This window comes from Nitrosomonas sp. (assembly GCF_019752095.1).
GTDB lineage: Bacteria > Pseudomonadota > Gammaproteobacteria > Burkholderiales > Nitrosomonadaceae > Nitrosomonas.
Genome location: NZ_JAIEMO010000044.1, coordinates 1 through 57,671, shown reverse-complemented (window position 1 = coordinate 57,671; position 57,671 = coordinate 1). Strand labels below are relative to the sequence as shown.

Here is a 57,671-nt window from a genome sequence, read left to right as displayed (position 1 = left end):
ACCAGCGTTGTGGTTGATCAATTTAAGTTAGAAAATCATTTGCACAAAATTTATGCCACCATTCTGGTTGATAAGCCTAATCAGAAAGCAATTATTATTGGAAAAAAAGGTGAAAAGCTTAAACAAATAGCAAGTCAAGCGCGAAAAGACATGGAGTTGATGTTTGGAGAGAAAGTGTATCTGGAAGTTTGGGTTAAAGTTAAAGGCGGTTGGGCTGATAGTGAAAGTGTGTTAAGAAATCTAGGTTATGAATAAGCGATTAAGAGTTCTTTGCGTCTTGGAAGTCTCAGATAATGATTGAATTAGGCGTCAATATTGATCATGTGGCGACATTACGGCAAGCACGTGGAACAAAATACCCGGATCCAATTGAAGCGGCGTTGATTGCCGAATCTGCCGGAGCAGATGCGATCACTTTGCATCTGCGCGAAGATCGGCGACATATCCAGGATCGTGATGTGGAAGTTTTGCGTAACCGGTTAACGACTAGAATGAACCTGGAAAGTGCAGTTACCGACGAAATGATTAACATCGCGCTTAGAATAAAGCCTCACGATATTTGTTTAGTACCTGAAAGGCGCGAAGAATTGACAACTGAAGGGGGTCTCGATGTTGTGAAGCATTTCGATCAGATCAAGCGGGCATGCCAAAAATTGGGAGAAGCGGGGATACGTGTTTCATTGTTCATCAACGCTGACATACTACAAATTGATGCAGCAGCTCGGGCTGGTGCGCCTGTCATCGAAATCCACACTGGCAGTTATGCGGATGCACATTCATTTGAGGCGCAAGAAAAACATTTTATCGAAGTGCAGGAAGCCGTTGCCCTGGGTAGAGACCTTGGTTTGAAAGTTAATGCCGGACATGGTTTGCATTATGAGAATGTTCAAGCCATTGCAGCCATTCCTGAAATTACGGAATTGAATATTGGCCATGCAATTGTTGCCAGAGCTATTTTTGTAGGCTTTAAACTTGCCGTACAGGAAATGAAACAGCTCATGCTTGAGTCGCGTAAATGATCTATGGTATTGGAACGGATATCGTCGATTCAGCCAGAATTGCGCAATCGTTAAATCGTTTCGGCGAGCGCTTTGCACGGCGTATATTAACCACGAGCGAGTTGCAGGAGTATCAATCAAGTAGCAAGCCAATTCTGTTTCTAGCTAGTCGCTTTGCTGCCAAAGAAGCATTATCTAAGGCAATGGGTACAGGTTTACGACATCCGGTTAGCTTGACATATATTACGATCACTCATAATGGCTTAGGAAAGCCATTTTTTCAATTTCATCCTGAGCTCGACCAATTACTTTCCGATCAAGGAATCACGCGGCATCATCTTTCTATTAGTGATGAAATCAACATGGCGTGTGCTTTTGTCGTATTAGAGAAATAATCGTGTTGCTTGGGCCAGTGATGCTCGATATTTCCGGAACACAGCTATCTGATGGTGATATCAAGAGGCTTTTACACCCACTCACAGGCGGTGTCATTCTCTTTACCCGTAATTATGAAAATCACCGTCAATTGACTGAATTGACGCAGCAGATACATGCGTTACGAAGTCCGCATTTGCTGATTGCGGTCGATCATGAAGGCGGGCGCGTTCAACGCTTCCGGGAAGGTTTTACAAAACTGCCTGCAATGCGCGAGCTGGGGAAAATTTGGGATAAACAATTGAATCGCGCTCGACATCTTGCTAAACAAGTTGGTTTTGTACTGGCTGCAGAGTTAAATGCTTGCGGGATTGATTTCAGTTTTACACCGGTGTTGGATCTTGATTATGGGCAAAGCTTTGTGATCGGTGATCGCGCCTTCCATCATGATGCAAGCGCCGTTTCGGACTTAGCGAATAATTTGGTGCTTGGGCTCAAAAAAGGCGGTATGCCGGCAATAGCAAAGCATTTTCCGGGGCACGGCTATATTCAGACCGATTCTCATTTGGAAAAATCAATTGACTCACGCCGATACACCGAGATTGAGGTGAGCGATTTAGTTCCATTTCAACACATGATCGATTCAGGGGTGGCTGGAGTGATGCCAGCACATGTTATCTACCCAAAAATCGATGCCAAACCTGCTGGATTTTCGAAGATCTGGTTACAGAATATTTTACGTAAGGAATTGCGATTCGATGGTTGTATTTTTAGTGATGATTTAAGTATGCGGGGTGCTGGAGATTATTTGGAATCTATGTTGTCACGCGCACAAGCCGCACTCGATGCAGGTTGCGACATGATATTAGTTTGCAATAATCCTGCGGGAGCCGACGAAATTTTGTATGGATTACATTGGGAAATGTCAGCAACAAGCCTGTCCCGATTGGCTCGATTGCATGCTAGGAATCACACGGGATCGATGACAAAGTTACGTGAAAATGGAGATTATGTGCAGGCATTACGGGAGATCAGCATTATTGGATGCGAGAATGGTGAATTGTCATTGCAGTAAGTTTGCATTCATTTGTCAAAGCAAACTATGCACAGGATATTTTGTTTTGCTTTAAACTTACCCTTTGGCAAAAATTTCACATAAGGTCTAATCATGTTAGAAACATTTGATGTGGCGATTATTGGTGCTGGCCCAGGAGGCTATGTTGCGGCGATCCGTTGTGCGCAACTGGGTTTGAATACGGTTTGTATAGATGAGTGGAAAAATTCAAAGGGTAAAGCCAGTCTTGGCGGGACCTGCCTGAACGTCGGCTGCATTCCTTCCAAAGCTTTATTGGAATCTTCTGAGAATTATTTCCAAATTCAACACAAAATTTCCGCACATGGAATTTCTGCAGAAAATGTTTCGGTAGATGTTCCGGTCATGATTGCGCGCAAAGACAAAATTGTCACCACGTTTACCGCCGGTATTACTTCACTATTCAAAAAGAATAAAGTTAAGTCGATGCATGGCAGAGGGACGTTGTTGAGTCGAGAAGGATCTGCCAATGCTTGGCAAATAAAAGTTGACGATAACGGTGCTGCTGAAACAGTCCAGGCAAAGCATGTAATTATAGCAACCGGTTCGATACCACGGCAGTTATCTTTTGTGCCAGTCGATAATGAGATGATTCTGGATAATGCGGGTGCTTTAGCCTTAAAGGAAGTGCCTAAGCGATTGGGAGTTATTGGTGCAGGTGTGATCGGGCTTGAAATGGGTAGTGTATGGCGCAGACTTGGTGCGGAAGTCACGCTTCTTGAAGCGATGCCCGGATTTCTGATGGCGGCAGATGAACAGGTTGCTAAAGAAGCAAAAAGTATTTTCGCCAAAGAACTTGGATTGCAAATCAACACCGGTGTCAAAATTAAATCGGTTAAGATATCCGGTAACTCTGTAGTCGTTGGTTATGGTGATTCTAACAATCAGGAACAGGTCATGGAAGTTGACAAGCTGATTGTGGCAGTTGGCCGCATCCCCAATACTACTGGATTGGGTGTGGAAGAAAATGATTTATCTGTAGATGAGCGTGGATTTATTATTGTTGATCAGAATTGCCGGACTAATCTGACCAATGTATATGCAGTAGGCGACGTAGTTCGCGGTCCTATGTTGGCGCATAAAGCATCCGAAGAAGGTGTGGCTGTTGCTGAAATGATCAAACATCTTGAAACAAATCAGGCCAATGCGGATGAGGCTATTGATTTTAATACAATACCTTGGGTTATTTATACCGTACCCGAAATTGCGTGGGTAGGGAAAAACGAACAGGAATTAAGAGCAGCTGGTATTGCCTATAAAGTTGGCCAGTTCCCATTCATTGCGAATGGACGTGCGCGTGCCATGAACGAGACTAGTGGATTTATAAAAGTCTTAGCGGACGAGAAAACTGACCGTGTACTGGGTGTTCATATGATTGGTCCACATGTTTCAGAACTCATTTCAGAAGCGGTTATGGCGATGAAATTTTCAGCCAGCAGTCAAGACATCGCCTGTATTGTCCATGCTCATCCGTCTTTATCAGAAGTGTTTCATGAGGCTGCACTTGGCGTGGATAAGCGTACGTTACATATTTAACAGGTTGTTAAAAAACGTTTATGAAGTAGCAAATGCAAGGAAAAAAACAGGTGAAAGGCACGTTTATGTGTGCTAAATGAGCATTTCGATCCTGTTTTAACAACCCAGCAGCAATGCAGATAAATCATCAACGACTTTTAATCTCTACCGGGTTTAATTCCTCGCCCCTTGGGGCGTAAAATATTCGCGTGAGCGAATATATACATAAGCGACATAACGTAACAACATAGCTTTATCACCTGGTATTTCCAGCGAAATATCGTCGCGCTGTGTTCGATGAGGCAGTAGATAAGACACTGCGAGATGTGTGTCTTGAGCTGGAGAAGCGTTACCAGTTGAAATTTCTGGAGATTGGAACAGATGAAGATCATGTTCATTTTTTAGTGCAAAGCGTTCCTTCATATAGTGTAACAAAACTGGTAACTCTGATTAAGAGTATCACAGCAAGTGAGATATTTCGCTTGTGTCCTCATGTCAAAAAACAACTCTGGGGCGGTGAGTTTTGGAGTGATGGATATTTTGCGAGTACTGTTGGTCGTGATGGCGATGAACACACGATAAGGAACTATGTTAAGGGACAAGGGAAAGAATATCAAAAGCTACACGAAGATAGGCAGCTTGCACTTTTCTAACTTTCCACATCTCACAGCTCTGATACCTCGCCCCTTGGGGCGGGGTCGTTCATTTGATCTATAAGCTCAGCATTGCTTGTCCAAGTGTATTGAGTTAATTTTAGAAGCAATTATTTCTATCGGGATTGACACTGCATGACCACTGCAGGTGATGGATCCCAGCAGCTTTATTGATTAAATAATCAGCTTTTAATTGCTTGTTTTGCTCTACCGTTAAAGAAGCTTTCTCAGGTACAAATCTTTCTTCGCTCCAGAATCTTATTCTGCAAAATTCATCGTTAGGATTGCAGAGTCTATTAATAGCGGCACTATAGATCGTTTTGTCGGTATGCTTACTATGATCGATAAGTACCAAATGTACAAATTTTCCCGAGTTTCCTAATTCCACGGCACGCACAACCTTCCACCCGATGCCGCTTTGCAACTGTGATGAAGATTCCGCAGCTGTCGCGTTATGTGCGTGTTCGTGGTTTTCGTCTTCGTGCTCGTGATCTTCGTCTCCATGAGAAAAAATACTAAATGGCAAAACAAGCAGTGTTAATAATAAAAAGAAGTTTAAAAATAATTTGTACATAAATTCTCCTCGGCAAAATGCCAATTTCCTGTAACTATATAATTCTTCGGTTGTACTTAACTTATTGCTTCCAGATAATTCTTACATTAGCTGGATGATCCTTGCAGCGGGCGAGTATACTCGAAAATCTAATTATGAACATTATTGACAATTCAATTATTATTAATAAAGTATGCGGAAATTTTCTGGATATTACTTTTAGTAAAAATTTTATAAATTTTTATACTAAGTTTATTCATCCAATTCGATTAATTATTTGTCGCGACTATTCATTTCGGTTAAAATTCGTTTTTTTCAGGCGCGTAGCTCAGTTGGTTAGAGCACCACCTTGACATGGTGGGGGTCGTTGGTTCGAATCCAATCGCGCCTACCAATTATCAAATAATATCCTTCTATTATTTTCGATTGCATTGGCTATGGATGGTGCATATCCAAATTTGCGTCACTTCCAGAAAAATGAGCGGAATGACACGGCTTTTATAATTCTTGACTAATGTTTCTGAGAATTGAGATGGATGTGGCTGACATGTCTGCCAGTATTCAATGAGATCAATCGCTTATTGCAAGGTTGTAATGCCACAGGATTGGGATTAAATAGAAGTAAAATTAAAATATGCTGCTCAATTTTATTGGGAGATAGGGTATGAAAATTATTAAATTATTAAATGTTAAAAATTTATTAAGTGTATTGTTGGTTTGCACCTTAATACTACAAACAACTTCTTATGTGATGGCAGAAAAAATTGGTAGTGTCTCGACTAAATTTAAAATTTTAGGCGCAAACGATAAAATTGTAATTGAAGCATTTGATGATCCGGATATTGCTGGTGCTACCTGTTATTTAAGTCGAGCCAAAACCGGGGGTGTTAGTGGCATGGTAGGAGTTGCTGAGGATACTTCAGATGCTTCAATCGCATGTCGGCAGATTGGTCCTATTTCTTTGCCAGAGAAAGTAAAGAATGGTGATGAAGACGGCGCCGAAGTTTTTAAAAAGAGTACGTCGCTATTATTTAAATCGTTGCAAGTTGTGCGGTTTTATGATGCCAAAAGAAATGTTCTGATTTATTTAACTTATAGCGACAGAATTATTGAGGGGTCACCCAAAAATAGTATTTCTATAATTCCAGTCACGCCATGGCATTAAGTAAACAAAGCGAGCGAAAAAAAATCATTTGCATTGATAGTATTTAAGAAATCCTACTATTATAATTACCAGTTATTTCTTACGAATTGTTTACTCCGGCAACATTATCTTCCATGCAATTATTTGCTTTTGGAATTAATCACAACACAGCGCCGCTGGATGTGCGCGAACAAGTTACTTTTCCTGAAAATACGATGGAGTATGCGTTACGCGATCTGGTTGGGCGTAATCCAATAAAAGAAGCTGCTATTGTGTCCACCTGTAATCGTACTGAGGTATATTGTTGCACCGAAAGACCGGAAGATGCTGTTGTATGGCTCGCTGATTTTCATCATTTGCCAACTCGTGAATTGGATCCCTACTTATACAAATTACCACGTGAGCAGGCTGTGAAACATGCGTTCCGGGTCGCCAGTGGTTTAGACTCGATGGTATTAGGTGAGCCGCAAATACTCGGGCAGTTAAAAAGTGCGGTTAAATCTGCAGAACACGCTGGGACATTAGGTTTATTGCTGCATAAGCTATTTCAACGCACGTTTTATGTGGCTAAGGAAGTTCGAACCTCGACAGAAATCGGTACAAGCTCTGTATCAATGGCTGCGGCGGCAGCGCGCTTAGCTGAACGAATTTTTGGCGATATCGGCGAACAGCGTGTTTTGTTTATCGGCGCTGGTGAAATGATTGAATTATGCGCTAATCATTTTGCTGCACGTAATCCCAAAAAAATCACGGTTGCCAACCGAACTACTGAACGCGCTGAAGCACTGGCAAATCGTTTTAATGCACAAGTCATTACTTTGAGCGATCTGCCTGAGCAATTGGCGCTACACGATATTGTGGTAACTTGTACCGCCAGTCCACTGCCTATACTTGGCAAAGGCATGGTAGAACGCGCAATTAAGATTCGCAAGCATCGGCCGATATTTATCGTTGATCTTGCTGTGCCGCGTGATGTTGAATCTGAAGTCGAAGAACTCGATGATGTTTTTCTTTACTATGTTGACGATTTATCAGAAATCGTCAAAGAAGGGCTGGATTCACGTCAGAATGCTGTTACACAGGCCGAAACCATCATTGACTCGAATGTGGTTGATTTTATGCGCTGGTTTGCCACACGGGAAATGGTTCCAACTATTCGCGCGTTACGTGACCAGGGTGAACGTTATCGTCGGCATGAGTTGGCTCGAGCTGTTAAATTGTTAGAGAAAGGTGAAGATCCCAAAAAAGTTATAGAGGCTCTGAGCAACGGCTTAACAAATAAATTCTTGCATGTGCCCTCCAATGCTTTGAATCAAGCAGCAGTCAATGAACGTGAAGAATTAGTCGAGTTGATTAATCGACTATACCAATTGCACCGTCCGCAATGAACAAAAATATCGCGGATCGACTCACTCGCTTGGGTGTGCGTTTAGACGAATTAAATCGTTTGCTGAGCAGCGAATCTGCAACAGCAGATATGGAAAATTATCGTAAGCTTACGCGTGAGCATGCAGAAATTGTTCCCATTGTTGAGCTTTATCGATCGTATCAACAATTTGAGCGCGATGTGCAAACTGCGCGGGAGATGCATACTGATTTGGATATGCGTGCTTTTGCTGAAGCTGAGATTCAAACTGGGAAAGAAAAACTCACTCAGATCGAATCAGAAATACAAAAGCAATTACTTCCGAAAGATCCCAATGATGAACGCAATATTTTTCTGGAAATCCGTGCTGGAACCGGTGGAGATGAATCCGCTTTGTTTGCCGGAAACTTGTTTCGCATGTACTCACGTTATGCAGAAAGACAGCGCTGGCAGGTGGAGATTATTTCGCAAAGTCTGTCGGAAATTGGCGGATATAAAGAGATTATTGCCAAAATTATTGGCCATGGTGCTTATTCGAAACTTAAGTTCGAATCAGGTGGTCACCGTGTTCAGCGCGTACCGGCAACTGAAACTCAAGGACGCGTGCACACCTCTACATGCACCGTGGCTGTTATGCCTGAAGCCGATGAAGTGAGCGAAGTGGTTTTGAATCCTTCTGAATTACGCATTGATACTTTCCGTGCTTCTGGCGCTGGCGGCCAACATATCAATAAAACTGATTCCGCCGTGCGTGTTACTCATCTGCCCACCGGGATTGTTGTGGAATGCCAAGATGGGCGTTCGCAGCACAAAAACAAGGCGCAGGCATTGAGTGTGCTGGCGGCGCGTATCCAAGACAAACAAATGAGTGCGCAGCATGCGGAGCAAGCAGCTACTCGGAAATCATTGGTGGGGACCGGCGAACGCTCGGAGCGGATCCGTACTTACAATTTTCCCCAGGGGCGGGTAACCGATCATCGCATCAATCTGACGCTTTATAAGATGGATCAGATTATGGATGGGGACATTGATGAACTTTGTTCGGCGCTCATAGCTGAGCATCAGGCTGAGTTGTTAGCCGCATCAGTACAAGAATAATCAATTACCTTTGATCATTCTGAATAATTGCTATGCAACCTGTAACAATTTCGCAAGCATTAGCTGCCGCATACTCAACTATTAACAAAATTGATGCAATCTTATTGTTGCAGCATGTGTTAATCGTAAATCATGCATTTTTGTTGACTTACCCTGATCAAATACTGACTGGACAGCAATTCGAGAAATTTTCTAGCCTAGTTCAGCAGCGTATTGAGGGACTACCGGTAGCATATTTAATTGGGGAGCGTGCATTTTTTGATCTGACTCTTAAAGTCACAGAAGCCGTATTAATTCCTCGTCCTGAAACTGAATTACTGGTTGAGTGGGCGCTCAAACTGATACCGTTTGATAAATTTTGTAATGTATTGGACTTGGGAACAGGTAGTGGTGCGATCGCAATTAGCATTGCCAAACATCGCCCTCAAACCCAGGTCGTTGCAGTTGATTTGTCGCCAGCTGCGGTCGATGTTTGCAGAAGAAATGCAGACATTCTAAAAGTGGCTAATCTAAATGCCATTAACGGGAATTGGTTTGATGAACTTTCAGGAGAGAATTTCGATCTGATTGTATCGAATCCACCTTATGTGGCTGAAGATGACCCTCACTTGCTACAAGGTGATCTGCGATTTGAACCAAGAATAGCTTTGTCAGCTGGGGAACATGGTATGGCCTGTATCACTCATATTATTAATGCAGCGCCTAACTATCTGAGTAAGGATGGGTGGTTATTGCTGGAGCATGGTTATGATCAGGCTGAAGCATGCAGAAAATTGTTACGTGGTATGGATTTTTGTAATATTTTTTCTTATCCAGATTTGGCTGGCATAATGCGAGTAAGTGGCGGTCAGTTGAATTTATCAATCTAAACCATATAACTATATTATGGTTCTAATGTACTAATTAATGATGTTGTTTTCTTGTTTCTATATAAAATATTTTGGAATAATCTTTGGGAGAAATGAACGCTATGAACGTTGAAGATTTAATCGAGCAACAAATTACGGCACATCCGGTAGTACTCTACATGAAAGGCACTTTAGACCAACCGCAATGTGGCTTCTCAGCGAATGCTGTGAATATTCTTAAAGCTTGTGGTGTTGATGACATTTTCTCGGTTGATGTTCTGGCAGATCCGGAAGTCAGGCAAGGGATCAAGGATTTTTCCAATTGGCCCACGATACCTCAGCTGTATGTGAATGGTGAATTTATCGGCGGTTCGGATATCGTGACTGAGATGTATCAATCTGGAGAGTTACAGAAACTATTTGAGAACTGATCCCAGTTAAGATAGCTAGCAACGATTCAGGGTGTTTACATCGATAAATGGCTGAATCGTGCTGCAGATTTTTTATTTCAAGCTAATTGATTGCCGTTGCAATCACCCAATATCGCGCAAACTTCCCCACCGCAATAAATAACAGTGCCCACAACCAATTAGCTCGCAGCCATCCGGCAGCCACACATAACACATCACCTATTAGCGGCGTCCAGGATAAAAGCAGTATAGGAGTGCCGTGCCGACGTACCCACTCCAGACTTCGCATATTACCCTCCAATTTTTTATGCAATGTTTTCTCATCCGGTAGTAGCCGACCAATGAGATATGAACTCATTCCGCCCAATGTATTACCGATGGTTGCTAAAATAAGCGCTTGCCAGTGAAGATCGGGATATGCCAGCAAAACGCCCACAAGCACAGCTTCCGATCCACCCGGAAGGAGAGTGGCAGCCAAAAAACTGCTGGTGAATAAAGCCAGCAGACTAGATTGTTCATCCATAACATAATCCGGAATTAGAAAGTGTCATAGTTTAACCTGATATTCTGTAACGCGGCGAAAGGTGAAAAACAGCGCAAGATCTGAGTGAATTTAATCAAGTGTTGATGAAGATAGCGGATGAACAGGATTGAATACTAGCGAGCTAGGTGGCTACCATAGGTCATGTATCGTATGATTAGAAAGCTATCAAGAAGCGCAAGCTACTTCCAGTTATACCGGAAGTAACTTAAAGTGGCTTACTTGAGAGAAGAATAAAAACAAAATACTATGGAAAAATATTTTGTTCGAGGGGTATCAGAGAGCAAAGACAACCATGTCGGCGGTAATCGAGTTGAAATTGACGCCAACCATTTCAATATATGCTGCACCACCGACGAACTCAGCCGTGAAGCCGCTGTCTCCTTTGTCCTCTATGTTGGTAATGTGTGAAACCAATTCTGAGACTTGAGTGACTCCAAGCTTAGAAGAATCAAAAAACAAGCGGTCCTCGCCAATTGTGAAGTCGGCAATCTGAAAATTTCCAACCCCATAAAAACCAAAGGTATCGTTACCCGCTCCACCATTGAGTCTGTCAAAATCCCCTGCTCCAGGGCTAATGAAACTAACGGGTACAGTGCCACCTGCAAGGAGCAGATCGTCACCATTACCCCCAAATAATCTTTCAGTGCCTTCTTGACCATCCAGAATGTCGTCGCCGTCGCCGCCGTTTAGAATACCATTGCCGGCACCGCCTGTAATGGTATCGTTACCTGCACCACCGTCGATTTCATCATGGCCAGGACCACCCGTGAGAATATTGTCCAGTTCATCACCGATAATGAGTAAGTCATTGTCATCGAATCCGGCAGACCCGATACCTTCAAATGGAATGTTATCGATAAATTTAATAGATCCCGATCCCAGATTCGGACGGTTTGTTGTAGTAACTGCCATAATGTGGCCTCCTAACTTTGTATTGAATCGATGTAATTATTTAACACCTCATTAAGTGGATAATAATGAGAATGATTCCTATTATAATAAATAATGGTTAAAATGCAATCATTGATATGAATCGTTATTGAAATAGGCTAGATGAAGTGATTATTGCAATTATCAGAAACAACACATTGATCGGCGTCTTATGACTTCGGAACTTGAAGGATCATTGCACCGAGTGAAGGATCTAATCGCAGTCGGTAAATTCAATGATGCGGACGAGTTGTTGGGGCCGCTTAAAAGCGAAAATCCTTTGTCGCAGGATATTGCACGTTTATGGTGTTCCTTGGCGATGCGCACCGGTCGGGCGGTTGCAGTACCAGCTTATGCAACAACAATTTATGAGCATGTGCAAGGTGATTTTTATAAAGCGCATTGGGCGCATGTGCTGGGTACCGCAAGTTTTATTCTATTGGATCTGCCAGCAGCGCAAGCGCATTTTACGGCGGCTTTAAATCATTTGATAGCACTGGCTAAATCCGGAAAAATCCCGCCGCAAAAGGAAAAAGCCAAACAGTTGCAAACCGAGGCGAATGTTTTTGTCTCCGGGAAAGCGGAAAAATTGTTGTGGACCACCTGTGCGCAATTAGCTCAATTGAATATCCCAGTATTTCCTTTTGCTGGCACGCTGCTGGGTTTGGTGCGTAACGGCCGTTTATTGGATTTTGACAAAGACATCGATATTGCGGTACGAATGGAATCCTGGGATGCTTGTTGTGCCGCTCTCGAACAGGCAGGATGGGCAAAGGTGCCAATGCGCATTGAATATGCCAATTATCGTGATTATGTACATCCGGAATTGGGTATTACGCTGGATGTCTGCGGTTTGCGAGACAGAGGCAAACAAATTGTGGGGGGGTTTGCTTTGCCCGGTTATCCGGATGACTATCAACGGGTATCGGTTTTTCCAAAATTTGATTTGATGCAACGAAATGCCGACTATGGCAGCGTCTGGTTTCCACGTCAGCCGGAAAAGATTCTACGGGCATTTTATGGCGATTGGCGCACACCTAATCCCAATTGGGATACTGTGGTGTCTGCGCTCAATCTGGAGAATTTTACATTGCTGGTGCGTTGCTATGCGTATCACCGGCTGACACAACATTGGTTACTGGGAGACTTGGCCAAAGCATGGTGTTATGCGCACCAGATTGCGTTAAAAGATCCCGATGACGTGCTTGCATTGCGTAGCCGCCAATGGATGGAGCGTGCCATTGTGCGATTAAACCGCGAAATGCCGCTGTGGCCGAAAAATCAGTTACAGAAGCGCGTATATACGCGCATGGTGGCTGATTTATTTCACGAAGGCCATATCAATTTTCTCCGGGAGGCACGTGCATTGGGAACGCATTTGACAGTCTGCGTGGTGTCCGATCAACGCGTACTAGAAAATAAAGGAAAATTCCCCGTTATGAAACAGGCGGAGCGCGCTGCAGTTGTGGCCGCTTGTAAATATGTCGATGCCGTCATGACGGAAACACCGCCGAGAGTTACCCAGGAATATATGCTAGAGCATGGTTTCGATATTTATACTTTTGCTTGTGCATCTGAACAGGAGCGTCAGGAGAAATACAAATTATGTAACATGTTGTCGGCTGAAATGATACAGGAGCTGTCATATACTCCTGGGATTTCCACTTCTGATTTAGTCCTGCGCATTCAGGAAGGTGCAGGGAGAAAACAAACAGATGCGAAGAGTTAACCGCACACATCAGATTTGAAGTATATGGAAAGAAGAAGCTGAAATACCGCTGTATTATATCCCTTATAATAGAAGGGTAATATCATATCATGGCATTTTCAAAAATGAGGTTATTAGAAGATGACCAGATTTGATATTATGGATATTGAACGTCGTAGATTTTTGCAATACAGCTTTATGGGTTTGGGGGCGTTTTTTGGTGGTATTTTACTACCAAAACCTGCCAGAGCTGCAGCTTCTTCGTTGTTGTCCTTGGGTAATTTGGAGCCAGCAGATGCTAATGGCATATGCTTGCCACAGGGCTTTACCTCTCGAATTGTGGCGCACTCAGGGCAGAAACTTTTTGGCTATATCTGGCACGCCGCTCCCGATGGCGGTGCTGTTTTTCGTGTTAAGAATGGTGGCTGGATATACGTTTCCAACAGCGAGATTGACGATGGAGGCGGTGGTGTGGGTGCATTACGCTTCAATCCTCAGGGAGATATTATTGATGCGTATTCCATTTTGAATCAGACTTATCGAAATTGTTCTGGTGGTAAAACTCCGTGGTGGACTTGGTTGTCTTGTGAAGAAGTTGATAGAGGACAGGTATGGGAATGCTATCCATCAGGGAGAAAAGCCGCGCAACCCAGAAGCGCTTTAGGCTTATTTCGGCACGAAGCGGTTGCTGTGGATTTCGTACGAAAGCAAATTTATCTAACCGAAGATGAGACGGATGGATGCTTATATCGTTACACAGCTTATTCATTTGATACGGAAGGGAAACCTGATTTGGATAATGGAGTTCTGGAAATTGCCGAGGTCATTGATAAAAATACCGGGGCAGTGCACTGGAATGTTGTGCCCGACCCATTGGCAACCTTTCTTCCTACACGTAAACAAATCTCTAACTGTACTCAGTTTAATGGTGGAGAAGGTATCTGGTATCGACACGGTATTGTCTATTTTTCAACCAAGGGTGATAACCGAGTGTGGGCGTATGATGTTCTAAAACAATCCCTGAGTATTATCTACGATGCAGCATTATATGCAGAGCCTGTACTTACTGGAGTGGACAGCATCACGAGCAATGCCGCAGGAGAATTATTGATTGCTGAAGATGGCGGCAACATGCAGCTTGTTGCTTTGGCAAAAGGTAAGGTTAGGCCGATATTGCGAATCGTTGGCCAGGATGGTTCTGAAATAACCGGGCCTGCTTTTAGTCCAGATGGGTCACGCCTATATTTTAGCTCGCTACGCGGCAAAACAGGATTGGTTGAAAATGGCGTGACCTATGAAATTACGGGGCCATTCTAAAAGAAACCGATGCATTCCCGATAGCAGCGTCGTCTGCTAACGTACCAGATTTGTGAAATTTCCAACGGATGGGGGCGATGCTAAGTCGGTTCTTGTGAACGTAAATACGAACAGTACGGTGTGCTCATTAAAATGTGTGTTAGCCATGAATGCTGCCGTGCCAACGAAATGACCTGATGGTATCTCAAAGATATCCAAATGAAATTTGGAATATCCTGTCTGATAATCAGCCTCATAAAGTGATAGCTTGGGTAATGAAATGGGGATTAAAGCCGCCGTAATCGGAGGAACCCCAAAGAAAGTGTTGCCATATTCGGTTCCTAAGGAATCGACTACAATATTCATGCGATAGGTAGCAGACTCTTCTTGTGCGATATAACCCTGCTGCCCTAGCCAGCCCGCAATAATCCCCTTCACTAAGTCTTTATCCCCGCTCATTCCGAATAGATCAAGTTTAACCACAGAGCCTTTAGGAATAGGCAAAGAGAAATCTGATGGTTTGGCAAGACTGCGCATTACCGCTTCACTTATTAACAACTGTTCGGTTGGTGTTCTGGCTGAATTTGTTATTTTTTGGGTGGTTGTGCATCCTGCCAAATATCCTGTTAAAACGATACTTAGACATAATCCTCTAATTATTCTGATCTGCATTAGTTTGGCTCCTTTTTGTTCTTTCACTTTTTAATTAGAGTTTTGTTCACAAGAAACGCAATAAACTTTGTGGATAGCGGTATTTTAGTGAGCGGTAAATGCGGCAGATTGGATATAGAATGATCAGCACCAGCAACGTGATCCAGTAAGTTTGTTCCAAGCTGCCGCGCTCGAATAGCGGTTTCAGTGCTAGTAGCACGCAGAAGTGCGCTAGATAAAAGAATAGTGCAGTTTGTCCGAAGACAAGCACGGGGCTGTTGGGGTTAATGGCTTTTTTAATGGACTCAAGACGCATCAGCAGCGCAAGAACAATTGCCATCAAACCGAGTTCCAGCAAGGTGTAGGCGAGACTTGGCGGATATTTGCTAACATGCAGCCATTGTATCAGCGTATTTCCTTCCAAGTGCATGAACATATTGCCGTAACCATCCAGCCCGCGAATCACCACAAACAAAATCAGCATGAACCAGCCGATGGTCATCAGCATACGGTTAACTGCCCATGAATCCGATTGTGCTGCGATGAGCCGTTGACCGAACACCCAACCCAATAGCATGATGCCCAGCCACGGTAATGCAGGGTAGAGCGCGGTGTAGGTTTCGCCGAATACAGGCGCGAAAGTGATTGCCAGCCAGAAGGGAACCTTGCCGCCTGGTTGCCACAGTTCCATGAGCAATAATTCGCTGCCGACAATGAGCAATAGTGCTAGAAAGAAAGCCATACGGATTCCGAGCCGTTGTAGATAAACCATCAACATCATGCTGATGCCGATGGCATAGAGCACCTGAAATATGGGTTTGCCAGAAACCAGCGAGAATAAGCCTAAATCAATTAAAGCAATAAAAGCACCGCGGAACAGTAATTCGCGGTCAATGACCGCATTACTGATGCCTTGCTGCCGTTGCTGGAAATTGCTGATGGCAATGGATATGCCTGCCAAAAAAATAAAAGTGGGCGCGCAGATGTGAGTGATCCAGCGAGTGAAAAATTGATCGGCCGGAAATTGCAGACCAGGTTCATACAGCAGTATGGAATCCGCAAAGATTCGATTGGTATTGAAATACCATGAGGCATGGTCCAGCGCCATCAGAATCATGACAATTCCACGTAGCCAATCAATGGCGGCGATGCGTTGTGTGTTTTTATCGAATGGAATGGTCATTGATTCTTGCAAGTAAATCAACTAGACGAAAAATTCAGTACATAATTGTGTCTACAAACTAAAGTAGCACCAAGTTATTTCTATGTATGAGCTCTGATTCATCTACGTATCCTAATATGGCTTCTATTTTACTACTGGCTTGCTTCAGAATTTTTTGTGTTTCTAGGGCACTGTAATTTATCAAGCCGCGTGCTATTTCTTTGCCTTCTTCGTCGAGACAGGATACAGTTTCTCCGCGCTCAAATTCACCATCTACGGCAATGACGCCGATGGGTAATAAACTTTTTCTATCAACACAGAGTGCTTTTACAGCACCTTGATCCAATGTGACGTAACCGCGTACTTGCAAGTAATCAGCTAACCATTGCTTGCGTGCGGCCAACACAGGCACTCGGGCCAAGAAGTGCGTACCGATAGTTTCATCTTGGCTCAGTCGCACCAACACGTTGTTTTCGTGACCGGATGCGACGATAGTATTTGCACCGCTGCGCGCAGCGCGTTTGGCAGCGATTACTTTGGTTTGCATGCCGCCGCGGCTGATACCGCTACCGACACCACCGGCCATTTTTTCCAACGTAGGATCACCTGCATTGACCTCATTTAATAGTTTTGCATCTGAATTTCTGCGTGGATCGCTCGTATATAAACCAGCCTGATCGGTCAGTATTACCAGCGTATCAGCTTCAACTAGATTGGTTACCAGTGCCGCTAGTGTATCGTTGTCGCCAAAGCGAATTTCATCAGTTGCTACGGTATCATTTTCATTAATAATGGGAATGATGTTAAGTTTTAATAATGTCATCAAGGTTGAACGAGCATTAAGATAACGTTTCCGATTGGATAAGTCTTCATGAGTCAAAAGTACTTGGGCGGTTTGCAAATTGTATTGTGAAAAATTTGAAGCATAAGCTTGTGCCAATCCCATTTGTCCTACCGCAGCCGCAGCTTGCAATTCGTACAGTGCGGTAGGGCGGGTTTCCCAGTTTAGTCGTTGCATACCTTCGGCAATTGCACCTGAAGAAACCAGAATGATTTCTTTACCCATCTGTTTTAACGTGGCAATTTGTGCTGCCCAACCGGCCAGTGCGGTATGGTCGAGCCCCTTGCCCTCATTGGTGACCAGACTGCTGCCTACTTTGATGACAACGCGGCGTGCTTGCTTTAACATTGATTTGGTAACTCGTCCTCTGGAATAGAACTGTCAGGTTGTGGTGGCAAATGCTGTTCCAGATATTCCATGATGGCATAGGTTAGATGTTTGCACCCTTCACCTGTTAACGCTGAAATAATAAAGTAATTTTCTTTCCATTCCAATTTATCGACAAATTGACGGCATAGCTCGTCGCGTTCTTGTTCTGGCATCATGTCGGTTTTATTCAATACCAACCAGCGCGGTTTTTGGTATAAAGATTCGTCATATTTCTCAAGTTCATTGACAAGTGCTTGTGCTTCATGAACGAGATCGGTTTCTACATTGAGCGGCATCATGTCGATCACATGTAATAATAGTCGGGTGCGAGTCAGATGCTTCAAAAAGCGATGACCTAATCCAACGCCTTCGGCAGCACCTTCGATCAGTCCAGGAATATCCGCCATGACAAAGCTGCGATTATGATCGACTCGAACCACACCGAGATTCGGCTGTAAGGTTGTAAATGGGTAATCTGCAACCTTTGGACGAGCGGCTGATACAGCGCGGATGAGCGTGGACTTCCCAGCGTTTGGCATGCCGAGTAATCCTATATCAGCGAGAACCTTGAGCTCTAGTTTCAGCTCGAATTCCTGCCCCGGTTCACCATGGGTGAACTGACGTGGTGCGCGGTTGGTGCTGGATTTAAAGTGCAGATTGCCAATTCCGCCAGATCCACCTTTGGCCAAAAGAATTTTTTGTTGATCATGAACCAGATCTGCGATGGTTTCATCGGTGTTGATATCTTTGATTATCGTGCCTACGGGCATGCGCAGCATGATATCCTCGGCACTTTTGCCATAGCGATCCGAGCCTTGTCCATTCTGGCCCTTCTTGGCTCGGTGGATGCGAGCAAAGCGATAATCAATTAGAGTGTTAATATTGCGATCCGCCACCGCAAATACACTACCGCCACGTCCGCCGTCGCCGCCATCAGGCCCGCCTTTAGGGATGTATTTCTCCCGCCGGAAGCTTGCGACGCCATCGCCGCCTTTGCCCGCATAAACCTCGATAACCGCTTCATCAATAAATTTCATAAGTACCGGATTGTATTTTCCTAAGAGTGTAATCCTGCAAACAAAAAAGCCCCATCACATCTGACAGGGCTTTTTGAGTAAGTGCGTTATTCTATTTCTATTCTTTATGCAGGTATCACGCTTGCTGTTTTACGCCTAAATGCACCTTTTATGCTGAAGCTCACTTTTCCTGTCACTTTGGCAAATAGAGTATGATCCTTACCGATGCCTACATTTTCTCCCGGATGAACTTGTGTGCCGCGTTGTCTGATAATGATTGACCCTGCTGAAATTAATTCACCACCATAGCGCTTGACTCCAAGACGTTTTGAGTGTGAATCGCGCCCATTTCTTGAGCTTCCGCCTGCTTTCTTATGTGCCATTTATCAACTCCTTAAGCTGAAATGCCCGTAATTTCAATTTCAGTGTAATTCTGCCGGTGACCTTGATGCCTTTGGTAGTGTTTGCGACGCCGCATCTTGAAAATGCGAATCTTATCGTGACGTCCTTGCCCGAGTACAGTTGCGCTGACTGTTGCACCACTAACCAGTGGTGTTCCCACCGATACTTTGTCATCTTTGGCAACCATCAATACTTGATCGATAATAAGCTCGCTGCCAGTTTCCACTTTCAGCTGCTCTATTTTCAATTTCTCACCCACCTGAATTTTATATTGCTTACCGCCGGTTTTTATGACCGCATACATGTTTTAACTCCATACTTCCCTTATACAGAACCGCGAATTATACATAAATAACCCTTGATTGTGGTGGAAAATTTCTAACGATTAATCATTCTGCTTGACACTTGGGTATTGTCATTCCTAACATAGCGTTTTCTACAAGGTAATATTGTGTCAATCGAACATATAAGAAGTTTTATTGCTCAAGATATGAGCATAGTCGACAATGTCATACGGGATAAATTACATTCCCATGTCCTGCTGATTCGTCAAGTTAGTGAGTATATCATTAACAGTGGTGGCAAGCGTTTGCGTCCTGCCTTAGTCATATTATCCGCGGGCGCTTTTGGTTACTCTGGAAAATTCCATTATAACTTGGCAGCCGTTATTGAGTTTATTCATACCGCAACGCTATTGCACGATGATGTGGTGGATGAATCGGAGTTGCGGCGCAATAGAGAAACCGCCAATGCATTGTTTGGCAATGCAGCCAGCGTTTTAGTAGGGGATTTTCTTTATTCTCGCGCGTTCCAGATGATGGTGGATGTCGACAATATGCGTGTGATGCAAGTGCTTGCTGATGCGACCAACACAATTGCTGAGGGTGAAGTTTTACAGTTACTCAATTGCCGTGATCCACAAGTCTCCGAAGAAAACTATCTGCAAGTAATTCGATTTAAAACAGCTAAATTATTCGAAGCAGCAAGCCGACTAGGCGCAATATTAGGTAATGCCACACCCGAAGAAGAAAATGCGATGTCAATTTATGGTATGCATTTAGGAACCGCGTTTCAGCTTGTCGATGACATGCTAGATTATTCTGGTAATAATCAAGATATTGGAAAAAATTTAGGTGACGATCTGACTGAAGGAAAACCTACACTGCCGCTAATATATGCCATACGTATGGGTACAGAGGAACAAGCTAATATTATTCGCAAGGCAATTGAAGATGGCGGAAAAGATGGTTTTGAACCCGTCCTGAATGTGATTCGCCAAACAGCAGCTTTAGAATATACAAAAAAATGTGCTGAAGATGAAGTAGCAACTGCAGTGGCTGCAATAGTTTCCCTGCCAGATTCAGAAAATAAAAAGTGCCTGTTGCAATTAGCAAGTTTCGCGGTTACACGCAATCATTAAAATGATTAGAGTTTGGATCGATTGTATTCATTTGGCCAAAAATTCCTAACCTGAATCGTTAGAAAATTGTTCCTGAGAGACTTGCCATATCAATTCTCGCTTGATTCCGCATCAATCTTCCCGGTTTGCCGGCAGTTTTTCCTGTTTCAGTATATTTGGACAAAACAACAAGTGATTGACAAAAACCGACATGGTTATACACGGTCAATTGAATCTATTTGTTCTAAAGTGATGCTATTTTGAAATTGACTACTAACCTTTATTACATTCATGATCCTATGTGCAGTTGGTGCTACGCATTCAGCCAAAGCTGGACTGCATTGCAACAGGATTTGCCACCAGACATAGAGATTGTTTATCTCGCGGGCGGGCTCGCACCAGATGCCACCGAGCCGATGCCACTCGCAACGCAAAAAATAGTGCAGCAGGCATGGCAACGCATTGAGCAAACTGTTCCTGGAGTGCGCTTCAATTGGGATTTCTGGTCGCGTAACACACCTATTCGTTCAACCTATCCGGCCTGCCGGTCTGTGCTGGCAGCCAAAAAGCAACGCGCGGATGCTGAAGCGGAAATGATACGTGCTATACAGACTGCATATTATCAACAAGCAAAAAACCCCTCACTGATAGAAACCTTGCAAGCGTGCGCCCGTGAGATTGGATTAGACGCGCAAACCTTTATCGAAGATTTGAAGAGTACAGCGATAGAAAATGAATTGCAGCATCAAATTCAACAGGCAAGAAGCCTGGATGTTTATTCTTACCCCTCCCTGCGGCTGGTACGTAACCATACCGCATTCCCCATTGCTATTGATTATCTGAATCATCGCGTCATGCTGGATGAAATAACAACTATCAGACTCAAATAGTAGTCAAGCTCCCTTGCTTCCTAAGATCATTTCTACAGATTGTTTTTCAATGATAAGCAGTTAGAAATCATTGCGTGTGTGGTTGAGCCTTTTAGTACATTTTCTCCCGCTTTTTGCCTAATTAATGGTTCAAAAATTAAAGTATCAATGTCCTCCTGTCGTAAAGCAAGGGGGAAATTTATCTAAATTATCCATTAACTTAATGATAATAATCTCTATTTTATATAGAGAGCTCTGAAATTTCTTTCAAAAAATATTTTTTATTGTGAAATAAATTAGTTATTAGAACTATTTAATCACTTCCGGGTTTAATTCCCCGCCCTTTGAGGCGAAGGCTGGTTGAAAACCAGCAGATTGAAGAGCGAAGTTAATACTCCGCTGCTTGCGGCGGAGTGCTTTATTGCGATACCTATTTTATTTGCAGCACATATAGTTCATAAGAAACATTTTTAAATTGAGTAAAAATGAAATATGACTCCGTGTTGGATTAATTGGCGTCACATATAAAGAGGCTTTCTGTATGAAAAAAATCATTCTTCTTGTGCTTGTTTTATGTGTCATTTATGCCACTTTATTTTCAGAAAGAGCTAGATTGGACAGGGAAGTTGATCGTTTATGCGTGATCGACAGGGGTATCAGAGTGTATGAAATGATAGAGCTACCGCCGGATAAGTTTGATAGCTGGGGAGAAATTAACTTTTACCGTCCGACTCAGGGTGAGAATACGCTTGGGTCGGAATATCTCTACCAATGGGATATTTACTATTTCAAAAAGGATGATCCCGTTTTACAGGGGGCTCAGGAAGCTTCAATGAGGCAGGATCATATCAAGATTATTAGAAGAACAGATATGAAATTATTGGGGGAATTTGTGAAATATCACAGAGCAGGGGGCGACTTGTCTGGCCTTTGGATGCCTTCTTCATACCATTGTCCTGTCAGTTCAAAAGGAAATGAAGGTATATTTTTTAAGGAAATTTTTATTAAATCCACTGAGGAGAACGTCGAATGAATAATGTCAGTACATATCATTTGCAAGCTGTATTCTCGCAGGCGGCATACGGTACGTTCTCAGGAAGAAGAATACGCACGATCGAATTAACTGAAAATGATGTCAGCATATCTGCGTCTCAAGCTGCCATTTTTACCGAAAATTGGCAAGTTGCAGATCAATATACCGATCCAATCACTGGGGTTTCGGCGACTGTTTTTGAGGCAAAAGAAGGCGGCACTAAATATCTTGCAATACGCGGAACAGAATTTGCGGTAAGTGATTTGTTCATTGATGGAGTATTATCCTCAGCGATACCTCCAATTCTCAATCCTCAATTTATTGCACTCAAATTGCAGATTGATGCTTGGCTGAATGATCGCAGTGCCTTGCAAGGTCGAGCTTTACCGTTGCTGGCCATAGTCTGGGTGGTTATCTGGCCGTTGCCATTAAGCAAAATTATATGCAAGTAACCGAAGCTTATCTTTACAACGCACCGGGCGTAAACGGTTTGCTGGGCAATTTGGCGGATGCGGTGAGTGGCGTTCTTGGTATAAGCAACATAGCAGCTGATAACATTTGGAACCTACGCGGTTCCGAGGGTTTTCCCATCATTGCAGGTCTAGGTTACCAACTTGGTTTGCCTGTCAGTATCCAAACAGAAGCATCGACCAATAATCACAGTATTAGTCTGCTAACCGACGCTCTGCCCGTTTATTCAGTCTATTCTGAACTGGCGCTCAATCTGAATCAAGAGCAACAGAGCAAACTGATCGATGCCTTCGGTTCGACCAAGGATATGGCTGGAGCATCCAACAGCAAAACGCTTGAATCCGAGTTCGATCCTTTCATTTTTGAAGGAAAGTGTAGAAATGGTCACTGAGTGGAGTCAAGCCGCATGAAAAAAATAATTTTTCTTATGCTTCTTTTATCGGTCATTTATGCCACTTTCTTTTCAGAGAAAGCCCGGCTGGACAGGGAAGTTGATCGCTTGTGCGCGATCGACGGGGGTATCAAAGTGTATGAAACGGCAGAACTACCGCCGGATAAGTTTGATAAGAAATATGGCCAGATTAATTTTTATGACCCAACTCAAGGAGTAAATGCACTGGGGCCTGAATATATCTACCAGTGGGATATGCATTATTACAAAAAAGGGCATCCTGTTTCGCAAGGTGCTCACGAAACTGTCATGCGAAGAGATCATTTTAAAATCATTCAGAAATCGGATATGAAATTGCTGGGTGAATTCGTGAAATACCATAGAGCCGGTGGTGATTTTCCGGGGCCGTGGATGCCTTCATCGTATCACTGTCCTGGCACATTAAAAGCTAGTTCGACCATATTACTGCATGAAGTTTTCGTTAAATCTACTGAGGAAGATAACTAATGAATAATATCAATAAATATTTTATTCAGTCTGAGTTGGCGCAAGCGGCATATGGTACGTTTTCAATTGGCTTAATAGATGTTGAGGATCTGACCAGTGGCGATGTTGAAATGCCTTCCTCCCAAGCCGCCGAATTCGTCAGAAATTGGCAAATTGTAGATCAATATACAGATCCAATCACTGGGGTTTCGGCGACTGTTTTTGAGGCAAAAGAAGGTGGCACTAAATATCTTGCAATACGCGGAACAGAATTTGTGGTAAGTGATTTGCTCATTGATGGAGTATTATCTTCAGCAATACCTCCAATTCTCAATCCTCAATTTATTGCACTCAAATTGCAGATAGATGCTTGGCTGAATGACCCCAATGTCCTGCAAGGTCAGAGCTTTACCGTTGCTGGCCATAGTCTGGGTGGTTATCTGGCTGCTGCTGTCAAGCAAAATTATACGCAAGTAACCGAAGCTTATCTCTACAACGCACCAGGCGTGGGCGGTTTGCAGGGTAATTTGGCGGATGCGGTGAGTGGCGTTCTTGGCATAAGCAGCATAGCAGCTGATAACATTTGGAACCTACGCGGTTCCGAGGGTTTTCCCATCATTGCAGGTCTAGGTTACCAACTTGGTTTGCCTGTCAGTATCCAAACAGAAGCATCGACCAATAATCACAGTATTAGTCTGCTAACCGACGCTCTGGCCGTTTATTCAGCCTATTCTCAGCTGGCACCTAGTCTGAATCAGGAACAATTGAGCAAACTGATCGATGCCTTCGGTTCAACTAAGGATATGGCTGGAGCATCCAACAGCAAAACGCTTGAATCCGCACTTGATGCTTTGCGCAGCATTTTACTAAATCCTGCGGATGGCAGCATGGTGCTGGGTGATAATCAGAAGACGGAAACGGGCAATCGCGACAAATTTTATACCAACCTTTATGAATTACAGAACAGCGTTCAATTTAAAGATTCTGTGGGCAAGGCCCAGTTAGCATTGCTGCTCGACCTATCCGCCAGCGATATTATTACCAGGATTGAGAGCGATGGTCAGCAGGGTCTGGCAGCGCGCTTTGCGCTGGTGGCGCTCAATCCTTTCATTATTGAAGATACAAGTATTGATTATGGTGTTTTCAATTCGAATGGGGCGCTTGATCGTTTCAGTCCGGAGAGTGGTTCGGGTGCGCTGACATCATCATATTTGGTAGATCGCATGGCGATGTTGGTACGCAAGAACTGGTTCAATATTGAGGACAAAAACCCGCTGGATTCGACAGTCACGTTCAGTTCAGGCAATCATAGCTATCAAAATATTAATGATTACTATGAAGATGCGGCTACGGGTTACAAGATTTCACAAGGTGAGTTATCAGGCAGTACACCACGTTATTTTTTTGGTGGCGACGATGCGGATAATCCTGCAGCATCGGCCGTTGAAGATCACTTTTATGGCGGCGGTGGTGATGATACGTTGAAAGGTCTTGAAGGCAACGATTATCTGGAAGGTGGCACGGGTTTAGATACTTATATTATCAATCCTGGTGACGGCATTGATACCGTGCTGGATACGGATGGAGCTGGAATTGTTCAATTCGGTTCCGTGATCGCGCAGGGCAGAAGCGGTGTGACCAACAATAAAGATTGGATAAGAATCGGCGACACATGGACAGACCAGAAGAACGACTTGGTTTATTTGCTTGCTGTTCAAGACAACGGCACGTATGACTTGTTGGTAAGTTTTGTTGGCACCAGTGGCAGCGCCAGGGCACGGATAAAAAATTGGAGCGATGGCAAGCTTGGGATAACGCTTGGCGATAATGCAGTTGCCGAAGCACCGGTATTGGATCGTATCATCCTAGGCGATCTGAAACCCGAGAAACCAATTGATTATGACGAGTTTGGTAATGTTGTTGTGGGTGCGGAAGAGCAGGTGGATCGTGAAGATATGCTGTATGGAAGTGCCGAGAATGATCATATTCGAAGTCTCGGCGGTGATGACGAAGTCGATGGGAAGGATGGTAAAGACCGTATCGAGGGCGGAAGTGGAGAAGATATCCTCGCTGGAGGTAAAGATGACGACATCATACTGGGAGGCACTGATAGTGACATTATTAGAGGACAACTGAACAACGATAGGCTTTTTGCGGAGATCGAGTACACCTTGGATGCTGCTTATGCGCTGAGCAAAATCCAGGCTGGAAGCGGGGAAAGGGGCGATCTGCTTGATGGCGGCGTAGGCAATGATACGCTCATTGGTAATGCTGGTAATGACATTCTCATGGGCGGTGCCAGTAAAGATATTTTGATAGGTTTGGGTGGGAACGATACGATTGAGGGCGATAGAAATGTCGAATCAGTAGATCGCGACTGGAAAGTTAATCGTACAACAGACAAAAAAGATGATGTTACCATCTATACCCGGGAATATAACTTCGGCGTGTCACTTGCAGAAGTTGCGATGGTAACTGGTGATGACGATGTCATTTCCAGCGGTGCTGGAAATGATTGGATTTTTGCGGGGGGTGGTAACGATTCCATTGATGCGGGCGCCGATAGTGATCTGATTTTTGGTGATGCAGGTAACGATACCATCCTTGGACAAGATGGAGATGATACTGTTATAGGCGACAATTATCATGCGAATTTAGATCCATCTTTGCATGGTAACGATTATTTAAGTGGCGGTAACGGTAACGATCTGCTGATTGGCGGAGGAGGCTCCGATTATCTGGCAGGTGGCGCAGACAGGGATATACTCGTTGGTGATGACAGTGGAATTACTTTGCTGTATCAGGGCGACGATTTTCTCGATGGAGGCACAGGCGAAGATCAGCTTTTTGGCGGAGGCGGTAACGATACGCTCATTGGCGGCGCAGGGAATGACGAATTATATGGCGGTGCGGGTGATGATATTTATATCGATGTCGAAGCAGGTGATTTTATCAGCGATCTGGTTGGACACAATATTATTTTGCTGGCGGAAACTGGTAGCAGCGGTACGCTGCTAAGTTCGGTGACTAAGCTAAGTAGCGAGTCTCAAGAATTTATGGCCAATTCAGATGCTGCATCTTCGGATAAGCTATCGGATGTAACATGGGTAGGAGATAGCAGCATATTGCGTATTACCTTGGGAAATGGCGGAGTACTTGATCTGCAAGACGCTCTTTACGACATGAACGCGCAATTTCAATTTGATCATGGGAACAGTTCAATTGATTTGGAAGCCTGGGCGAGCGAGAATCTGCGCGAAGCAGTGGTTCTGGATCTGTCATTCTTCGAGGGTAGCTCAATCGTTCAAGCTTATGGCGGTGCAGGCGCTGATTTGATCCAGGGCAACATCAATAACAATATCCTCAAAGGGCATGGCGGCGATGATTATCTTCTCGGTGACGCCGGTGATGATCGGATGATCGGTGGAGCGGGTAATGACACGCTATTCGGACAAACCGGCAATGATACTTTGCAGGGTGGTACCGGTGCTGACCACTATGCGGGTGGCAGTGGAGCTGATATTTATGTGTTCAATCGCGGAGACGGCGCTGATAGTATTGCTTCAGCGAATAGCGAGGAAGCGACGGGTGATGAGGTTCAGTTGGGCGCGGGTATCATTGCCAGTGATCTTCGTTTCTTTAAATTGGCGGATGGTAGTCTGCTTATGCGAATTGAGGGTAGTCAAGACAGTATCCTTTTTCACAACTGGTTTACTCAGGGATCCAATGTAGCGGCATTGCGTTTTAATGACAATTCGCTGATGAGTGCTAACGAAATAAGCGCACTCGCAGCGAACATTTTCGGTGGAACGATGGGCGATGACGTCTTGATCGGTACAGTGGCCGATGATCATATTGAAGGCTATGCAGGTAATGATATTCTGGATGGCAACGCAGGCAATGATCTGTTGGTGGGTGGCGATGGCGATGATACCTATCTATTTGGCTGGACCTCACTAGGCAGCGATACAGTGATGGAATCGCCAACCGGCGCGAGTATTGTCGTATTGACGGAAGGTACATTACTTGCTGATCTGCGCCACGAGCGTGCCGGAAATGATTTGACTTTAGCATTGCGTGGCGGTGGAGCGACATTAACAATCAAAGATTATTACGTATCGCAGCATACCTGGATGATCCATGCAGAAAATAACGTGGCGGTTGGAATCGCTGATTGGCTGACCTGGCCTGAGCCCGCCATCGATATTGCGCAATTACAAACGGATTTTCTGGATGCGGCACATGCTCAGTGGGCGAATGATCTGCTCAGTAATACAAGTGATGCGCATTACGGATTGTATACGCGGGTGGATGAAACGACCTATCGCGCTAATTTGGTATCCGCGCATGAAGCGATTATCGTCGTACAACGTTTTGCATTGCTCGAGAATTCTGCTGACACGTCTCAAATTTGGCGTCAATCTTATGACAGTGATTCTTCCTTTTCCACTGTCGATGTCTTTGATATTTCGCCTACTACGCCTCGGACAGCCCCTCTATCAGGGGCGCAGCAATTTATTCCCTTTTCTGAATGGTACGAATTTTATAGACAAGGGGTTCCGGTCGGTGTGACAAACATCAACAACATGATTCCTGTATCCGAAAATGGTGTGATTATCGGTTTCATAACGAATAGCGAGATTTCAGCATCACCCGATGCGATTCAACGTTATTGGCAAACCACAGAGACCATCAATACGCAAATTGAGCATATTCAAGGCGGCGACAGCGATAATACAATTGAGGGTTACAGAAGCAGTCGGTTCTCGGACGAGATATCGATAATCGATGGTGGTGGCGGGAATGATATTCTCTATGCGCCTGGTATTCCTTGGCTCAGCAACGAGGTGGCGTATTTTACCGATACTGAGTCACGTATCGGTGGATTTTCCTATGGGAACATAGGAAATGATACGCTGTATGGCGGTTACTACAAAGATACGTTGGTCGGTGGTGACGGAATTGATTTTCTGGATGGCAAGTTTAGTCAAGATACGTATGTCATGCTCATTGGTGAATCAGGGGTAGATACGATTTGGGACACAGGAACGCAACTAGCGCATTGGTGGGCTTATTCCAACAATACCATTTACGCTGGACTGGCTCAGAAATTGAAGCCGATAGCACAGGATATGCTCCGTCTGGTAGGAATTAACCAGGAAGATATCGCCTTTACATGGGGGCAGCGTGTCGTCGAGGGGGTGCGAGGGCGAATTGAGCTTGAAGATGTACTATACACCCAGACCATGCATGCTACGTTGACTGTAACGTGGATGGGTGGTGGCGTCGAAATCGTGCTGCCAAATTCAACCGATCTGCCGGGTATGGGATTGGAGCGTATTCAGTTTGATGATAGAACGGTATTAACAATAGCTGAACTGATCGCGGTTGCTGGCCCTGTACCTACCCTTAATGCACAGGAAATGGACAATAACATTATTGGCAGAAATGAAGATGATGTGATCTGGGGTGAGAGTGGGAACGATACGCTTGATGGTGGCGATGGTGATGATTTTCTAAATGGCGGGACAGGAAACGATACTATGATGGGTGGTGCCGGCAATGACACCTACTTATTTGGCAAGGGTTTCGGTCAGGATACGATCAATAGTTATGACGCAACTGCCGGAAAGGTTGATGGGGTGCAATTTGATTATGGCGTGATTCCTGATGAAGTGCGCGTCAGCCGTTTCGGAGATAACCTAGTGCTAACCATTGTTGGCACCGGAGATGCACTCATTATCCAGAATTACCTGGAAAATAATGGCGCGACCCCTTTTTCAGTCGAAGAGATCAGGTTTAATGAGGATGGTAGCGTTTGGGATTTGGCAAAAGTGAAAGCCAAATTGGCAAATAATCAGGCACCCAATTTGCAGGCTTCACTCTCAGATCAAGCGATTGCCGCAGGCGAGAACTTCAGCTACGTAATGAATCCCAATGCATTTATCGATCCAGATGGCGATGCGCTTACTTACAGTGCGATGTTGCCAGATGGAAATCCTTTGCCGTTGTGGCTCAATTTTGATGCGGGAACAGGTGAGTTCAGTGGCACACCTAATACTTCAGGTAAATTCAGCGTGATTGTGACAGCAAAAGACACCGGTAATCTGACAGTTTCTGATAGTTTCGATATCAATGTCAGTAACCCGAATATGGCGGTGAATGGCACATCGGGCGCAGATACGCTCAATGGAGGCAATGGCGATGACACGCTTAATGGCTTGGCAGGTAACGATGTGTTAAATGGAAATGCAGGGAATGATTGGCTCGATGGCGGGAGTGGAATCGATACGATGGCCGGGGGTGCAGGTGACGATACTTACTTGGTGAAAAGTTTTGGAGATATTGTCGTTGAAACCGCTAATAACGGCAGCGATACAGTAGTGTCATCAATTTCGTATACGCTCGGTGCTAACTTGGAGAATCTAACCTTGTCGGGTGCTGCAGCGATTTTTGGTGTTGGTAATTCGGCAGCCAATCAAATAATGGGGAGTGCGATGTCCAATATTATATGGGGTCGAGCTGGGGACGATATTTTATCGGGGAATGGCGGTGCGGATACTTTGTTGGGCGATACCGGCGACGATTCATTGGATGGCGGGGTTGGTAAAGACCTGTTGATTGGCGGGGCAGGCAATGATACTTATTTTTTCGGACGCGGATATGGAAAGGATATCGTCATCGAGAATGATTCCATCGCTGGTACATTGGATAGGGTTAAATTTATGGTAGATATCAATCCAGAGCAGCTTTGGTTTCAGCATGTTGGCAATAATCTTGAAGTCAGTATCATCGGTACCCAGGATAAACTGGTAATCAAGGATTGGTACCAGAGTTCGGATACTCATGTCGAGCAGTTTGAAACTGCTGGAGGTTTGAGATTGTCGCATAGCCAAATTGAAAATCTGGTAATTGCAATGGCGAGTCATGAACCACCAGGACTCGGTCAAACAACACTTCCATCTGCTTACGAAATCAGCCTTGATCCGCTGATTTCTGCTTTGTGGCTATAGGCTTTTCTATTTTCTTGATAGCCTTGATTGAATCTTTGCGGGTTTAATTTCTGCTACTTCTAATGCGGGACACCTGCCGCATAGAATCTTAATATTGGCTACTGGCCATTCCTGGTTCATTTCTCCGATTTGTGAACGGATAATTTTAAGCAATAAGAAATTTATTGCGCGTGTGACTACAATCCAGGTTAATTTCGCTATAATCATCAAGCTATAAAGTGAAAGGGCATGAGCGTTGAGATCAACTCTGAATGTTCAACCTGGATAGGGCGTGCAAAATTGATGTGTCAAGTTTTTATAAATATCTGTAAATAATTTTTTATTCTATTTTGGTATACATTTATTCTAAAGGGAGCGGTATATGAGTATGGAAAGTGAAGTTAGAATGAGATTTGGAGGTTTTTGGAACTCCCTCATTTTGCTGTTTGTAATTATTGTTTGTCTTCGTTTTTCAAGCCTGGAGTTTGCTGATGAGACTTTAATTAAAAGAATTTTTTGTGCACTGCATTTGTTTTTAGGGTGTATCGCTGCGGGTGTTTTGCTGGGCATACTCAAAATATTTTTGGCATTTTCTAATCACACCTATACACGTGCGCCTGCATCGGCGAATTTTGCAAAAGGTCTTAAATATGGGATAGTTGCTGGCGGTTTATTGATACTTATTGTCGGTATATTGCAACTACCGAATTTTCTGGGCGTGTTTCAGCCCATGATTGATGGATTGCTGGCAAAGTTAACGGCTATATTTGCATAACAGCTATTTCTGAATAATCCAAGTGCTTGATAGCAAGTCGCAATGCCTTGTTACATCATAATCCCACCGGCCGGAAATGTTAAAATAACCATTTATTTCTGGTCGAAGTGGTAATCAAATGCTTGTAGTCTATTGAAAGCCCTCTGAGTTATTGTTTTGTTCTGGTATTAGAATTTTAGTTTAGCGTTGCACGGTTCAGTGCGGAAAATTCATTGATTTAATTCCTCCGGTATTTATCCCCCTAAAGATGTTCTTGTTGGCATGGAAGTTTGACAGCTCAAGTCAGTTTGAAATCAATCCATAATAATAGGTATTCATTCGATTGTTTATTGACTTCGGACGCCGTATTCGGTGACGTGATCGATTCACTCTAAAAATTTCACATGCGACAAAATGCCGCATTGTTAATCAAGCATCGGTAATTGATAATACAAAAAGTAAAGTGGGCGGTGTCCTGAAAAAAAGATACATATTTCAGGTGAGTCCTTTGCTTATTCCCAGCTGATATTTTTTACTTCTTAGCATTAATTCGAATAGATAGTCTGTTAAAGGAAACATGAAATGCAAACGACATCAAGATTGCTCATTCAACATCTTCTGGCAGTCATTTTATTGATCGCTGGTTTTTTTCAGCAAGCCATCGCGCACACAGTGATAGAGCCACCTAAAATTGCTGAAGGAAAACCGTCTAATAATCATATTGTGATTACACATGGATGCGGCGAGAGCCCTGTAATTGGTCATAGTATTGTCTTTCCAGATGGCGCGGACTCGACGATTACTGTCGACGGAAATCCGCATAATGGTTTAATTGATGAATTCCTTTTAAACTGGGGTGGAGCGATTCAATTCATACAAGATCGCTCCTTATTCAGCGAGCAGGATCGGAAAACAGATGCAAATGGAAATACTACCGGATTATGGTTTGGTGGTGGACGAACCTTGGCGCCTTATGCATGGGGCCGCATACCGTTTGTTTCCAGTGCGATACTGTTTAACGACGCATCATGTGCCAAGTCGGTAATAATTAACATTGCGGCAGCTGATATTTGCAGAATAACCGGCATCGGTAACATGAATAATGGCGATGCAGTCAATTTTTGGACTCCGGCAGTTGGCTCAAAGTATGATGGATTGCCAGGAGGTCATGCTTATGATCTTCCAGTGACGTTCACCGTAAATCGTAATCTGAAAACAAATCCATTACCGGAATCTTGTGGTGGCACAGGTCAGCAAGTATCAGTAAGCCCATCTGCCGAACAAGTGGATCGCGATATGCCGATTATTTTTAACGGAGCTCAAGTGTGGCCAAGGCCTTAGTCTAGCCGTGTGGCCGGGCGCCACAGTGATGTGGTGCAACACACAACGATAAAAGTTGACCTACAACCGGCCCCAATTTACCTTGTATGGATAGCTCATTCCAAATGAGATGGGCGCCTGCGGTGGAATGATCTATCTTGCCTCTTAAACCCTGCGCATCGACATAATCGTCTTCATCTTTGTTAATCAAGCCAATATCCGATTGGATATAAGTTTGGAATTGGGCGCTGTATTTACCTAAATCGTTTAATAACCCACCCAATCAATTCACCCTGCTCATCCAAGTTTATCTTGGCGGCAAATCCTCTGGCTTTTTCAGCCACGCTCATTAAATGTTGCTCTAGCGTATGATTTTTATGTGCTATGTAAGCCATCTCACTTCCACCATGACCTGATCCCACGAATTATTACTTTTTTTCAACCCTACAATCAAAGCTGGCATTTTTTCTCCGCGATCAATCAGTTGCTAGACGGTGGTGTTGTTTTTTCGGAGCAGGAAACTGAGTTTATGTTCTTGCCGATCGATGCGGGCTGCTTACTCATCGCAGGATTGTTAAATTTCCGCACGGGGGTGACAAACTGGCCGGTTTTCAGTTGCGGCCAAAACGTTTCATCCTAGTAATACTGAAATTTCTCCACCAAGGGGGATTTGTATCGTTTTCCAGTTGACTTTGGCTGCGTCATTGCGGCTAGAGCAAATCTGCCCCAAGCAGCGTCAAGGATGGTTTTAAGAATACGCGGCGTAGCATGATGCTTGTGGTAAAAATATATTCTGGAAGATTTTTCTCTACGTTCGGAATGAGGGGTGTGACTTAAAAAGATAAAAAGCATGTCGTGTGACATTAGTCACATCGATTGCTAGAAAATTTCACTAGAATAGCGCACTGAACAGCTTCATACGTGTGACAGAGGTAGTGCTGCTGGGATGTAATGCATAGTCGTAGATTTGATCAAGCATATATTGAGCTTGCTTATTTGTTTTTCTTGCAATGATTGTCTCAATTATGTTTTTCAATAGCTTGTCTGATAAATAACTCGCGCTCATTCACGTTTTTGTAGATAATACGACACCTGTTATCGTTGTCATAATTCTGTAATTAAGCAATATGAGTGGGTAGGAATTTTCTTCCATTTTCTGCAGAAGTGCTTTCGGGAAGGGTTTACGTATTTTGAAAGATTAGAAAGTTTGTTTGTAAGCTTGGAATATTAAAATTGAATCCGCACGCTGCTCGATCGATCTCTCCATTTACCTTAGTCAACACACTTAAGACCCATCGAAGTCTGATCTATTCCCTGATCAAACGGGAAGTTATTGGCCGCTATCGCGGTTCGATTATGGGAATATTATGGTCGTTCTTTAATCCAGTCTTGATGCTGATTATTTATACATTTGTTTTTAGCGTGGTATTCAAGGCGCGCTGGGCAGGCGGGACCGATTCCAGAACCGAATTTGCCTTGGTGTTGTTTGCTGGCCTGATGATCTATAACTTGTTTGCAGAGTGCATCAATAGATCTCCGGGTTTGATATTGGGAAATGTGAACTACGTTAAGAAAGTGGTGTTTCCCTTGGAAATACTACCCATTGTTACCATTGGTTCTGCAGTTTTTCACTTTTTGATCAGTTTTCTGGTTTGGCTGATTTTTTACTTGTTTTTTTTTGGCGTACCGCAAGCAACGCTTTTATTGTTTCCTTTGCTGCTGTTTCCATTTTTATTGCTGACTTTAGGGCTTAGTTGGTTTCTGGCAGCATTGGGCGTATTTTTACGCGATGTCAGTCAAATTGTTGGCGTGATGACGACGGCGCTGTTGTTTTTGTCACCGATCTTTTATCCGATCACTGCCTTGCCTACGGAATATCATCGATTTCTGCAAATTAATCCACTGACATTTGTCATCGAACAAGCTCGTGGCGTGATGATTTGGGGATATGGAATAAGCTGGCAGGGATGGATTATCTACTTGATACTTTCCGCGATAACGGCGTGGCTGGGTTTTGCTTGGTTTCAGAAGACACGCAAGGGATTTGCTAATGTCCTCTGACATTGCCGTTAAGGTCGAAGACCTGAGCAAGTGTTATCAGATTTACGATCATCCGCGCGATTTCCTCAAGCAAATCATTCTTCCCCGTTTGCAACGCCTGGCTGGGCGAAAGTCTAAGCAATATTTTCGTGAATTTTGGGTGTTGAAGGATATTTCATTCGAGATCAAGAAGGGTGAGACGGTCGGCATTATTGGCCGCAATGGTTGCGGCAAGTCTACTTTGCTACAAATGATTTGCGGTACGTTGAATCCGACCAGTGGTAATGTCCAGACCTACGGACGTATTGCCGCGTTGCTGGAATTGGGGTCAGGCTTCAATCCAGAGTTCACTGGGCGGGAAAATGTTTACATGAATGCTACCGTGCTGGGTTTGAGCCAGGAAGAGATAGATGCGCGTTTTGATGATATTGCGGCCTTTGCCGACATCGGTGAATTTATTGAACAGCCGGTCAAGACATATTCTAGTGGGATGATGGTGCGCCTTGCTTTTGCTGTTCAAGCCCAGATTTCTCCGGATATATTGATTGTTGACGAGGCCTTGGCAGTAGGCGATGCAAAGTTTCAAGCTAAGTGCTTTGAGTGTTTAAAACGACTCAAAGACAAGGGGGCATGCATCTTATTAGTGACACATTCCAGTGAGCAGATTGTGACGCATTGCTCCCGCGCGATGCTACTCAATGAAGGTTCCGTCGTGGTGACCGGCGAGCCACGACATGTCACTAATCGCTATATGGATTTGTTATTTGGTAAGGCGCGTAAAGAATCTAGTCTGCTACCTTCTTCCACTATTCCCAGCTTTTCCACGGATATAGAAAGTGATCCGCTCATGCTGAATTACATCGACGATGTATTTGCTACGCGTGCTGGATATAACCCGCATGAGTATCGTTGGGGAGATGGGTCGGCAACAATTCTTGATTTCTATTTGTCAGCTGGGAATGAGCTTTATCCATCAGTGGTTACGACAGGGCAGTCCATTACGCTGGGTGTTGTGATAAGGTTCCACGCCGACCTGATATATCCGATTCTGGGTATCACTATCAAAACTAAGGCAGGTGTTACAGTTTACGGTGCTAATTCTACAACGCTGCAAGTGGCAGCCTTTGAGTCATTGGGTAAAAAAGATACGGTGATAGTTGCCGATGCTGTTTTTAATTGCCGACTTGCACCGGGAGATTATTTTATTTCTCTAGGAGTTGCAACCCAACAGAATGGGGAAGTGATTCCGCATGATAGACGGTATGATGCCATTCATCTGCAGGTGAGCCCAGTTACTGCATTTTTTGGTTTGTGTGATCTAGAGCTGGAACTGACAGTACAGGAAATAATATGATGCAATCATTTCTGTTGCAAGCGGGCTATATTTCGAATGCCGAAGCCGACATTTGGTCGCGACCTGAATATTGCAGTATCACCTACAGCGATGGGGACGAAGTTGAGCAACGTATTGAGCAAATTGTTAGGTCGACAAAGGATCTTAGCGTATTGTCAAGTGAGTTGCGCAGCCATTGCACAGATTGGCCTTCGTTGTATCATTTGTCAGGTGTCCGTGCCAATATTTTGCGCCCGTTTGAATCCGATCTTAACGGGCATATTCTTGAAGTCGGCGCCGGTTGCGGTGCGATTTCACGTTATTTAGGAGAATGCGGTGCAACTGTTTTAGCGCTTGAAGGTAGTCTCCGGCGCGCTGCTATTGCTAGATTGAGAACGCGTGATCAGCCGAATGTCATGGTGGTTGCAGAGCAATTTGATCAGTTCCTGATTGACCAGAAATTTGACGTAATCACGCTGATTGGAGTGTTGGAGTATGCCAATCTTTTTGCTATAGCTGAACATCCTGCATTAGCGATGCTTGAGCATGCACGGTCATTGTTGAAGCCAAATGGCAAGCTGATTATAGCAATTGAAAATCAACTTGGGCTTAAGTATTTCGCAGGCGCGCCTGAAGATCATCTTGGGCAAGCAATGTACGGAATAGAAGGGCGTTATCAAATTGATGAGCCGCAGACGTTTGGGTGTAGGTTCCTTTCTGAATTGATCCATCAGGCAGGTTTTGCAAAGTCAGAATTCCTGATTCCGTTTCCTGATTATAAACTTCCGGTCTGTATCCTTACTGCCGAAGGCTTAAATGCGCCTGATTTCGATGCGACTGAACTTGCATGTCAATCTATCACGAAAGATGCGCAATTGCCCGAGAGGACATTGTTTTCGTTGGAGCGGTCTCTACCGGTTGTTTTTCTCAACGGCTTGGCTGTCGATTTGGCAAATTCATTTTTGATCGTTGCGGCCAATAGCTCTGAAGATGATTTGAGATCAGGCCCACTTGCCTATTATTTTAGTACAGACCGGAGATCTGGTTTTTGTAAGGAGACTACTTTTGTCCGATCCGATGAATCTATTCTGGTAAAACGTCGTGCTCTTCCAACCAATAGTTTTCCTGAACCGGTAGAGAATTCCCATCTATTTTTTCAACCTCCGTGTGACTTGGCTTATTTCCAAGGAAAAACACTTTACCGGAAATTTGTTGAGATCGTGACCAGACCAGACTGGGCTATTAAGGAAATTCAGCATTATTTTTCCAAGTATCTGGAAATTATTCTGGAAATTGTCCGTTCGGAAGGCCATTTGTGTAGCTCAGAGTTGCAGGATATATTACTTCCCGGAGATTATCTTGACGCCATCCCGTCGAATATTGTTATCACAGATGGCGGAAAAGCAGTCTACATTGATCGTGAATGGTGCGCGTTGCAGGGGATTTCGCTCGATTACTTGCTTTTTCGTGCAATCACATCGTTGATGAAAGGCATTTCCACATTCTCCCAGCCGCAAGATCCTGCATTGGCAACGAGAGGAGGGTTTCTTCTGGCTGTTATGAATAGCCTCGGTTTTTCACCTACCGACGAAGATTTTTCCAGATTTTTGTGGATGGAATCCGAGTTAGGTATTTTTGCATCCGGTGTTGAGAGTAGAGTATTTACAACCTGGTCTCCCGCTGCAAGCTTGCCAGGTTGTTCCGGCTTTTTTCCAGGAGAAGTTCTGGAGTCGCGACTTAAGCGCACAGAGTTGGCAAAGTCTGTGGCCGAAAAATTTGCTTATGAACGTCTGGCCGAAATTCAGCGTTTGCAAACTCAACTTGTTGCAACCGAAGAAGCCAAAGATTACGCAGAATCGCTTGCTATTGATCGGTTGCAAGAGTTACAGCAATTACAGAGCCAATTGACACAAACACGCGCTCAACTTGAATCTATTCAATCTTCTCGAGGCTACAAGCTACTAAAAATAATAAGGCTCGACCCAAACCGCAGGAGACCGGATGTCTGATTTATATTGGACAATTGATTCCTTGGTGGTCAAGGATAATGTGTTGTTTGGCTTTGGCTGGATTTTTCATGCTCGACACGAAATTGCTTCGCTTCGTTTCCGGGTGACGTCAGCGGAAAAAGATGCGCCAGAATATATTTACGCCGACTTTGGAAAACCTCGGGAAGATGTTGGGCGTACTCATCTGAACCATATCAGAGCACTGAATTCTGGCTATGTGGTGTTCGGAGCGCTTTCTGATGAAAAGTATCCGGATGCCATTGTATTGGAATGCGCCTTGGCGGATGGCTCTGTAATCGACCTATCAGTTCCGCCTTCGAAAATCATCCGCTTTTCTGATGATTATACAAAGGTTAAAAATCGTATTGTACTAAGACAAGCAGGTACTCTATTTAAGCGAGGGCTGTATCTTATCCGATCAGGAAAAATTTCTTCTTTCTTTGATAAAGTAAAACGATACCTTAATGGAAGACCGCAAACCGCGTTGCAAAAACCTGAAGAGCTTGCCTCTTTGTTTGAGCCACTGGAAGGCGAGAACCTGAGTGTGATTTTAGATCACAATCTGGGTGGAGGTGCAAATCAGTACCGGGATCGTCTGGTTGAAGCCATCATTCGTGAGGGACGAAGCGCAATTATCTTGACTTATCATGTGACAACCTTATCGCACATGGTGATCGTGCGGAACAAACGGTTGAATGTTCGATATTCAATACCCAATATCACATTCTTGTGGAGAGCGCTCCAACAGCTTTCAGTCAGCGATATTATATACAATACCGCAGTGTCTTTTGTTAAGCCAGATGAGATTCCGCAATTCTTAATACAATTGAAAACGCTGACTTCCGCTCGACTTATAGTGCTTGCACATGATTTTTATCTGGTTTGCCCTTCTCATTTTCTCCTTGATCATGAGGGGAAGTATTGCCAGATTCCAGAGATAAGCGTGTGTAATAATTGTTTGCCTAAGAATCGCTATGGATTCGCTACGCTTTTTACCGAACGTGATATTTCTAAGTGGCGAGCAATATGGGGGTCGCTCCTGGCCGTTGCCGATGAAATCGTTACTTTTTCCAACAGCACGGCACAGCTCTTAATGAAAGCTTATCCGCAAATTGAAAGCTCACAGATTTCCATCAGGCCACATCAGGTTGCGTATCTGGCGGACAAGATTACTCGGGTCAAGCAGACTGCGTCACTACGCATCGGTGTTGTCGGACAGATCGGGTTCCACAAAGGCGCGGTATTTATTCAGCAGCTATCTCATGAGATTAAACGGCGTGAGATCAATGTCAATATTGTTGTCATTGGTTCCATTGAGGTAAATTGTGAGCCTTCTATTGTCAGTCAGACCGGGGCGTACCGATACGATCAGTTAGCTAGTCTCATTGATGCCTCAGGTGCGAATGTTATGTTGTTTCCTTCAATCTGGCCTGAGACGTTTTCCTATGTTGAGCAGGAATTGATGTGCATGGATCTACCCGTTGCATCATTTAACGTTGGCGCCCCAGCTGAACGTATCGCTACCTATTCTAAGGGGCTCGTCCTTGCTTCTATGGATGCTGCAAGCGTTCTTGATGAATTGATTTTGTTTCACAGCAGGATTTATCTTGCACACTGAGGTTCACATGTCCAATGTTCACGTATTCACCAGCGCGGCTTTTAATTATATTCCAAAAGTACGCATGCTATTTCAATCCTTGCGGCAGCATCATCCGGAGTGGCGGCTTCATTTGGCGCTTGCCGATGAACCGAGGCCAGATATCGATCTCAGCCGAGAGCCTTTCGATGAGATTTGGCCTGCAAGTGAACTGGATATTCCTGATTGGCGCGGATGGGCGTTTTGCCATACGATCGTAGAATTGGCAACCGCTATCAAGCCATTTATGCTGGCACGGTTGCTTAAGCTGCCTGGCTGCCAAAAGGTTATTTACCTTGATCCGGATACTGTTGCATTTTCTCGTCTTGATGACATTACCGCAGCATTAGACACTGCGAATATTGTTTTGACGCCGCATCAGACTCGACCGGAGCAAACGCTCTCCGCGGTGATGGATAATGAAATCTGTAGTTTGAAGCACGGTATCTATAATCTTGGATTTATCGCTGTTACTGCTTCTGATGTCGGTCACGAATTTGCAGAATGGTGGAGTCAGCGTATTTATCATTTTTGTCGTGCTGATATTCCAAATGGGCTTTTTACAGATCAGCGATGGATCGATCTTGTACCTGCATTCTTTGATGGTGTTGCAATCATGAAATCTAGTCGTCACAACGTTGCGACTTGGAATCTGACCACTCGCAAGCTTGGTTTGTCTGCATCGGGCAGCTATACTGTTGACGGTGAGCCATTGGGATTCTATCATTTTACCGGTTTTGACAGTGGTGCCCATCGGATTATGGCTGCCAAAAATGCCGGAAATAATCAGGTTGTACATCAGCTTGTTAATTGGTATGCAAAGCAGATTTTAGGACTGGTTGATGAGCCGCTGGCAAAAGAGCCTTGGGCTTATGGTTCCTACACGGACGGAACGCCGATCACTAAGCCGCAGCGTCTTGTTTATCGCGAAAGAATTGATCTTCAAGGCGCATTTCCAAACCCTTTCGATGCGACTACTTATTTGGCTTGGTGGAATACCCAAGGCAAAATGGAATTTCCAGATTTCTTCGATCAAAAGAAGTGTGAAGCGGCAATGAAAGAATTCTCATCGTTACTGACTCCGGGGTTTCGTGGAAACACAAGCAATATCGATTGGGGAAAATTAGGCGGAATCCTCCGTCAATCGCTATCCCAGCCTAAGACGGGTTTGGTGATAGGAAAGCGCAGTTGGGAAGTTCTTAAGAGTGAGGGGATTGCCGGTCTAAAACGCCGGCTGCTTGGATAAGTTAGTTTTACTTATAGCAAGAAAAAGGTTGCCAAACCTAAAAAAATAAAAAACCCGCCGCTGTCTGTCACCGCAGTGATCATCACACTGGAGCCTAAAGCTGGGTCGCGGCCTAGTTTGCGCAAGGTCAATGGTATTATTACGCCTAATAAAGCGGCTAGCAGCAAGTTGAGTGTCATGGCCAGCGTCATCACTAAACCCAGTTCGGCATTTTGGTAAATGGCAAAGGTGAATAAGCCGACAACGGTTCCCCATAGCAGGCCATTGACGATGCTGACACCGACTTCCTTGGTGATTAATTTCCAGGCGCTACTGGTGTTGATCTGGTCCAGTGCCAATGCGCGTACGATCATGGTGATGGTTTGGTTGCCCGAGTTACCGCCAATGCCCGCGATGATCGGCATGAGTGCGGCGAGGGCGACTAACTTTTCGATCGAGTCTTCAAATAAACCGATGACCCGTGATGCGATAAAAGCGGTGACCAGGTTGATCGCCAACCAGCCCCAACGGTTCTTGACACTTTTCAGAATCGGCGCAAAAAGGTCTTCCTCTTCATTCAAGCCGGCTAAGTTCAGCGCTTCGTTTTCTGCTGTTTCACGAATGAAGTCGATGACTACGTTAACAGTGACACGGCCGAGTAATTTGTTGTTTTCATCAACCACCGAGGCTGAAACCAAATCATAGCGTTCAAACGCGTTAGCAGCCTGTTGCGCGATATCGTTTGGCCGCAGTTTAATCATTTCATTGGTCATCACTTCGGCAACCAGGATGTCAGGGTCACTAACGATTAGTCGGTTGATCAGCAATACCCCTTTCAATTGTTCATTCCTGTCTACGACGAATAGTTGATCGGTATGATCCGGCATTTCATCCAGCCGGCGTAAATAGCGCAGAACAACTTCCAGTCGCACATCTTCCCGAATTGTGATGACATCAAAATCCATCAGTGCGCCTACGGAATCTTCCGGATACGACATGGCTGCACGCAGTTGCTCGCGTTCTTCCATGGGTAATGAACGAAAAACATCATCCATCACTTCCTGTGGTAAGTCAGGCGCAAGATCGGCAATCTCGTCGGCATCCAGATATTCCGTAGCAGCGACTAATTCCTGAGTGCCCATATCAGTGATCAACGAGGCGCGAACGGCATCGGAGGTTTCCAGTAATACCTCGCCGTCTCGATCAGTTTTGATCATACCCCAGATCAACAGACGATCTTCCAGCGGTAGCGCTTCCAAAACATTAGCGATATCAGCGGGATGGAGCTGATCCAGGAAGTCCTGGAGTTCGGTTAGGTTTTGTTTTTGGACTGCTGATTCGTTGAACGACTGATCTGAGCTATCTTGCAAATTAACCAAGCCTTCGACTAATTTGTATTTACGTAACAGAAAATAGGCTTGTTGCAGCGGAGTCGGGGGGCTTTCCTGATCGTTGTTATTGTTCGTTTCAGTCATAACGGATTTTTGCTAGCAAGATAATCTTTTCATTGAAAATAATTTCAGACTGTTTATACGCCGGACAGTTTGCAATTTGATGACCGGTGAGTATAAACCGCGTTGCGACCTCAGCACCATAAAATTGTTGATCGGCGTTGCGGTTAATTAAATCGGTTTGATAAAATTACAACTGATAACTATAAGAAACAGCTAGGATTGATTTTACATACGCGATTTCAGCATCGTAATGACTGGTTTTGTCTGAGGTTTAATGCCGCGCCAGATAAAGAAAGATTCAGCGGCTTGCTCGACTAGCATACCGATACCGTCGGCCAATTGTTGCGCGCCGTTTTGTTGAGCAAATTTAAGGAAGCGTGTGAGTTCACGGCTGTACATCATATCGTAGACAAGCTCGGCATGCGAGAAAACACTCGCGGATATTTGCGGCAATGCATCGTGCAGGCTGGCGGAAGTGGCATTGATAATGATGTCGAATTTTTTATCTGAAAAAGCCATAAAATCACCCGCCACGATATGGCCATGCGAAATAAACTGTTGTTGTAATGCTTCAGCTTTGTGCGGTGTGCGGTTAGCTATGGCCAGTAAAGCGGGATTTTGCTGCAGCAATGGAAGAATAACGCCTCTTGAAGCGCCCCCGGCACCGAGTAGCAGTATGCGTTTTGCTGTAATAGAGAGGCCCAGATTCGATCCAATGTCGCGTATGAGTCCGGCGCCATCCGTGTTATCACCTAATATTTCGTCATTTTCAAATTTAAGAGTGTTAACTGCCTGCGCGATTTTTGCCCGCTCCGTCAGGTGGGTGGATAGGTGATGCGCTTCCAGTTTGAAGGGTACGGTGACGTTCAATCCTTTGCCGTCTTGTTGCCGGAAGTTTTCTATAGCAAGCATGAAACCATCGAGCGGAGCCAAACGTGCATCGTATTGCATGGATTGATTGGTTTGTTGTGCGAAAGCAGTGTGGATCAGTGGTGATTTACTATGTGAGACGGGATTGCCAATCACAGCATACAAATCGAGCATAGGTAAAAACTCTTTAATTAAATTTGAAGAAAAAGATCAATTCCCGTTTCAATAAAAATTATTGACTCAGCAGTGTGTCTGAGGATGCAAATACCCACGTCCGGGTAATATGTAAAATGTCCGTATCTTGACTAATATCGGGCGGAAAAGGTGCGAATCCATTCTGTCCAGCTAATCTTACGATATTGATCGCGGCTTCATCGAGAACTTTTTTTCCGGAAGAGCGGTTAACTTCAATTGATTCCAGACTACCGTCTGCACGGATTCCAACCGTGAGTTGTAAGTTGCCATATAGCTTTTCTTTTCTGGCGGCTTCCGGGTAATTCAAATTACCGATACGCTCGACTTTCAAACGCCAATCCTCAACATAGCGCGCAAAGCGGTATTCTCTAGTGCGCGCACCAACAAATTTTCGCTTTGGGCGTTTCTGATAGCTATCGTGATCTTCATCCACTTGTGCTCGGAGCCGAGCGATGTCAAGGCTGCGCAGCAATAATTCAGTAGCATCAGCGGTGACAGGTTTGCTTTCGTCCTCATTTTCATTATCGTCTGTGCTAGGTTCCTGGATTTGCGGTATATCACTGACAGCGGCCATTAATTTCTTAGCTTCCTGTTCCAGTTGTTTTACCTTTTGTTGCGCAATTTTTTCATTCAGGATAGGCTTATTTTTCGGTAGAACCGGGAAGGGTGTTTTCGCTTTGCGATCATCTTCTGTATTACCACCGCCATCCAGATTATCTTGCGCAAGTAATTTACTTTCTTTAGGTTGGCTTAAAGTTTTATTGTTAACTAAAACAACTTCAAGAGAGGATGCAATTTTGTCTATTGGGGGTGGCGGAAATTGAAAAGTCACTCCAAATAATATAATGACGTGTAACAGTAGCGAAGCTACCATCGCAGCAAAAAGGCGATTGGTCTGCAAGAATTGATAGCCACCCGTTACTATGGATGAGATTCCGTGTGTTTGAAAGGTCACAGCCAAAGGGTCAAACCTTGAAAGTTAAATCTAATATCTCTAGGGATTGCGGTATTTTAGGCAACAATCTTTTGCTTATCACAGGGTTCATTTTATTCCCGTATCAGTGAATCTCATGCGTCCTGTTTTTGCATGAATTCTGCATGCAAAGTTCGTTCTAGTAAATCTATTTCAGATAGTTTAAGTTTAACGTAAGTGTTTGGTGCCATCTCCGGTAGCGAAGGAACCCGTGTGACGAAAGGAATATGATCAAATTTCACTAAGTTTTCTTTAATAACCTGTGCATTGATGGTTTGAATTTTTTCTTGTAGCAGCCAGCGCATGCACCAGTAACGTTCCATGGCTCGTTGAAATTCTCCATAAATGCCATAAATCATTTCAAAATCGCGCATCGCAATTAAAAGCTTGTCGCTATCTTTGGTGTAAAAAGGAGTTTCATTACGTAACAGCGCAATAATTTGCCGTTGGTTAATCAAATCCACATAGCGCCTCATAGGAGAGCTGCTCCAGGCATATTGAGATACCCCGAGTCCTTGATGTGGAGCGGGAGAGGTGCTCATTCTGACTTTTCCATTAGCTTGGCTGCGAAAAATGCCGGTAATACCTGCATCAGCCAGCTGTTTACCCCATTCCATATTGACATAAATCATCAACTCGGACACTACTTTATCAATCGGAGATCCACGCCTACGTTCGTTGATTGTGACACGATTGTTTTTGATTTCAAAGTTGTAGTCAATTTTATCGTTATTAATATCGTTGGCTTTACCACGCTGATTTTCCATTTTGCAGGCAAATTTCCATAGCAGACCTAATTCCTGGCTAAAGGTATGTTGAAAATCGTCTCTATTTAATGAAGTTTCATTGAAGTGTTGTTCCAATTCGTGGTGACGCAAATTTGCGCTGATTTTTATTTTCTCAATTCGGCTTTCGGTCTTGATGACGGTAAAATCATCAGAAACGTCTAAATATAAAGAAAGTGCCGGGCATACCGTGTTTTCCGCGAGTGTGAAATGATTGATTATTGCTTCCGGTAACATAGTGATTTTGTTTCCGGGCAAATATACCGTCGATAATCGTGTTGCAGCGGTTTTATCAAGCGAGGAATCAGGATCAATTCCCAGGGCAGGTGCGGCAATATGAATGCCAATGCGGAAACTTCCCAATGGCAAGGATGTAACAGAGAATGCATCATCAATTTCAGTCGTTGAAGCATCGTCTATGCTGAATGCCGCCACATCTGTATAGGGTAAGTCGAACACTTTGCTGGCTGTTAGCCGCGAATCTAATTCACTAAAACCGATCCCAGAAGGAAAATGTTCCCAGATAAATTGATTGAAATGATAGTCGTGTGAACACGGAATGGCACCGCATTTTTCCATTAGCTTTACAGGAGTGAGCTTAGTTTCGGTGCAAACTGCTTCTAGCGCCTTCCACTCAATGGAGTTTTTTTCTGGTTTGTAGAGTAATTGTGGAAGATATGGTTTAAATTCCTCGGGTAGGATGAATTGTTTAAGTCGCTCAACATAAAGCGCTTGTTGTTCCGCTTGCAGTCGTTTTTTCTCCAGGCTTGCGAGGGCTGCTTTGAGTGCACTGGGCGGTGCTGCTTTGTAGCGTCCTTGTCCCTTTTTGTAAAAATACATCGGAGCATTTTGAAGTAGCAACAGTGTAGCGGCGGCCTCAATCGAATTGGGTGAGTGTCCAAAGTAATCAGTAGCCAGTGTATCGCTGGCAAATTCAACTTCCTGTGCGCAGCATTCCCAAAGAAAATTTGGATCCAGTTCTTCAATGATTTTCTGCACATGATTCATGAATTCGGATAACGGTGGCGTATCGAATTTGAATAATACGGATGCGGCTTTAATCTTTGAACGCTTGCCATGGATAGCCTCGATTTGTAACGAGGTATTATTGTCAGCCAGTATGGTTCCTATCTTGAAGGTTCCGGCTTCTTCATAAAAAACATTCATAGGGTTTTTATACGGTCAGCTGGACAATTAGAACTAAGTTGACGCATTGAGATTGAATCATCATCGGAAAAAATAAAGGCTTTAACAGACAATTGAGAACAAATTGTTTTGTCATGCATAAACCTGTTTAGTATTTCTGCATTATATACGAGACAGTTACAGAAAATAAAAATGAAGTAGACAATCATGGATAAGAATGGTGCCAATTTATCTTGAATGCTGATGGAATTAGGTAATTGATAAACTGATCGATATCAAAAATAAGAACTTCGCTTTTTGGAGCGAGACTCATTGTTCGTGTCACGTTTCTGGAGCATTGTGATCAATTGGATCGTTCTGGTGTTTTTCTACGAAAAGTTCTATGGTGTTTCTGAGTTCAGAATCCGGCATTGTAGCAGCAAGCTGACTTAAACATTCTTTGCCAGTCTGACTTAATTTCAATTTTCTTTTACTATGTCCTTGCTTTTTAAATGGTCTTGAGTTTCCGGTTGAGTTATGTGCTTGCACCAATATTTGAAATGCAGTAACTTCCCAACCACGCTGTTGCAGTTCAACTAGTAACGATGGCGAAATTTGCTTGATCTTTGAAGCAATTGCGCCATTTTCCACCAGGATGGTCAACTTGCCGTTCAAAATTCGACCCATACGACAATACTGTCTTAGCTGCACTGGGATGAATTTAAAGAATGTTGATTGAGCTTCATGCAATTGACGTGCCGATGAAAGCAAACTCGCGTATTCGGGTGTTTTGCTCAGAAGATCAAGATATGAATCGACTTTAAGAGGGAACATGGTTATTTAAGAAATACCCTGTGAGAATAAAGCATGAATATTATTTTTATTTCTAGTAATACCGAGCGTGCGCGCAAGCTGACACTCACCCGACCACTTATTATATTATTGTTAGGTATTTTTTCTATCATAGTTGTGATAGTGGCTCTGGGTCTGAATTTTGTTTCGCTGCGTTACGCTGACAAAATTGATGCTCCATTATTAAGAGCAGTTTTGGTTAATCCGCAAGAAGAAAAACATCAGAAAATTCAAGCCCATCTGCAAGATAATCTCAATATTATGGCCAGTAAAGTTGGACATATGCAAGCACAATTAATTCGCCTAGATGCCTTGGGTGAACGTTTAGCGGAATCTTCAGGAATCAAATCACGTGACTTTTTGTTTAAAGAGGCACCGGGGCAAGGCGGACCAAGGAGTAGTCTCGATCTTTCAGCGGACCAGTTAACGGTTGGGGAGTTTGACGACATGCTTCAGGAATTGTCCAGTATGCTTGACGAAAGAGCCGATAAGCTCGGGGCTCTCGATTCATTATTGCGTTATGGCAGGATAACTAAATTTGTTTTACCTTCTGAGATGCCGGTTGAAACAAGTTGGCATTCTTCTGGTTTTGGTTATCGGATTGATCCTTTTACCGGGAAGAGAGCATTTCATGAAGGTGTAGATTTTGCGGCAAAAACAGGTACGCCGATAAAGGCTTCTGCGAGTGGAGTAGTGATCTATTCGGATCGTCATCCTGAGTATGGTAATATGGTTGAGATTGATCATGGCGATGATTTGGTGAGTCGATATGCACACGCATCAAAGCGAATAGTAAAGCTTGGGGAAGTTGTATTGCAGGGCCAAAAAATAGCTGAAGTTGGCAGTACAGGACGTTCTACCGGACCACATTTGCATTTTGAGATTCGTCACAAGGATAAACCGCAAAATCCAGCCAAATTTCTGAGAAAGCCGAGTTGAGCCTTAATAGATCGTTAAAGAAAGCTTTCTAGGAAGTGAATGGAAGGTAATAACGGGTGAAGGAGTGCTTAATAACCTAGTAAAGCATTCTGAGCCCGTTTTTAACGCCAGCCCAGATAGTTATTCAACGGCCTGTTATATTCTTCAGGGATATTGCAGGGCGAGAGAGAAGCTCATTCTTCGTTTCTTAACTGATTGTTCAAATACGGAATTATAAGAGATTTATTTATGTTAGGTAATCTACTAAAGAAAGTTTTCGGTAGTCGTAACGACCGGATGATTAAACAATATTCTCAGGTCGTGCGCGCTATTAATGAAATGGAACCGGTTATTTCGGATTTATCGGATGCAGATTTGCGTGCCAAGACGGATGAGTTTAAGCAGCGTATCCAAGATGGTGGGGTATTAAGTGATTTACTACCGGAAGCATTTGCTGTGGTACGGGAAGCTGGCAAACGAGTGTTGCAAATGCGTCATTTTGACGTACAGCTTATCGGCGGTATGGTATTAAACGAAGGTAATATTGCAGAGATGCGCACAGGTGAGGGTAAAACGCTTATGGCCACTTTACCGGCTTACTTAAATGCGCTGTCAGGTAATGGTGTACACGTTGTTACCGTGAATGATTATCTGGCAAAACGTGATGCCGATTGGATGGGTAAAATTTATCAGTTCCTTGGATTGAGTGTCGGCGTTATTTATGGGCAGATGTCTTATGCTGATAAACAGGCTGCTTATGCCGCAGATATCACCTATGGTACGAATAATGAATATGGGTTTGATTATTTGCGTGACAATATGGTGACGCACACAAATGAACGAGTGCAACGTGCACTTAATTTTGCGATTGTGGATGAGGTGGATTCAATCCTGATTGACGAGGCACGCACGCCTTTAATCATTTCAGGGCAGGCGGAAGGTGATACAGAAATCTACATACGTATCAATGCACTGATTCCTAAACTCATACGTCAAGAAACGGAAGACAGTCCAGGTGATTATAGTGTCGATGAGAAATCTCATCAGGTTACATTAAGCGAATCTGGTTTTGAGCACGCTGAAAAATTATTAGCATCTGCTGGATTATTGAAACAAGGAACTAGTCTTTATGATCCAGCCAATATTAATTTGATCCATCATGTAAACGCAGGTTTGCGTGCACATGGTTTATATTTTCTGGATCAACATTATGTTGTGCAGAATGATGAGGTGGTGATTGTCGATGAGTTTACCGGACGTTTGATGGCTGGTCGCCGTTGGTCCGATGGATTGCATCAAGCTGTAGAAGCGAAAGAGGGAGTGGTTATTCAAAAAGAGAATCAGACGCTTGCTTCCATCACTTTTCAAAATTATTTTCGTATGTACCAGAAACTATCTGGTATGACAGGAACAGCGGACACGGAAGCAGCCGAGTTTCAGCAAATCTATGGATTGGAGACCGTTATTATTCCGACGCACAAGGCAATGATTCGTGATGATCGGATGGATTTGGTATTTCGTACCACGAAAGAGAAGAATGAAGCCATTATTCTAGAAATCAAAGAATGCTATGAGCATGGGCAGCCGGTGTTGGTAGGTACAACATCCATTGAAAGCAATGAATTACTATCTAAGCTACTGGAACGAGAAAAGTTGCCGCATCAAGTTTTGAATGCCAAACAACATGCGAGTGAAGCGAATATCGTTGCGCAAGCCGGGCGCCCTAAAATGGTTACAATTGCTACCAATATGGCAGGTCGTGGAACTGATATCGTGCTGGGAGGGAATCCAGAACCAGAAATTGAACGTATACGACATGATGAAAAAATAAGCGAGGAAGATAAACTAAAACAAATTAGTGAAGTTTCGGAAAAATGGAAAGAAATTCACGAAGAAGTTTTGAAAAACGGAGGGTTGCATATTATCGGTACCGAGCGACATGAATCACGTCGGGTAGATAATCAATTGCGAGGTCGATCGGGCAGGCAAGGTGATCCCGGTTCCAGTCGTTTTTTTCTTTCGTTGGAGGATCCACTGCTTCGAATATTCGCATCTGATCGTGTTGCAAATATTATGACGCGTTTAAATATGCCCGAAGGGGAGGCGATTGAGCATCCTTGGGTTACAAAAGCTATTGAAAATGCACAGCGCAAAGTCGAAGCAAGAAATTTTGATATGCGTAAGCAATTGTTGGAATACGATGATGTCGCCAATGATCAGCGGCAAGTGATTTATCAGCAGCGCAATGAATTATTAGAAGCGGAGCAGAATATTTCGGAAACCATCACAGCGGTTCGTGAAAGCGTATTGAGTGATTTATTCAATGTGTATATACCACCGCAGAGCGTTGAAGAGCAATGGGATGTGGCCGGACTTGAGAAAGCGCTTGTGACAGATTTTCAGTTATACTTTCCAGTGAGAGAATGGCTTGAGCAGCAACCTGATTTGCATGAAGAAAGTTTGAATCAGCGAATCATTGATCTGGCCAATAAAAAATATCAGGAAAAAGTTGATGCGGTTGGTGCAGAAATAATTCATCACTATGAACGTGTTGTAATGTTGCAAATTCTTGATTCTCACTGGCGTGAGCATTTAGCAGCATTGGATCAATTGCGTCAAGGTATACATCTACGTGGTTATGCGCAAAAGAACCCAAAACAAGAATATAAGCGGGAAGCTTTTGGACTCTTCACTAATATGCTTGAAGAAGTCAAGACCGTAGTAACAAAGATCCTGCTGACAGTTCAAATAAAAAGTGAACAACAAGTGGAAGCGGTGACAGAGACACTGCGATCGCCAGAGAATGTTCAGTATCATCATGATAATTATGACGAAATGTCAGGTGAAGAATCGAGCCGAAGCAATGTTGAGGCCGAAAAAAATCAGCCATTCGTGCGTAATGACGAGAAAATAGGGCGTAATCAACCATGCCCTTGTGGCTCTGGTAAAAAGTATAAACAATGTCACGGAAAGGTTAAGTAATGCGCTTGTAAATAATACATACACCGCTTTGTTTACTTGACTCTCAGCCAGTACAATCTGCATCGAGTTTTCTATAATCCTTAAAATGATTGTGGTATACTGCGCGCTTTTGTAGCATGCATTGGCGAATAAATTAGCAGAAGCGATGGGGGTCTAGTAAGAATCTCCTTTTATTGATAGGGTTACGTGAAAAAAATTACTGATGGAATGATTGAATATGATGGCAGATAGTTTCAGCATAAGTGAGAAGATGAGCGGCAGAAGAAAGTTTTTAGTCGCGGCAACTTCTGTAGCTGGTGGTGTTGCGGGCGCTGCGATAGCAACGCCTTTTTTGTTAAGTATGATGCCGAGTGAACGCGCTAAAGCAGCAGGAGCTCCGGTAGAGGTAGATATATCAAAACTTGAGCCTGGCATGCTGCTGATGGTCGAGTGGCGAGGTAGGGTGGTGTGGATTTTGAGTCGTACACCAGAAATGTTGGAAACTCTGGGAAAATTAGAAGATGAATTGGCTGATCCGAATTCGGATAAAAATCAGCAACCCGAATATGCGAAAAATCGCACGCGATCAATTAAGCCCGAAATACTAGTTACCGAAGGTATCTGCACTCATTTAGGCTGCTCTCCCGTATTTAGAAAGGATATTGCGCCCGCAGATCTGGGGCCTGATTGGTTGGGTGGTTTTTTCTGTCCGTGTCACGGTTCAAAATTTGATTTGGCGGGTCGTGTTTATAAGCATGTGCCGGCACCAACAAATATGGTTGTGCCTCCTCATGTTTATTTGAGTGATAGTCGTCTTTTAATTGGATCTGAAAGCGAGGGATCTGCGTAAATGAGTAATTTATTTAATTCCATGATTGAGTGGATTGATAAGCGTTTTCCATTGACATCTAACTGGAAAGCTCATCTTTCCGAATACTATGCACCAAAGAATTTTAATTTTTGGTATTTCTTTGGTTCATTGGCTTTGCTGGTATTAGTTAATCAGTTAATTACCGGTATTTTTCTAACCATGAATTATAAGCCGGATGCTAGTCAGGCTTTTGCGTCGGTTGAATATATCATGCGTGATGTGGATTACGGTTGGTTAATCCGGTACATGCATTCTACCGGCGCATCGATGTTCTTTGTCGTGGTCTATCTTCATATGTTCCGTGGAATGTTGTATGGTTCATATCGTAAACCGCGGGAGCTCTTGTGGTTGGTCGGCATGTGTATATTCTTTGTGCTGATGGCCTTAGCCTTCACCGGATATATCTTGCCATGGGGGCAAATGTCTTACTGGGGTGCGCAAGTAATTGTCAGTATGTTTGGAGCAATCCCAGTCATTGGAGATACCCTTCAACAATGGCTTTTGGGTGATTTTACCCTTTCAGATGCGGCGCTTAATCGTTTTTTTGCTTATCACGTCGTAACGTTGCCATTGGTTTTGTTGGTCTTAGTATTTGTGCATATTCTTGCTTTACATGAAACCGGATCAAATAATCCAGATGGGATTGAAATAAAGGAAAATAAAAATTCATCAACGGGAATCCCTGTTGATGGCATACCCTTTCATCCTTATTACACGGTTAAGGATATTGTAGGCGTCGTGGTGTTCCTGTTTGTATTTTGCGGGATTATTTTCTTCGCGCCTGAAATGGGCGGATACTTTTTAGAATATAACAATTTCATACCTGCCAATACGTTACAAACACCTGATCACATTGCGCCCGTCTGGTATTTCACGCCGTATTATTCAATGCTGCGTGCTGTCACTGTCAACTTTCTGGGCATAGAAGCAAAATTATGGGGTGTAATATTGATGGCGGGATCCGTAATGATTTTCTGTTTATTACCGTGGTTGGATAGGAGTCCGGTTAAATCAGTGCGCTATAAGGGTCCTTACTTTAAAATCGCTCTGACATTGTTTGTTATCAGCTTTTTCGTATTGGGCTGGTTGGGAACGAAATCACCAACCCCATTGTATACACTACTAGCGCAAATCTTTACCGTGATATATTTTGCATTCTTTATTTTGATGCCATGGTATAGCAAGATTGATAAAACCAAACCTGAGCCAAAAAGACTACAAGAGTAAAAAAATGAAGAAAATAACCATTGTTGCTATATTAATCTTATGCATAGCTCCATTTATTGTGTATGCTGCTGAATCTGGCATGCCATTAGAGCGGGCTCCAGTAGATATAACTGACAATGCTTCTTTGCAGCGCGGTGCAGAAAGCTTTGTTAATTTTTGTTTGACATGCCACGGTGCGAGTTATATGCGTTATAACCGTCATCGTGATATTGACTATACCAATGAAGAAATACTTGAAAAAATGGTCCATACAGGGCAGAAAGTTGGCGATTTGATGTTGTCTGCTATGCGCCCTAAAGAAGCCGAGGAATGGTTTGGTGTAGTTCCGCCTGACTTGTCGGTCATTGCGCGATCAAGAGGAGCTGATTGGTTGTATACCTATTTAAAAGCTTTTTATCGTGATGATACGACCGGAAATGGATGGAATAATTTGGTATTTGATCGCGCCGCGATGCCTCACGTGCTTTATCAATTGCAAGGTGAGCAAAAACTAGAAGTGAATGGCGATCAGAAGAGCTTGTTGCTGGATAAGCCAGGTCAAATGACTGGAGCAGAATTTGATAAATTTGTAGGTGATTTAGTAAATTATCTAGTCTACTTGGGTGAACCACATGCCAATGCACGAAAAGAATTAGGCATGAAAGTGATGCTTTTCCTGCTGGGTATGTTGGTATTGTCTTACTTCTTGAAGAAAGAATATTGGCGGGATATTCACTGACGTCATTTGCCACATATATAAAATAGCCTAGAGTCAGAGAATAATAGTTATGATGACGTTATATTCAACAATTACTTGCCCATATAGTCATCGTTGCAGAATTGTATTGCACGAGAAAGATATGGACTTCCAAGTGATTGATGTCGACCCTAATAATAAATCAGAAGACTTGGCGGTAATGAGTCCATACGGGAAGGCACCGGTGCTGGTGGAACGTGATTTGGTATTGTATGAATCAAACATTATTAATGAATACATTGATGATCGTTTTCCACATCCACAATTAATGCCAGCTGATCCGGTTATGCGTGCTCGTGCACGACTGCTGCTGTATCGTTTTGAGGAAGAATTATTTTGTCACATTGATGCTTTTGAAGGCATCGATCAGAAAATAATAGACAAGGCACGAACCGTTATTTCTGATAATTTAACGATCATCTCACCAATTTTTGAGAAGCAAAGATTCATGCTGGGTGATGAATTTTCTATGCTTGATGTTGCGATAGCTCCGTTGCTTTGGCGCTTAGAACATTTTGGAATTCGCCTTCCCAAACAAGCAGCACCATTATTAAAATATTCTGAAAGATTGTTTAGTCGACCACTATTCATTGATGCATTGTCAGCCTCAGAAAAAGTAATGCGAAAATGACGATTAACTCAACTAAGCCTTATTTAGTTCGTGCAATTTATGATTGGTGCTTAGACAGTGGTTTTACGCCTCATATTTCCGTGCAAGCGTTTCCGGAATTGTTTGTTCCAAAGGAATATATTAAAAACAACGAAATCGTATTTAATATAAGCGTAAATGCCGTGCAAGAACTCATTATTAATAATGATATTGTGAGTTTTACCGCAAGATTTAACGGCGTGGCAAGAAAGCTGGAGATACCAATCAATGCTATAAATAATATCTTTGCCAAGGAAGTGAATCAAGGTATCACTTTTTCTGATGAAAAAGAAGGTAATCAGGATACTATGAGTGCTATCAAGAAAAGTAGCTTAGATCAAAGATCTAAGATAAGTCTGGATGAAAAAATACGTAAGCCAAAGCTTAGGATAATCAAATAAATTTTTTCATTTGAAATTATTCTTACCCAACCGCCGGCATAGCTCAGATGGTAGAGCAGCTGATTTGTAATCAGAAGGTCCCGAGTTCGATTCTTGGTGTCGGCACCATTAAAAATCAATAAGTCGCGTGTCATTTGAAAAGTAGTTCTTATTCACTTAAGTGTAATGTAGTCACCTCTGAGAAACACGCTAGTAATGAAGGTGAGAATTAGAACTTTTTTGCTGATAACTTCGACCAAAAATGTCAAAACTGATGCTTATTTTTGGTCGAAGTGATAATTACAGTTGGAATTATTAGTCAGTAATACAGGAAGAGTAGGCACTCGGGCAGGTCGAAATCAATCCACCTGATGGTGTGCTTGTCTGCCTTTTCCAGCTCATCACCGCTAAAACTTGATCGACATATTCGGGGAGACGCTGCCAGAATATGTAATTGGGTTTTAATTCGTTACGTGCAAATATAAGAATTTCTTGAACGGTTGGTACATGGCCCTGTTTGTCGCCACGCGTATTTAAGTAATTGACCTTCTCAACTGTAGGAGCAATAGGTACAATCCCTGAAAGTTGAGCGAAATAAGGGTAAGCACCTTGAGGAGAATATGCGTTTCCAACAAAATTTAAACCTGGTTCATCTGGATAAATATCCGGGCAGCCGAGAGCCCCTCCCATTTTTACCATGGCTGAAGTGATTTGCTTGAGATATTCGCGTGGATAGTTTATTTCTTGAATCGTCATAGTGTTGGGAAAGAATGTGCGCATATTTTGCTGTACAACGATTAAGTTATTAAACCATCCATCTGTTTGTACTTTTGTCAGTGGGGTTACCGCTTGCCCCATGGCCGTTTCTATCATACCGATACCTTCAAAATTCGGGTGTGAGTTGTAGCGTTCTCCCATTGCCTTTAGTAATGCAGTCAATCGGTTACGTACATTCGTGTTCCATAATTTAATATTATAACCGTCTATAGTTGAAGATCCCCAGTCTCTAAATGCAAATGCGCCACCTTCATATTCAGCTGTTTTTAGATAATCCGGTATGAGCTTCCAGTTTGCTTCGAATGATTTTGTTTGCACCTGAATAACCAGTCGCTTGTTCATGGCAGTCAGTTTGGCAAGATGTTTGTCGATGGAAGAGAAATCATATACGCCCGGTGATTTTTCCAACCAACCCCATAAATAACGCAGTTGCATTCCACGCAGGGCAGATGTGGCCTCGAGTTCTTTGTAAACTTGTGCCATGTAGATCGGGTCATCGTTAGCCCAATTTTGAATGGTGTAGTAATGACCTGGATGCCATTTTACTCCAGTGGTCCCAGGAGGTATTGGGGCTGCATGTACTGATGCCAAAGAAGAAAAAATCATCGATATGGTGAATAATGCTGCAATGGATATAGTGTTTATTTTCCTGAATACGATCGGTAAAATAATGATTGAACTCATAAAATTATCTCTAGTCATGTAAGACTCCTGTGATGGACTTGAAGAGGTTACTGGTGCCGCGAAAAATTTGAAGAATTACTTCAATAGATTATCTGATGAACCTAATGGGGCCAGTAAATAAAAAACATCAACATTTTGAGTGTTTAATATCCCCATTGAGTTTTTCCTGGTGCAATCTCTTTTTTGAATACTATTTAGTTTGTGATAGGAGAAATTTGTGATCTCCTTTCAGGAAAAAACATTATTAAAAAAGATAATGATCACTATACTGCAGAGGAAAATTTTCGAATTCTGGAATAAATACAGAATGTTGGTTCTTTTAAATGGCAATATAATTGTTTTGCTTATCATAAGCTTGGCAATAATTGTCTGGAATATCGGCAATTATTGCCGAAAATTAGGCGTATAAAACGTTTATGGATAGGTTTGTACAAGAACTACTATGTTGCTGACAGCAGTAGGGAAATACTGCACTCCATATAAGGCAGAAATATCTGCACAATGCCAGTGGATATCAGCAGGTCTGGGGATTTAATTAGATAAGCGGCTGGAAGGTGATTTTCTGGCGTGATTTTATAGAGTCGATCTACCATTTATCGCTAGTAATCACGGTTCGATAGGGGAGGCGAATTCTTATCAGCTAGAACAGATAAATGTAATCAGCTGATTTTTATTTGTGGCTTTAAACGGATTAATATATCAAACACAAGATTAGATTAGTTTGCCGTGTCTGGTAACCGAGCTACGCGACATTTCTCGTATTTGATGTATATCTGATCTGACAATCACTACGTTAAATCGGGTGATTGTCAGATCAGATCGTGATTACTGTATATCAGAAAAATACTAATTCCATATACAAGAAGGATATGCCTTTGGGCAGGCAGATCTTAAACCACCGGACGGAGTGCTAGTTTGCCTTTTCCAGCGCATTACCTCTAAAACTTGATTGACATATTTGGGGATGCGTTGCCAAAATATGTAATTGGATTTTAAATCATCGCGTGCGAATACTAGAAGCTCCTGAACTGTTGGCACATGGCCTTTTTTATCGCCGCGCGTATTTAAATAATTGACTTTCTCAACTGTCGGTGCGATAGGTACAATCCCTGAAAGCTGAGAGAAATATTTGTAAGCCCCTGGGGGGGAATACTGATTACCACGAAAATTCAACCCTGGTTCATCAGGATAAACATCTGGGCAACCGAGTGCTCCTCCCATTTTCACCATCGCTGAAGTGATTTGCTTGAGATATTCGCGTGGATAGTTTATTTCTTGAATCGT

51 protein-coding genes, 2 tRNA genes and 1 pseudogene (1 of these 54 running past the window's edge) are annotated in these 57,671 nt (G+C 43.4%); 36 read left to right on the top strand and 18 right to left on the bottom strand.

Going from position 1 to position 57,671, the window contains the following annotated elements; genetic code table 11:
• The 6 genes from era to tnpA form a co-directional block, all read left to right on the top strand.
• Positions 1 to 255 carry the end of a GTPase Era gene (era, locus tag K2Q13_RS12650; RefSeq protein WP_292921541.1) on the top strand. The gene continues 642 nt to the left of window position 1, outside the view, so the window shows 255 of its 897 coding nt (coding positions 643–897); its start codon lies beyond the left edge, outside the window; the stop codon is at positions 253 to 255.
• A gap of 38 nt (positions 256 to 293) precedes the next feature.
• Positions 294 to 1,019, top strand: coding sequence for a pyridoxine 5'-phosphate synthase (gene pdxJ, locus K2Q13_RS12645; protein WP_292921539.1), 726 nt, complete (start codon positions 294 to 296; stop codon positions 1,017 to 1,019).
• Entirely contained in the window at positions 1,016 to 1,393 is a 378-nt protein-coding gene (gene acpS, locus K2Q13_RS12640; protein ID WP_292921537.1) for a holo-ACP synthase, read from the top strand. Before pdxJ ends, acpS begins: the two co-directional genes overlap by 4 nt.
• Positions 1,394 to 1,395: 2 nt before the next feature.
• Positions 1,396 to 2,448: a beta-N-acetylhexosaminidase gene (nagZ, locus tag K2Q13_RS12635; RefSeq protein WP_292921535.1), complete on the top strand. Its 1,053-nt coding sequence runs from the start codon at positions 1,396 to 1,398 to the stop codon at positions 2,446 to 2,448.
• A gap of 93 nt (positions 2,449 to 2,541) precedes the next feature.
• Entirely contained in the window at positions 2,542 to 4,002 is a 1,461-nt protein-coding gene (gene lpdA / locus K2Q13_RS12630) for a dihydrolipoyl dehydrogenase (protein ID WP_292921533.1), read from the top strand.
• Positions 4,003 to 4,241: 239 nt separating this feature from the next.
• Positions 4,242 to 4,634 carry an IS200/IS605 family transposase gene (tnpA, locus tag K2Q13_RS12625; protein ID WP_292921550.1) on the top strand — a complete coding sequence of 131 codons (393 nt, stop codon included), beginning with the start codon at positions 4,242 to 4,244 and terminating at the stop codon, positions 4,632 to 4,634.
• Between the two features lie 100 nt (positions 4,635 to 4,734).
• Here tnpA and K2Q13_RS12620 read toward each other — a convergent pair whose 3' ends face one another.
• A complete protein-coding gene (locus K2Q13_RS12620) occupies positions 4,735 to 5,208 on the bottom strand; it encodes a hypothetical protein (RefSeq protein WP_292921531.1) in 474 nt (157 codons plus the stop codon).
• A gap of 296 nt (positions 5,209 to 5,504) precedes the next feature.
• On the opposite strand from K2Q13_RS12620, the gene K2Q13_RS12615 reads away from it, so the two are divergent.
• The 6 genes from K2Q13_RS12615 (at position 5,505) to grxD (ending at position 10,074) form a co-directional block, all read left to right on the top strand.
• Positions 5,505 to 5,581 (top strand) — tRNA-Val (locus K2Q13_RS12615).
• A gap of 357 nt (positions 5,582 to 5,938) precedes the next feature.
• Complete coding sequence (locus K2Q13_RS12610; RefSeq protein WP_365725975.1) at positions 5,939 to 6,352, top strand: CreA family protein; 414 nt, start codon at positions 5,939 to 5,941, stop codon at positions 6,350 to 6,352.
• 113 nt (positions 6,353 to 6,465) lie between these two features.
• Positions 6,466 to 7,719, top strand: a complete 1,254-nt coding sequence (gene hemA / locus K2Q13_RS12605; protein WP_292921527.1) for a glutamyl-tRNA reductase — start codon at positions 6,466 to 6,468, stop codon at positions 7,717 to 7,719.
• Complete coding sequence (prfA, locus tag K2Q13_RS12600; protein ID WP_292921525.1) at positions 7,716 to 8,795, top strand: peptide chain release factor 1; 1,080 nt, start codon at positions 7,716 to 7,718, stop codon at positions 8,793 to 8,795. Before hemA ends, prfA begins: the two co-directional genes overlap by 4 nt.
• Before the next feature lie 32 nt (positions 8,796 to 8,827).
• The gene (gene prmC, locus K2Q13_RS12595; protein WP_292921523.1) at positions 8,828 to 9,664 is read left to right on the top strand and encodes a peptide chain release factor N(5)-glutamine methyltransferase; all 837 of its coding nucleotides are present in this window, start codon (positions 8,828 to 8,830) and stop codon (positions 9,662 to 9,664) included.
• 101 nt (positions 9,665 to 9,765) lie between these two features.
• Positions 9,766 to 10,074, top strand: coding sequence for a Grx4 family monothiol glutaredoxin (grxD, locus tag K2Q13_RS12590; protein WP_062558853.1), 309 nt, complete (start codon positions 9,766 to 9,768; stop codon positions 10,072 to 10,074).
• A gap of 82 nt (positions 10,075 to 10,156) precedes the next feature.
• Here the strand turns inward: grxD and K2Q13_RS12585 are convergent, their stop codons facing one another.
• Positions 10,157 to 10,576: a YqaA family protein gene (locus K2Q13_RS12585; protein ID WP_292921518.1), complete on the bottom strand. Its 420-nt coding sequence runs from the start codon at positions 10,574 to 10,576 to the stop codon at positions 10,157 to 10,159.
• Between the two features lie 294 nt (positions 10,577 to 10,870).
• Positions 10,871 to 11,509: a hemolysin expression modulating protein gene (locus K2Q13_RS12580; protein WP_292921517.1), complete on the bottom strand. Its 639-nt coding sequence runs from the start codon at positions 11,507 to 11,509 to the stop codon at positions 10,871 to 10,873.
• A 190-nt stretch (positions 11,510 to 11,699) separates the two neighbouring features.
• Between K2Q13_RS12580 and K2Q13_RS12575 the strand changes: the two genes are divergently transcribed.
• Entirely contained in the window at positions 11,700 to 13,256 is a 1,557-nt protein-coding gene (locus K2Q13_RS12575) for an adenylyltransferase/cytidyltransferase family protein (RefSeq protein WP_292921516.1), read from the top strand.
• 120 nt (positions 13,257 to 13,376) lie between these two features.
• Positions 13,377 to 14,552: an alkaline phosphatase PhoX gene (locus K2Q13_RS12570; protein WP_292921515.1), complete on the top strand. Its 1,176-nt coding sequence runs from the start codon at positions 13,377 to 13,379 to the stop codon at positions 14,550 to 14,552.
• 36 nt (positions 14,553 to 14,588) lie between these two features.
• Here the strand turns inward: K2Q13_RS12570 and K2Q13_RS12565 are convergent, their stop codons facing one another.
• The 6 genes from K2Q13_RS12565 to rplU form a co-directional block, all read right to left on the bottom strand.
• Positions 14,589 to 15,203, bottom strand: coding sequence for a hypothetical protein (locus K2Q13_RS12565; protein WP_292921513.1), 615 nt, complete (start codon positions 15,201 to 15,203; stop codon positions 14,589 to 14,591).
• A 46-nt stretch (positions 15,204 to 15,249) separates the two neighbouring features.
• A complete protein-coding gene (locus K2Q13_RS12560; protein WP_292921511.1) occupies positions 15,250 to 16,365 on the bottom strand; it encodes a heparan-alpha-glucosaminide N-acetyltransferase domain-containing protein in 1,116 nt (371 codons plus the stop codon).
• Positions 16,366 to 16,423: 58 nt separating this feature from the next.
• Entirely contained in the window at positions 16,424 to 17,533 is a 1,110-nt protein-coding gene (proB, locus tag K2Q13_RS12555) for a glutamate 5-kinase (protein WP_292921509.1), read from the bottom strand.
• Complete coding sequence (cgtA, locus tag K2Q13_RS12550) at positions 17,527 to 18,591, bottom strand: Obg family GTPase CgtA (RefSeq protein WP_292921507.1); 1,065 nt, start codon at positions 18,589 to 18,591, stop codon at positions 17,527 to 17,529. Before cgtA ends, proB begins: the two co-directional genes overlap by 7 nt.
• A gap of 104 nt (positions 18,592 to 18,695) precedes the next feature.
• The gene (gene rpmA, locus K2Q13_RS12545) at positions 18,696 to 18,953 is read right to left on the bottom strand and encodes a 50S ribosomal protein L27 (RefSeq protein ID WP_292921505.1); all 258 of its coding nucleotides are present in this window, start codon (positions 18,951 to 18,953) and stop codon (positions 18,696 to 18,698) included.
• An 11-nt stretch (positions 18,954 to 18,964) separates the two neighbouring features.
• The gene (gene rplU, locus K2Q13_RS12540) at positions 18,965 to 19,276 is read right to left on the bottom strand and encodes a 50S ribosomal protein L21 (protein WP_292921503.1); all 312 of its coding nucleotides are present in this window, start codon (positions 19,274 to 19,276) and stop codon (positions 18,965 to 18,967) included.
• Between the two features lie 147 nt (positions 19,277 to 19,423).
• On the opposite strand from rplU, the gene ispB reads away from it, so the two are divergent.
• From ispB to K2Q13_RS12495, 9 genes are all read left to right on the top strand, one after another.
• Positions 19,424 to 20,392, top strand: coding sequence for an octaprenyl diphosphate synthase (ispB, locus tag K2Q13_RS12535; protein ID WP_292921501.1), 969 nt, complete (start codon positions 19,424 to 19,426; stop codon positions 20,390 to 20,392).
• A gap of 245 nt (positions 20,393 to 20,637) precedes the next feature.
• Positions 20,638 to 21,261 (top strand): DsbA family protein, encoded by a 624-nt coding sequence (locus K2Q13_RS12530; RefSeq protein ID WP_292921499.1) that lies wholly within the window; start codon positions 20,638 to 20,640, stop codon positions 21,259 to 21,261.
• A gap of 520 nt (positions 21,262 to 21,781) precedes the next feature.
• The gene (locus K2Q13_RS12525) at positions 21,782 to 22,273 is read left to right on the top strand and encodes a hypothetical protein (protein ID WP_292921498.1); all 492 of its coding nucleotides are present in this window, start codon (positions 21,782 to 21,784) and stop codon (positions 22,271 to 22,273) included.
• A complete protein-coding gene (locus K2Q13_RS12520) occupies positions 22,270 to 22,725 on the top strand; it encodes a hypothetical protein (protein WP_292921496.1) in 456 nt (151 codons plus the stop codon). Before K2Q13_RS12525 ends, K2Q13_RS12520 begins: the two co-directional genes overlap by 4 nt.
• Positions 22,716 to 23,135, top strand: coding sequence for a hypothetical protein (locus K2Q13_RS12515; protein ID WP_292921494.1), 420 nt, complete (start codon positions 22,716 to 22,718; stop codon positions 23,133 to 23,135). Before K2Q13_RS12520 ends, K2Q13_RS12515 begins: the two co-directional genes overlap by 10 nt.
• 15 nt (positions 23,136 to 23,150) lie before the next feature.
• A complete protein-coding gene (locus tag K2Q13_RS12510) occupies positions 23,151 to 23,642 on the top strand; it encodes a hypothetical protein (protein ID WP_292921492.1) in 492 nt (163 codons plus the stop codon).
• Positions 23,642 to 30,634, top strand: a complete 6,993-nt coding sequence (locus tag K2Q13_RS12505) for a calcium-binding protein (protein ID WP_292921491.1) — start codon at positions 23,642 to 23,644, stop codon at positions 30,632 to 30,634. The genes K2Q13_RS12510 and K2Q13_RS12505 overlap by 1 nt, the downstream gene beginning before the upstream one ends.
• 367 nt (positions 30,635 to 31,001) lie before the next feature.
• A complete protein-coding gene (locus K2Q13_RS12500; protein WP_292921489.1) occupies positions 31,002 to 31,388 on the top strand; it encodes a hypothetical protein in 387 nt (128 codons plus the stop codon).
• A 561-nt stretch (positions 31,389 to 31,949) separates the two neighbouring features.
• Entirely contained in the window at positions 31,950 to 32,708 is a 759-nt protein-coding gene (locus tag K2Q13_RS12495; protein WP_292921488.1) for a hypothetical protein, read from the top strand.
• A 1-nt stretch (position 32,709) separates the two neighbouring features.
• Here the strand turns inward: K2Q13_RS12495 and K2Q13_RS12490 are convergent, their stop codons facing one another.
• Complete coding sequence (locus K2Q13_RS12490) at positions 32,710 to 32,898, bottom strand: hypothetical protein (protein ID WP_292921487.1); 189 nt, start codon at positions 32,896 to 32,898, stop codon at positions 32,710 to 32,712.
• 43 nt (positions 32,899 to 32,941) lie between these two features.
• Complete coding sequence (locus tag K2Q13_RS12485; protein ID WP_292921486.1) at positions 32,942 to 33,082, bottom strand: hypothetical protein; 141 nt, start codon at positions 33,080 to 33,082, stop codon at positions 32,942 to 32,944.
• An 838-nt stretch (positions 33,083 to 33,920) separates the two neighbouring features.
• On the opposite strand from K2Q13_RS12485, the gene K2Q13_RS12480 reads away from it, so the two are divergent.
• The 5 genes from K2Q13_RS12480 to K2Q13_RS12460 are packed head-to-tail and all read left to right on the top strand — an operon-like array spanning position 33,921 to position 40,951.
• Positions 33,921 to 34,748, top strand: coding sequence for an ABC transporter permease (locus K2Q13_RS12480; protein WP_292921485.1), 828 nt, complete (start codon positions 33,921 to 33,923; stop codon positions 34,746 to 34,748).
• A complete protein-coding gene (locus tag K2Q13_RS12475; protein ID WP_292921484.1) occupies positions 34,738 to 36,081 on the top strand; it encodes an ABC transporter ATP-binding protein in 1,344 nt (447 codons plus the stop codon). Before K2Q13_RS12480 ends, K2Q13_RS12475 begins: the two co-directional genes overlap by 11 nt.
• Entirely contained in the window at positions 36,078 to 38,069 is a 1,992-nt protein-coding gene (locus tag K2Q13_RS12470; RefSeq protein ID WP_292921483.1) for a class I SAM-dependent methyltransferase, read from the top strand. The genes K2Q13_RS12475 and K2Q13_RS12470 overlap by 4 nt, the downstream gene beginning before the upstream one ends.
• Positions 38,062 to 39,687: a glycosyltransferase gene (locus K2Q13_RS12465; RefSeq protein ID WP_292921481.1), complete on the top strand. Its 1,626-nt coding sequence runs from the start codon at positions 38,062 to 38,064 to the stop codon at positions 39,685 to 39,687. Before K2Q13_RS12470 ends, K2Q13_RS12465 begins: the two co-directional genes overlap by 8 nt.
• Positions 39,688 to 39,694: 7 nt before the next feature.
• A complete protein-coding gene (locus tag K2Q13_RS12460) occupies positions 39,695 to 40,951 on the top strand; it encodes a glycosyl transferase (RefSeq protein WP_292921480.1) in 1,257 nt (418 codons plus the stop codon).
• A gap of 11 nt (positions 40,952 to 40,962) precedes the next feature.
• On the opposite strand, the gene mgtE is transcribed toward K2Q13_RS12460, so the two are convergent.
• The 5 genes from mgtE to K2Q13_RS12435 all read right to left on the bottom strand — a co-directional run bounded on the left by mgtE (position 40,963) and on the right by K2Q13_RS12435 (position 47,166).
• A complete protein-coding gene (gene mgtE / locus K2Q13_RS12455) occupies positions 40,963 to 42,405 on the bottom strand; it encodes a magnesium transporter (RefSeq protein ID WP_292921479.1) in 1,443 nt (480 codons plus the stop codon).
• Between the two features lie 204 nt (positions 42,406 to 42,609).
• On the bottom strand, positions 42,610 to 43,428 hold the full coding sequence (gene aroE / locus K2Q13_RS12450; RefSeq protein WP_292921477.1) for a shikimate dehydrogenase: 819 nt from the start codon (positions 43,426 to 43,428) through the stop codon (positions 42,610 to 42,612).
• 58 nt (positions 43,429 to 43,486) lie between these two features.
• Positions 43,487 to 44,410 carry a TonB family protein gene (locus K2Q13_RS12445; RefSeq protein WP_292921476.1) on the bottom strand — a complete coding sequence of 308 codons (924 nt, stop codon included), beginning with the start codon at positions 44,408 to 44,410 and terminating at the stop codon, positions 43,487 to 43,489.
• Between the two features lie 107 nt (positions 44,411 to 44,517).
• Positions 44,518 to 46,374 carry an RNB domain-containing ribonuclease gene (locus tag K2Q13_RS12440; RefSeq protein WP_292921474.1) on the bottom strand — a complete coding sequence of 619 codons (1,857 nt, stop codon included), beginning with the start codon at positions 46,372 to 46,374 and terminating at the stop codon, positions 44,518 to 44,520.
• Positions 46,375 to 46,674: 300 nt separating this feature from the next.
• A complete protein-coding gene (locus tag K2Q13_RS12435) occupies positions 46,675 to 47,166 on the bottom strand; it encodes a DciA family protein (protein ID WP_292921473.1) in 492 nt (163 codons plus the stop codon).
• A 33-nt stretch (positions 47,167 to 47,199) separates the two neighbouring features.
• Between K2Q13_RS12435 and K2Q13_RS12430 the strand changes: the two genes are divergently transcribed.
• The 8 genes from K2Q13_RS12430 to K2Q13_RS12395 all read left to right on the top strand — a co-directional run bounded on the left by K2Q13_RS12430 (position 47,200) and on the right by K2Q13_RS12395 (position 55,055).
• Positions 47,200 to 48,123 carry a M23 family metallopeptidase gene (locus tag K2Q13_RS12430; protein WP_292921472.1) on the top strand — a complete coding sequence of 308 codons (924 nt, stop codon included), beginning with the start codon at positions 47,200 to 47,202 and terminating at the stop codon, positions 48,121 to 48,123.
• A 228-nt stretch (positions 48,124 to 48,351) separates the two neighbouring features.
• Positions 48,352 to 51,084, top strand: coding sequence for a preprotein translocase subunit SecA (gene secA / locus K2Q13_RS12425; RefSeq protein WP_292921471.1), 2,733 nt, complete (start codon positions 48,352 to 48,354; stop codon positions 51,082 to 51,084).
• Positions 51,085 to 51,301: 217 nt separating this feature from the next.
• A complete protein-coding gene (gene petA, locus K2Q13_RS12420) occupies positions 51,302 to 51,913 on the top strand; it encodes a ubiquinol-cytochrome c reductase iron-sulfur subunit (RefSeq protein ID WP_292921469.1) in 612 nt (203 codons plus the stop codon).
• Positions 51,914 to 53,161 carry a cytochrome bc complex cytochrome b subunit gene (locus K2Q13_RS12415; protein ID WP_292921468.1) on the top strand — a complete coding sequence of 416 codons (1,248 nt, stop codon included), beginning with the start codon at positions 51,914 to 51,916 and terminating at the stop codon, positions 53,159 to 53,161.
• Positions 53,162 to 53,165: 4 nt separating this feature from the next.
• Positions 53,166 to 53,879, top strand: a complete 714-nt coding sequence (locus K2Q13_RS12410) for a cytochrome c1 (protein WP_292921467.1) — start codon at positions 53,166 to 53,168, stop codon at positions 53,877 to 53,879.
• A gap of 49 nt (positions 53,880 to 53,928) precedes the next feature.
• Entirely contained in the window at positions 53,929 to 54,528 is a 600-nt protein-coding gene (locus K2Q13_RS12405; RefSeq protein ID WP_292921466.1) for a glutathione S-transferase N-terminal domain-containing protein, read from the top strand.
• A complete protein-coding gene (locus K2Q13_RS12400; protein WP_292921465.1) occupies positions 54,525 to 54,947 on the top strand; it encodes a ClpXP protease specificity-enhancing factor in 423 nt (140 codons plus the stop codon). Before K2Q13_RS12405 ends, K2Q13_RS12400 begins: the two co-directional genes overlap by 4 nt.
• A 32-nt stretch (positions 54,948 to 54,979) precedes the next feature.
• A tRNA-Thr gene (locus tag K2Q13_RS12395) sits at positions 54,980 to 55,055 on the top strand.
• A 186-nt stretch (positions 55,056 to 55,241) separates the two neighbouring features.
• Here K2Q13_RS12395 and K2Q13_RS12390 read toward each other — a convergent pair.
• Together K2Q13_RS12390 and K2Q13_RS12385 are read right to left on the bottom strand one after the other, a co-directional pair.
• A complete protein-coding gene (locus K2Q13_RS12390; protein WP_292921464.1) occupies positions 55,242 to 56,405 on the bottom strand; it encodes a glycoside hydrolase in 1,164 nt (387 codons plus the stop codon).
• A gap of 828 nt (positions 56,406 to 57,233) precedes the next feature.
• Positions 57,234 to 57,671 (bottom strand): annotated as a pseudogene (locus K2Q13_RS12385) (glycoside hydrolase); the annotation flags it as partial.

Excerpts from the sequence above, each read along its gene's own strand:
- K2Q13_RS12390 (WP_292921464.1), bottom strand. The coding sequence starts at position 56,405 with ATGACTAGAGATAATTTTATGAGTTCAATCATTATTTTACCGATCGTA.
- K2Q13_RS12515 (WP_292921494.1), top strand. The coding sequence starts at position 22,716 with ATGCAAGTAACCGAAGCTTATCTTTACAACGCACCGGGCGTAAACGGT.
- K2Q13_RS12475 (WP_292921484.1), top strand. The coding sequence starts at position 34,738 with ATGTCCTCTGACATTGCCGTTAAGGTCGAAGACCTGAGCAAGTGTTAT.
- mgtE (WP_292921479.1), bottom strand. The coding sequence starts at position 42,405 with ATGACTGAAACGAACAATAACAACGATCAGGAAAGCCCCCCGACTCCG.
- K2Q13_RS12580 (WP_292921517.1), bottom strand. The coding sequence starts at position 11,509 with ATGGCAGTTACTACAACAAACCGTCCGAATCTGGGATCGGGATCTATT.
- pdxJ (WP_292921539.1), top strand. The coding sequence starts at position 294 with ATGATTGAATTAGGCGTCAATATTGATCATGTGGCGACATTACGGCAA.
- K2Q13_RS12430 (WP_292921472.1), top strand. The coding sequence starts at position 47,200 with ATGAATATTATTTTTATTTCTAGTAATACCGAGCGTGCGCGCAAGCTG.
- K2Q13_RS12570 (WP_292921515.1), top strand. The coding sequence starts at position 13,377 with ATGACCAGATTTGATATTATGGATATTGAACGTCGTAGATTTTTGCAA.
- K2Q13_RS12465 (WP_292921481.1), top strand. The coding sequence starts at position 38,062 with ATGTCTGATTTATATTGGACAATTGATTCCTTGGTGGTCAAGGATAAT.
- rpmA (WP_292921505.1), bottom strand. The coding sequence starts at position 18,953 with ATGGCACATAAGAAAGCAGGCGGAAGCTCAAGAAATGGGCGCGATTCA.
- grxD (WP_062558853.1), top strand. The coding sequence starts at position 9,766 with ATGAACGTTGAAGATTTAATCGAGCAACAAATTACGGCACATCCGGTA.
- lpdA (WP_292921533.1), top strand. The coding sequence starts at position 2,542 with ATGTTAGAAACATTTGATGTGGCGATTATTGGTGCTGGCCCAGGAGGC.
- K2Q13_RS12620 (WP_292921531.1), bottom strand. The coding sequence starts at position 5,208 with ATGTACAAATTATTTTTAAACTTCTTTTTATTATTAACACTGCTTGTT.
- K2Q13_RS12400 (WP_292921465.1), top strand. The coding sequence starts at position 54,525 with ATGACGATTAACTCAACTAAGCCTTATTTAGTTCGTGCAATTTATGAT.
- prfA (WP_292921525.1), top strand. The coding sequence starts at position 7,716 with ATGAACAAAAATATCGCGGATCGACTCACTCGCTTGGGTGTGCGTTTA.
- proB (WP_292921509.1), bottom strand. The coding sequence starts at position 17,533 with ATGTTAAAGCAAGCACGCCGCGTTGTCATCAAAGTAGGCAGCAGTCTG.
- prmC (WP_292921523.1), top strand. The coding sequence starts at position 8,828 with ATGCAACCTGTAACAATTTCGCAAGCATTAGCTGCCGCATACTCAACT.
- K2Q13_RS12505 (WP_292921491.1), top strand. The coding sequence starts at position 23,642 with ATGAATAATATCAATAAATATTTTATTCAGTCTGAGTTGGCGCAAGCG.
- K2Q13_RS12470 (WP_292921483.1), top strand. The coding sequence starts at position 36,078 with ATGATGCAATCATTTCTGTTGCAAGCGGGCTATATTTCGAATGCCGAA.
- K2Q13_RS12495 (WP_292921488.1), top strand. The coding sequence starts at position 31,950 with ATGCAAACGACATCAAGATTGCTCATTCAACATCTTCTGGCAGTCATT.
- K2Q13_RS12410 (WP_292921467.1), top strand. The coding sequence starts at position 53,166 with ATGAAGAAAATAACCATTGTTGCTATATTAATCTTATGCATAGCTCCA.
- secA (WP_292921471.1), top strand. The coding sequence starts at position 48,352 with ATGTTAGGTAATCTACTAAAGAAAGTTTTCGGTAGTCGTAACGACCGG.
- K2Q13_RS12520 (WP_292921496.1), top strand. The coding sequence starts at position 22,270 with ATGAATAATGTCAGTACATATCATTTGCAAGCTGTATTCTCGCAGGCG.
- K2Q13_RS12485 (WP_292921486.1), bottom strand. The coding sequence starts at position 33,082 with ATGGCTTACATAGCACATAAAAATCATACGCTAGAGCAACATTTAATG.
- K2Q13_RS12610 (WP_365725975.1), top strand. The coding sequence starts at position 5,939 with ATGGCAGAAAAAATTGGTAGTGTCTCGACTAAATTTAAAATTTTAGGC.
- K2Q13_RS12500 (WP_292921489.1), top strand. The coding sequence starts at position 31,002 with ATGGAAAGTGAAGTTAGAATGAGATTTGGAGGTTTTTGGAACTCCCTC.
- K2Q13_RS12575 (WP_292921516.1), top strand. The coding sequence starts at position 11,700 with ATGACTTCGGAACTTGAAGGATCATTGCACCGAGTGAAGGATCTAATC.
- K2Q13_RS12565 (WP_292921513.1), bottom strand. The coding sequence starts at position 15,203 with ATGCAGATCAGAATAATTAGAGGATTATGTCTAAGTATCGTTTTAACA.
- acpS (WP_292921537.1), top strand. The coding sequence starts at position 1,016 with ATGATCTATGGTATTGGAACGGATATCGTCGATTCAGCCAGAATTGCG.
- K2Q13_RS12405 (WP_292921466.1), top strand. The coding sequence starts at position 53,929 with ATGATGACGTTATATTCAACAATTACTTGCCCATATAGTCATCGTTGC.
- K2Q13_RS12440 (WP_292921474.1), bottom strand. The coding sequence starts at position 46,374 with ATGAATGTTTTTTATGAAGAAGCCGGAACCTTCAAGATAGGAACCATA.
- K2Q13_RS12510 (WP_292921492.1), top strand. The coding sequence starts at position 23,151 with ATGAAAAAAATAATTTTTCTTATGCTTCTTTTATCGGTCATTTATGCC.
- K2Q13_RS12560 (WP_292921511.1), bottom strand. The coding sequence starts at position 16,365 with ATGACCATTCCATTCGATAAAAACACACAACGCATCGCCGCCATTGAT.
- rplU (WP_292921503.1), bottom strand. The coding sequence starts at position 19,276 with ATGTATGCGGTCATAAAAACCGGCGGTAAGCAATATAAAATTCAGGTG.
- hemA (WP_292921527.1), top strand. The coding sequence starts at position 6,466 with ATGCAATTATTTGCTTTTGGAATTAATCACAACACAGCGCCGCTGGAT.
- K2Q13_RS12585 (WP_292921518.1), bottom strand. The coding sequence starts at position 10,576 with ATGGATGAACAATCTAGTCTGCTGGCTTTATTCACCAGCAGTTTTTTG.
- aroE (WP_292921477.1), bottom strand. The coding sequence starts at position 43,428 with ATGCTCGATTTGTATGCTGTGATTGGCAATCCCGTCTCACATAGTAAA.
- K2Q13_RS12435 (WP_292921473.1), bottom strand. The coding sequence starts at position 47,166 with ATGTTCCCTCTTAAAGTCGATTCATATCTTGATCTTCTGAGCAAAACA.
- K2Q13_RS12525 (WP_292921498.1), top strand. The coding sequence starts at position 21,782 with ATGAAAAAAATCATTCTTCTTGTGCTTGTTTTATGTGTCATTTATGCC.
- K2Q13_RS12460 (WP_292921480.1), top strand. The coding sequence starts at position 39,695 with ATGTCCAATGTTCACGTATTCACCAGCGCGGCTTTTAATTATATTCCA.
- petA (WP_292921469.1), top strand. The coding sequence starts at position 51,302 with ATGATGGCAGATAGTTTCAGCATAAGTGAGAAGATGAGCGGCAGAAGA.
- cgtA (WP_292921507.1), bottom strand. The coding sequence starts at position 18,591 with ATGAAATTTATTGATGAAGCGGTTATCGAGGTTTATGCGGGCAAAGGC.
- K2Q13_RS12415 (WP_292921468.1), top strand. The coding sequence starts at position 51,914 with ATGAGTAATTTATTTAATTCCATGATTGAGTGGATTGATAAGCGTTTT.